51 protein-coding genes and 1 tRNA gene (1 of these 52 running past the window's edge) are annotated in these 57,510 nt (G+C 65.3%); 15 read left to right on the top strand and 37 right to left on the bottom strand.

Features of this window, described 5'->3' with window-relative positions; genetic code table 11:
- The 7 genes from BME24068_RS27800 to BME24068_RS27830 all read right to left on the bottom strand — a co-directional run.
- Positions 1–365: the 5' portion of a histone H1-like DNA-binding protein gene (locus BME24068_RS27800; RefSeq protein WP_174927977.1), read on the bottom strand. It extends 322 nt beyond the left edge of the window; only the first 365 of its 687 coding nucleotides appear in the window; it begins with the start codon at positions 363–365; its stop codon lies off the left edge, out of view.
- A gap of 28 nt (positions 366–393) precedes the next feature.
- Positions 394–720, bottom strand: coding sequence for a hypothetical protein (locus tag BME24068_RS27805; protein WP_081472821.1), 327 nt, complete (start codon positions 718–720; stop codon positions 394–396).
- An 82-nt stretch (positions 721–802) separates the two neighbouring features.
- On the bottom strand, positions 803–2,014 hold the full coding sequence (locus tag BME24068_RS27810) for a ribonucleotide-diphosphate reductase subunit beta (protein WP_096506220.1): 1,212 nt from the start codon (positions 2,012–2,014) through the stop codon (positions 803–805).
- Positions 2,015–2,378: 364 nt separating this feature from the next.
- A complete protein-coding gene (locus tag BME24068_RS27815) occupies positions 2,379–5,384 on the bottom strand; it encodes a ribonucleoside-diphosphate reductase subunit alpha (RefSeq protein ID WP_096506216.1) in 3,006 nt (1,001 codons plus the stop codon).
- A 462-nt stretch (positions 5,385–5,846) separates the two neighbouring features.
- Positions 5,847–6,437 carry a 1,6-anhydro-N-acetylmuramyl-L-alanine amidase AmpD gene (gene ampD, locus BME24068_RS27820; RefSeq protein ID WP_174927978.1) on the bottom strand — a complete coding sequence of 197 codons (591 nt, stop codon included), beginning with the start codon at positions 6,435–6,437 and terminating at the stop codon, positions 5,847–5,849.
- Complete coding sequence (locus BME24068_RS27825; RefSeq protein ID WP_174927979.1) at positions 6,434–6,751, bottom strand: PP0621 family protein; 318 nt, start codon at positions 6,749–6,751, stop codon at positions 6,434–6,436. Before BME24068_RS27825 ends, ampD begins: the two co-directional genes overlap by 4 nt.
- A 13-nt stretch (positions 6,752–6,764) precedes the next feature.
- Entirely contained in the window at positions 6,765–7,658 is an 894-nt protein-coding gene (locus tag BME24068_RS27830) for a cytochrome C assembly family protein (protein ID WP_096506208.1), read from the bottom strand.
- Positions 7,659–7,747: 89 nt separating this feature from the next.
- On the opposite strand from BME24068_RS27830, the gene ffh reads away from it, so the two are divergent.
- Entirely contained in the window at positions 7,748–9,115 is a 1,368-nt protein-coding gene (gene ffh / locus BME24068_RS27835) for a signal recognition particle protein (protein ID WP_096506206.1), read from the top strand.
- 94 nt (positions 9,116–9,209) lie between these two features.
- Complete coding sequence (locus BME24068_RS27840) at positions 9,210–9,761, top strand: hypoxanthine-guanine phosphoribosyltransferase (RefSeq protein ID WP_096506204.1); 552 nt, start codon at positions 9,210–9,212, stop codon at positions 9,759–9,761.
- An 83-nt stretch (positions 9,762–9,844) separates the two neighbouring features.
- Here BME24068_RS27840 and BME24068_RS27845 read toward each other — a convergent pair whose 3' ends face one another.
- Positions 9,845–10,447 carry a MarC family protein gene (locus BME24068_RS27845; protein WP_096506202.1) on the bottom strand — a complete coding sequence of 201 codons (603 nt, stop codon included), beginning with the start codon at positions 10,445–10,447 and terminating at the stop codon, positions 9,845–9,847.
- Positions 10,448–10,468: 21 nt separating this feature from the next.
- Positions 10,469–12,205 (bottom strand): proline--tRNA ligase, encoded by a 1,737-nt coding sequence (locus BME24068_RS27850; protein ID WP_124827211.1) that lies wholly within the window; start codon positions 12,203–12,205, stop codon positions 10,469–10,471.
- Positions 12,206–12,422: 217 nt separating this feature from the next.
- Between BME24068_RS27850 and BME24068_RS27855 the strand changes: the two genes are divergently transcribed.
- Positions 12,423–13,070, top strand: coding sequence for an RNA pyrophosphohydrolase (locus BME24068_RS27855; RefSeq protein WP_096506196.1), 648 nt, complete (start codon positions 12,423–12,425; stop codon positions 13,068–13,070).
- 13 nt (positions 13,071–13,083) lie between these two features.
- Complete coding sequence (locus tag BME24068_RS27860; RefSeq protein WP_096506194.1) at positions 13,084–13,692, top strand: CNP1-like family protein; 609 nt, start codon at positions 13,084–13,086, stop codon at positions 13,690–13,692.
- Positions 13,693–13,787: 95 nt separating this feature from the next.
- On the opposite strand, the gene proB is transcribed toward BME24068_RS27860, so the two are convergent.
- The 4 genes from proB to rplU all read right to left on the bottom strand — a co-directional run bounded on the left by proB (position 13,788) and on the right by rplU (position 16,895).
- Positions 13,788–14,906, bottom strand: coding sequence for a glutamate 5-kinase (gene proB, locus BME24068_RS27865; RefSeq protein WP_096506192.1), 1,119 nt, complete (start codon positions 14,904–14,906; stop codon positions 13,788–13,790).
- 88 nt (positions 14,907–14,994) lie between these two features.
- Positions 14,995–16,107, bottom strand: coding sequence for a GTPase ObgE (gene obgE / locus BME24068_RS27870; protein WP_096506190.1), 1,113 nt, complete (start codon positions 16,105–16,107; stop codon positions 14,995–14,997).
- Between the two features lie 188 nt (positions 16,108–16,295).
- Positions 16,296–16,559: a 50S ribosomal protein L27 gene (gene rpmA, locus BME24068_RS27875; protein WP_006476999.1), complete on the bottom strand. Its 264-nt coding sequence runs from the start codon at positions 16,557–16,559 to the stop codon at positions 16,296–16,298.
- A 24-nt stretch (positions 16,560–16,583) separates the two neighbouring features.
- The gene (rplU, locus tag BME24068_RS27880; protein ID WP_027783472.1) at positions 16,584–16,895 is read right to left on the bottom strand and encodes a 50S ribosomal protein L21; all 312 of its coding nucleotides are present in this window, start codon (positions 16,893–16,895) and stop codon (positions 16,584–16,586) included.
- Positions 16,896–17,105: 210 nt separating this feature from the next.
- Between rplU and BME24068_RS27885 the strand changes: the two genes are divergently transcribed.
- From BME24068_RS27885 to BME24068_RS27925, 9 genes are all read left to right on the top strand, one after another.
- The gene (locus BME24068_RS27885) at positions 17,106–18,101 is read left to right on the top strand and encodes a polyprenyl synthetase family protein (RefSeq protein WP_096506188.1); all 996 of its coding nucleotides are present in this window, start codon (positions 17,106–17,108) and stop codon (positions 18,099–18,101) included.
- A 149-nt stretch (positions 18,102–18,250) separates the two neighbouring features.
- A tRNA-Pro gene (locus tag BME24068_RS27890) sits at positions 18,251–18,327 on the top strand.
- 151 nt (positions 18,328–18,478) lie between these two features.
- Complete coding sequence (locus BME24068_RS27895) at positions 18,479–19,768, top strand: HlyC/CorC family transporter (protein ID WP_096506186.1); 1,290 nt, start codon at positions 18,479–18,481, stop codon at positions 19,766–19,768.
- Between the two features lie 83 nt (positions 19,769–19,851).
- On the top strand, positions 19,852–21,129 hold the full coding sequence (locus tag BME24068_RS27900) for a GspE/PulE family protein (RefSeq protein WP_174927980.1): 1,278 nt from the start codon (positions 19,852–19,854) through the stop codon (positions 21,127–21,129).
- Between the two features lie 5 nt (positions 21,130–21,134).
- The gene (locus BME24068_RS27905) at positions 21,135–22,340 is read left to right on the top strand and encodes a type II secretion system F family protein (protein ID WP_174927981.1); all 1,206 of its coding nucleotides are present in this window, start codon (positions 21,135–21,137) and stop codon (positions 22,338–22,340) included.
- Between the two features lie 44 nt (positions 22,341–22,384).
- Positions 22,385–23,296, top strand: a complete 912-nt coding sequence (locus BME24068_RS27910) for a prepilin peptidase (protein ID WP_174927982.1) — start codon at positions 22,385–22,387, stop codon at positions 23,294–23,296.
- Between the two features lie 84 nt (positions 23,297–23,380).
- Positions 23,381–23,989 (top strand): dephospho-CoA kinase, encoded by a 609-nt coding sequence (gene coaE / locus BME24068_RS27915; RefSeq protein ID WP_174927983.1) that lies wholly within the window; start codon positions 23,381–23,383, stop codon positions 23,987–23,989.
- Between the two features lie 110 nt (positions 23,990–24,099).
- The gene (zapD, locus tag BME24068_RS27920) at positions 24,100–24,855 is read left to right on the top strand and encodes a cell division protein ZapD (protein WP_096506176.1); all 756 of its coding nucleotides are present in this window, start codon (positions 24,100–24,102) and stop codon (positions 24,853–24,855) included.
- Positions 24,856–24,882: 27 nt separating this feature from the next.
- Positions 24,883–25,083, top strand: coding sequence for a DNA gyrase inhibitor YacG (locus tag BME24068_RS27925; protein WP_096506174.1), 201 nt, complete (start codon positions 24,883–24,885; stop codon positions 25,081–25,083).
- Positions 25,084–25,143: 60 nt separating this feature from the next.
- Here the strand turns inward: BME24068_RS27925 and BME24068_RS27930 are convergent, their stop codons facing one another.
- The 4 genes from BME24068_RS27930 to secA form a co-directional block, all read right to left on the bottom strand.
- Positions 25,144–25,587, bottom strand: a complete 444-nt coding sequence (locus BME24068_RS27930) for an NUDIX domain-containing protein (protein WP_096506172.1) — start codon at positions 25,585–25,587, stop codon at positions 25,144–25,146.
- Positions 25,584–26,453, bottom strand: coding sequence for an ATP-binding protein (locus BME24068_RS27935; RefSeq protein WP_096506170.1), 870 nt, complete (start codon positions 26,451–26,453; stop codon positions 25,584–25,586). The genes BME24068_RS27930 and BME24068_RS27935 overlap by 4 nt, the downstream gene beginning before the upstream one ends.
- A gap of 19 nt (positions 26,454–26,472) precedes the next feature.
- Entirely contained in the window at positions 26,473–27,714 is a 1,242-nt protein-coding gene (argJ, locus tag BME24068_RS27940) for a bifunctional glutamate N-acetyltransferase/amino-acid acetyltransferase ArgJ (protein WP_174927984.1), read from the bottom strand.
- 147 nt (positions 27,715–27,861) lie between these two features.
- Positions 27,862–30,657, bottom strand: coding sequence for a preprotein translocase subunit SecA (gene secA / locus BME24068_RS27945; protein WP_096506166.1), 2,796 nt, complete (start codon positions 30,655–30,657; stop codon positions 27,862–27,864).
- A gap of 268 nt (positions 30,658–30,925) precedes the next feature.
- Between secA and BME24068_RS27950 the strand changes: the two genes are divergently transcribed.
- The gene (locus BME24068_RS27950; RefSeq protein ID WP_096506393.1) at positions 30,926–31,405 is read left to right on the top strand and encodes a DciA family protein; all 480 of its coding nucleotides are present in this window, start codon (positions 30,926–30,928) and stop codon (positions 31,403–31,405) included.
- 79 nt (positions 31,406–31,484) lie between these two features.
- Here the strand turns inward: BME24068_RS27950 and lpxC are convergent, their stop codons facing one another.
- From lpxC to coq7, 18 genes are all read right to left on the bottom strand, one after another.
- The gene (gene lpxC / locus BME24068_RS27955; protein ID WP_096506164.1) at positions 31,485–32,402 is read right to left on the bottom strand and encodes a UDP-3-O-acyl-N-acetylglucosamine deacetylase; all 918 of its coding nucleotides are present in this window, start codon (positions 32,400–32,402) and stop codon (positions 31,485–31,487) included.
- 241 nt (positions 32,403–32,643) lie between these two features.
- Entirely contained in the window at positions 32,644–33,150 is a 507-nt protein-coding gene (locus tag BME24068_RS27960) for a peroxiredoxin (RefSeq protein WP_096506162.1), read from the bottom strand.
- Between the two features lie 190 nt (positions 33,151–33,340).
- Positions 33,341–34,537, bottom strand: coding sequence for a cell division protein FtsZ (ftsZ, locus tag BME24068_RS27965; protein WP_006752448.1), 1,197 nt, complete (start codon positions 34,535–34,537; stop codon positions 33,341–33,343).
- Between the two features lie 196 nt (positions 34,538–34,733).
- Positions 34,734–35,966: a cell division protein FtsA gene (gene ftsA, locus BME24068_RS27970; protein WP_006752447.1), complete on the bottom strand. Its 1,233-nt coding sequence runs from the start codon at positions 35,964–35,966 to the stop codon at positions 34,734–34,736.
- Between the two features lie 26 nt (positions 35,967–35,992).
- Complete coding sequence (locus BME24068_RS27975; RefSeq protein ID WP_096506160.1) at positions 35,993–36,745, bottom strand: cell division protein FtsQ/DivIB; 753 nt, start codon at positions 36,743–36,745, stop codon at positions 35,993–35,995.
- A gap of 19 nt (positions 36,746–36,764) precedes the next feature.
- Entirely contained in the window at positions 36,765–37,706 is a 942-nt protein-coding gene (locus BME24068_RS27980) for a D-alanine--D-alanine ligase (protein ID WP_096506158.1), read from the bottom strand.
- A gap of 1 nt (position 37,707) precedes the next feature.
- Positions 37,708–39,105 carry a UDP-N-acetylmuramate--L-alanine ligase gene (murC, locus tag BME24068_RS27985; protein WP_096506156.1) on the bottom strand — a complete coding sequence of 466 codons (1,398 nt, stop codon included), beginning with the start codon at positions 39,103–39,105 and terminating at the stop codon, positions 37,708–37,710.
- 79 nt (positions 39,106–39,184) lie between these two features.
- Positions 39,185–40,288, bottom strand: a complete 1,104-nt coding sequence (gene murG / locus BME24068_RS27990) for an undecaprenyldiphospho-muramoylpentapeptide beta-N-acetylglucosaminyltransferase (protein ID WP_096506154.1) — start codon at positions 40,286–40,288, stop codon at positions 39,185–39,187.
- 121 nt (positions 40,289–40,409) lie between these two features.
- Complete coding sequence (gene ftsW / locus BME24068_RS27995; RefSeq protein ID WP_096506152.1) at positions 40,410–41,693, bottom strand: putative lipid II flippase FtsW; 1,284 nt, start codon at positions 41,691–41,693, stop codon at positions 40,410–40,412.
- Positions 41,690–43,201 carry a UDP-N-acetylmuramoyl-L-alanine--D-glutamate ligase gene (gene murD, locus BME24068_RS28000; RefSeq protein ID WP_174927985.1) on the bottom strand — a complete coding sequence of 504 codons (1,512 nt, stop codon included), beginning with the start codon at positions 43,199–43,201 and terminating at the stop codon, positions 41,690–41,692. Before murD ends, ftsW begins: the two co-directional genes overlap by 4 nt.
- A 28-nt stretch (positions 43,202–43,229) precedes the next feature.
- Positions 43,230–44,399: a phospho-N-acetylmuramoyl-pentapeptide-transferase gene (gene mraY, locus BME24068_RS28005; RefSeq protein WP_174927986.1), complete on the bottom strand. Its 1,170-nt coding sequence runs from the start codon at positions 44,397–44,399 to the stop codon at positions 43,230–43,232.
- 16 nt (positions 44,400–44,415) lie between these two features.
- A complete protein-coding gene (locus BME24068_RS28010) occupies positions 44,416–45,822 on the bottom strand; it encodes a UDP-N-acetylmuramoyl-tripeptide--D-alanyl-D-alanine ligase (protein ID WP_174927987.1) in 1,407 nt (468 codons plus the stop codon).
- On the bottom strand, positions 45,819–47,357 hold the full coding sequence (locus tag BME24068_RS28015) for a UDP-N-acetylmuramoyl-L-alanyl-D-glutamate--2,6-diaminopimelate ligase (protein WP_174927988.1): 1,539 nt from the start codon (positions 47,355–47,357) through the stop codon (positions 45,819–45,821). Before BME24068_RS28015 ends, BME24068_RS28010 begins: the two co-directional genes overlap by 4 nt.
- Positions 47,354–49,204: a peptidoglycan D,D-transpeptidase FtsI family protein gene (locus tag BME24068_RS28020; RefSeq protein WP_096506142.1), complete on the bottom strand. Its 1,851-nt coding sequence runs from the start codon at positions 49,202–49,204 to the stop codon at positions 47,354–47,356. The genes BME24068_RS28015 and BME24068_RS28020 overlap by 4 nt, the downstream gene beginning before the upstream one ends.
- The gene (gene ftsL, locus BME24068_RS28025; RefSeq protein WP_096506140.1) at positions 49,201–49,542 is read right to left on the bottom strand and encodes a cell division protein FtsL; all 342 of its coding nucleotides are present in this window, start codon (positions 49,540–49,542) and stop codon (positions 49,201–49,203) included. Before ftsL ends, BME24068_RS28020 begins: the two co-directional genes overlap by 4 nt.
- A complete protein-coding gene (gene rsmH, locus BME24068_RS28030) occupies positions 49,539–50,480 on the bottom strand; it encodes a 16S rRNA (cytosine(1402)-N(4))-methyltransferase RsmH (RefSeq protein WP_124827238.1) in 942 nt (313 codons plus the stop codon). The genes ftsL and rsmH overlap by 4 nt, the downstream gene beginning before the upstream one ends.
- A 23-nt stretch (positions 50,481–50,503) precedes the next feature.
- Positions 50,504–50,932, bottom strand: a complete 429-nt coding sequence (gene mraZ, locus BME24068_RS28035) for a division/cell wall cluster transcriptional repressor MraZ (RefSeq protein WP_006400450.1) — start codon at positions 50,930–50,932, stop codon at positions 50,504–50,506.
- Between the two features lie 386 nt (positions 50,933–51,318).
- On the bottom strand, positions 51,319–51,945 hold the full coding sequence (coq7, locus tag BME24068_RS28040; protein ID WP_174927989.1) for a 2-polyprenyl-3-methyl-6-methoxy-1,4-benzoquinone monooxygenase: 627 nt from the start codon (positions 51,943–51,945) through the stop codon (positions 51,319–51,321).
- 280 nt (positions 51,946–52,225) lie between these two features.
- On the opposite strand from coq7, the gene BME24068_RS28045 reads away from it, so the two are divergent.
- Positions 52,226–53,383, top strand: coding sequence for a porin (locus BME24068_RS28045; RefSeq protein WP_096506134.1), 1,158 nt, complete (start codon positions 52,226–52,228; stop codon positions 53,381–53,383).
- Between the two features lie 130 nt (positions 53,384–53,513).
- Here BME24068_RS28045 and BME24068_RS28050 read toward each other — a convergent pair whose 3' ends face one another.
- On the bottom strand, positions 53,514–55,187 hold the full coding sequence (locus BME24068_RS28050) for a long-chain fatty acid--CoA ligase (protein ID WP_174927990.1): 1,674 nt from the start codon (positions 55,185–55,187) through the stop codon (positions 53,514–53,516).
- A gap of 136 nt (positions 55,188–55,323) precedes the next feature.
- On the bottom strand, positions 55,324–57,399 hold the full coding sequence (locus tag BME24068_RS28055; RefSeq protein ID WP_174927991.1) for a molybdopterin-containing oxidoreductase family protein: 2,076 nt from the start codon (positions 57,397–57,399) through the stop codon (positions 55,324–55,326).
- Positions 57,400–57,510: the final 111 nt, after the last annotated feature.

Consider the following 57,510-nt stretch of genomic DNA (forward strand, 5'->3'; position numbering starts at 1 on the left):
GCCGGTGCGGCCTTCTTCGCAGCGGCCTTCTTCGCCGGTGCGACCTTCTTGGCTGCAACCTTCTTCACTGCGGCCTTCTTCGCCGGTGCGGCCTTCTTGGCTGCAACCTTCTTCACCGCGACTTTCTTAGCTGCGACCTTCTTGGCTGCAACCTTCTTCGTTGCGACCTTCTTCGCAGCAACCTTCTTCACTGCGGCCTTCTTCGCCGGTGCGGCCTTCTTGGCTGCAACCTTCTTCACCGCGACCTTCTTCGCAGCAACCTTCTTCACTGCAGCGGCCTTCTTCGCCGGAGCTGCAGCCTTCTTCGCAACGGTCTTCTTGGCAGCAACCTTCTTAGCAGCCGGTTTCTTCTTGGCAGTAGCCATGTTGTTCTCCTTCAGGTTCAGATGAGAGTCAGTTCAAACTACACCCTTCGTCAAAACCCGCTTCCCGCGGACGCTGTTCAGGACGTGCGCTTCGAAGCGGGCTATTCATCGGCGTACGCGGATACCGCGCGCTTACGCTAATGAATACGGTATGGCGCGCGTGACCCCATGGCCTCGCGCGCCAAATCAAGTCGGTAGCCGGCGCACCTCGCGCCGCCACCCCTAATCGCTTGATCAAGCGGACCGCCACACGGCCGTCCGCTTTTTCCGGAGGGAAGTTTGCCCATCCCACTGAAGGGTTCGCAAAGTGCCGATCATGTCGTTGGGCCGTTAAGGCACCGGGCATGCTTTGCATCAGGCGTTCTTGCTCCTAAACCTTGGGCCGGGGCCGAGAGGCCGCCGGCTGCTCCATCATGTGACGGGTTCGCTGCTGCGGGTTATTCCCAGGACAGCGCGCCGCCCGTCTGATACTCGATCACTCGGGTCTCGAAGAAGTTGCGTTCCTTCTTCAGGTCGATCATTTCGCTCATCCACGGGAACGGGTTTTCCTCGTTCGGGTACAGCGGATCGAGGCCGATCTGCTGGCAACGGCGGTTGCTGATGAAGCGCAGATAGCTCTTGAACATCGACGCGTTCAGACCCAGCACGCCGCGCGGCATCGTGTCCTCGGCGTAGCGGTATTCGAGTTCGACAGCCTGCTTGAACAGCTCGCGGATCTCCGCGCGGAATTCCGCGGTCCAGAGATGCGGGTTCTCGAGCTTGATCTGGTTGATCAGGTCGATGCCGAAATTGCAGTGCATCGACTCGTCGCGCAGGATGTACTGATATTGCTCCGCAGCACCCGTCATCTTGTTCTGGCGGCCGAGCGCGAGGATCTGCGTGAAGCCGACATAGAAGAACAGGCCTTCCATGATGCAGGCGAACACGATCAACGACTTCAGCAGCTTCTGATCCGCTTCGAGCGTGCCGGTCTTGAAGGCCGGGTCCGTCAGCGTATGAATGAACGGGATCAGGAATTCGTCCTTCGCGCGGATCGACGTGACCTCGTGGTACGCGTTGAAGATCTCGCCTTCGTCGAGACCGAGCGATTCGACAATGTATTGGTACGCGTGCGTGTGGATCGCCTCTTCGAACGCCTGGCGCAGCAGGAACTGCCGGCACTCGGGCGCCGTGATGTGGCGGTACGTGCCGAGCACGATGTTGTTCGCCGCGAGCGAATCGGCCGTCACGAAGAAGCCGAGGTTACGCTTGACGATGCGGCGCTCGTCCTCGGTCAGACCGTTCGGGTCTTTCCACAGTGCGATGTCGCGGGACATGTTGATTTCCTGCGGCATCCAGTGGTTCGCGCAACCCGCCAGATACTTTTCCCACGCCCATTTGTACTTGAACGGCACCAGCTGATTGACGTCAGTCTGGCCGTTGATGATGCGCTTGTCGGCGACATTGACCCGCGCTTCGGAACCGCCAGCGGGAACGGCCGATGCTTGCGGCGGCACCGCAAGATCGCCTTCGAAAATGTCACGGACCTGATGGGCGGCAGGCGTTGCAGCCTGCATTCCGACAGCCATCCCGGCGGAGGTGCGCAACGCGTTTTGCTGCGCTCCGCTCGCGGGGGTTACGGCAGTCTTCTCGTCATCCCAGTTGAGCATAAATTCTCACCATCAATTTAGAACGGTTTGTACCATCTTTTCCTGAGCGATAAAAGGGTTCGCTCACGAAAAATCCTTTTTTCGATTCGCGTTGCGACCTCGATACAACACTTTGAGCAACGCATCGTCGTTCATGCAGCGCGCGACGTGTGTCGCGCATGGTTCGCGAGGTGCGCTCGACACATCGAACGCTGATCGAAACGCGACGCTGTCGGGGATGTTTCGATCGCTTGCCTGTGACTGCAACGCAGGTGTCGCGTTACAGATTCCTTATCATTTTTTTAGTTGAGAGCGGCGCACACTTCAACCTCGATCGGTTGTCGTGCGCGCCGCTCGAACCTACTTCAGGTCAACGCGCGCCGCGTTACTGGCAAGCTTCGCACTCGTCGAAGCCCGGATCGCCCGGACGCATCGTGCACACCGGACCGTCCGCTTCGACCGGCGCGAGCGCCGGTGCCGCATTGACCGCACCCGACGATGCATCGCCGCCTGCCGCACCGAAGCCGCCTGCTGCGCCTTGCGCGCCGCCGCTGCTCGAACCGCCGCTGCCCGCACCGCCCGTCGGCACCGCGTTCAGCGCGCCGTGTGCGACCGTCGACTTCTCGACGTGCGTCGCCGCCATCGTGCGGAGGTAGTAGGTCGTCTTCAGACCGCGCAGCCATGCGAGCTTGTAGGTCTCGTCGAGCTTCTTGCCCGACGCGCCGCCCATGTAGATGTTCAGCGACTGCGCCTGGTCGATCCACTTCTGGCGACGCGATGCCGCTTCGACCAGCCACGTCGGATCGACTTCGAACGCGGTCGCGTAGATCGCACGCAGGTCGGCCGGAATGCGGTCGATGCGCGACAGCATGCCGTCGAAGTACTTCAGGTCGGCGACCATCACTTCGTCCCACAGGCCGCGTTCCTTCAGGTCGCGAACGAGGTACTCGTTCACCACCGTGAACTCGCCCGACAGGTTCGACTTCACGTACAGGTTCTGGAAGGTCGGCTCGATGCATGCCGACACGCCGATGATGTTCGAGATCGTCGCCGTCGGCGCGATCGCGACGCAGTTCGAGTTGCGCATGCCGTACGAGGCGATCCGCGAACGCAGCGTCGTCCAGTCGAGCGACTCGGACGTGTCGACCTCGACGTAGCCGCCGCGCGCTTCCGTCAGCAGCTTCAGCGTGTCCTGCGGGAGGATGCCGCGATCCCACAGCGAGCCGCGGTAGCTCGAGTAGCGGCCGCGCTCCTCGGCCAGCTCGGTCGACGCGTAGTACGCGTAGTAGCAGACCGCTTCCATCGAACGATCGGCGAACTCGACCGCCGCGTCCGACGCGTACGGCGTGCGCAGCAGGTGCAGGCAGTCCTGGAAGCCCATGATGCCCATGCCGACCGGGCGGTGCTTCAGGTTCGAGTTACGCGCCTTCGGCACCGCGTAGTAGTTGATGTCGATCACGTTGTCGAGCATGCGCATCGCGACGCTGATCGTGCGCTTCAGCTTGTCGTGGTCGAGCGCGTAGCTGCCGTCGGCCTGCTTCACCAGGTGGGCGACGAGGTTCACGGAACCGAGGTTGCACACCGCGATTTCGGTGTCGCTCGTGTTCAGCGTGATTTCCGTGCACAGGTTCGACGAGTGGACGACGCCGACGTGCTGCTGCGGCGAGCGGATGTTGCACGGATCCTTGAACGTGATCCACGGGTGGCCCGTTTCGAACAGCATGCCGAGCATCTTGCGCCAGAGCTGCTGCGCCGGGATCTTCTTGAACAGCTTGATCTCGCCGCGCGCGACCTTGTCTTCGTAAGCCGTGTAAGCCGCCTCGAACGCCGTGCCGAACTTGTCGTGCAGATCCGGGCAGGTCGACGGCGAGAACAGCGTCCAGTCCGTGCCTTCCATCACGCGCTTCATGAACAGGTCGGGAATCCAGTTCGCCGTGTTCATGTCGTGCGTGCGGCGGCGATCGTCGCCGGTGTTCTTGCGCAGCTCGAGGAACTCCTCGATGTCCAGGTGCCACGATTCGAGGTACGCGCACACCGCGCCCTTGCGCTTGCCGCCCTGGTTGACCGCGACGGCCGTGTCGTTGACGACTTTCAGGAACGGCACCACGCCTTGCGACTTGCCGTTCGTGCCCTTGATATGCGAGCCGAGTGCGCGCACGCGCGTCCAGTCGTTGCCGAGACCGCCGGCGAACTTCGACAGCAGCGCGTTTTCCTTCAGCGCTTCATAGATGCCGTCGAGATCGTCCGCGACCGTCGTCAGGTAGCACGACGACAGCTGCGAGCGGTGCGTGCCCGAGTTGAACAGCGTCGGCGTCGAGCTCATGAAGTCGAAGCTCGACAGCACGTTGTAGAACTCGATCGCGCGCGTTTCGCGGTCGATCTCGTTCAGCGACAGGCCCATCGCGACGCGCATGAAGAATGCCTGCGGCATTTCGATGCGGGTGCCGTCGACGTGCAGGAAGTAGCGGTCGTACAGCGTTTGCAGGCCGAGGTAGCCGAACTGCAGGTCGCGGTTCGCGTCGAGCGCTTCGCCCAGACGCTTCAGGTCGAACTGCAGCAGCTTGTCGTCGAGCAGGCCGGCGTCGACGCCGCGCTTCAGGAACTGCGGGAAGTATTCCGCGTAGCGGGCCGACATCTCGGCCTGCACGACTTCTTCGCCGAGGATCTCGCGACGGATCGTGTGCAGCAGGATGCGGGCCGTGACCTGGCTGTACGCCGGATCCTTTTCGATCATCGTGCGCGCAGCGAGGATCGCCGAGTCGTAGACCTGGCTCATCGGCACGCCGTCGTACAGGTTCTTCACCGTCTCCGCGACGATCGGGTCAGGGTTAACCGCAGCGCCGAGACCGTCGCATGCCGACACGATCAGCGCGCGCAGTGCGTTCAGGTCGAGCGGGCGCGTGACGCCGTTGTCGACGACGTTGATGCCGGTGCTCGACTCGCCGCCGACTGCCGCTGCTTCCTCGCCCGCATGCTGGCGCTCGAGGTGACGCTTCTCGCGATACAGCACGTACGCACGCGCGACGTTGTGCTCGCCGCCGCGCATCAGCGCGAGTTCGACCTGATCCTGGATGTCTTCGATATGGAACGTACCGCCGTTCGGACGGCTGCGCACGAGCGCGCGCACGACGTTGTGCGTCAGCTGCTCGACGAGTTCGCGCACGCGTGCCGATGCCGCGCCCTGCCCGCCATTGACGGCCAGGAAAGCCTTGGTCACCGCGATCGCGATCTTCGAAGGCTCGAACGACACCACGCTGCCGTTGCGGCGGATCACCTTGTAGTCGGCGAACGTGGCTTGCGGCGCGAGGCCCTGCGCGCCCTGTTCGGTCCCGCCGAGCGGACGGCTCGAGGCGCTCTCGTACTGGGACGTCGCGTTGTCGGTGGTTTGCATATGCAAAGCTCCTGGTGTTGGATGGTGCGGAGAGAACCGCGGATTAAAACGAACGCTGCGCTATGCGGTGCGCAAGCGGTAAGAGGCGAGCGATACGTCGGGGAAACCGGTGCGGCCGATGCGCGACAACCGATCCGGTCGTGTGCTTCGTCATGTATACCCTGCCCCGTCGAAGTTCGCTGCGCTTGATCGCGACGCCCGGACCGCCCGGCCTGATGCGCCGCCTGAGAACCCTGTCCGCCGGCGTTGCCCGCCGGCCGGTGCCGCTCGGATTTCCCCGGCGACACACACTATATCTAGTACAGAACTACTCAACCGGCACCAAGTATAGTGGACATTCGGAAGAGGTCAAAACAGAGAATTTGCGCGAAAGGTATTGACATCACCCCTGCCCCCCGGACGGGCAGACGTGACAAGGCATTGGTCGGAAAAAAAATTTTTGCCGACTCAAAAACCCTGCGCTCAGTGCTGACGGAAAGGAAAGTATTCGGCGGAAAAGCCGGCATCGTCCGCGAAGCGTTGCCAATCGAAGTGCGGACCCGGGTCGGTCTTGCGGCCCGGCGCGATGTCGGAATGCCCGGCCACCGCGCCGACCGGGTAGCGCGCCGCAAGCGTGCGTGCGAGCACGCCGAGTGTCGCGTACTGCGCCGCGTCGAACGGCACGTCGTCCGCGCCTTCGAGCTCGATGCCGATCGAGAAATCGTTACAGCGCGGCCGGCCGAAGAACGCCGACGCGCCCGCATGCCACGCGCGCTCGTCGCACGACACGAACTGCACGAGTTCGCCGTCGCGGCGGATCAGGAAGTGCGCGGACACGCGCACGCCGCGCAGGTGACGCTGGTAATAGGGGTGCGCATCGCAATCGAGGCGATTCAGGAACAGCGCCTCGATCGCGTCGCCGCCGAACTCGCCGGGCGGCAGGCTGATGTTGTGCACGACGATGAGCGTCGGCACCGCGCCCGCGGGCCGCGCCTCGAAATTCGGCGACGGCGCATGGCGCGCTTCGCGCACCCAGCCGTTCGCGTCGACCGACAGCAGCGGTGCGTCGCTCATCGTGCGTCGGAGCCGCTCGCGTGCGTGCGATGGCGCTGCGCGTGCTCGGTGCTGCAGAAATACTCGCCGTCCGACACGACGGCTTCGCCCTTCGGCGCATGCACGCCGCATTCGGCGCAGCGCACCATCGGTTCGGGCAGCGAGCGCGCATCGCCGTTCGGGCGTGCCGCACCGGCGCCGTCGTGACCGGGCGCGCCGTCGTAGCCGGCGCCGCGGCCGGTGCGCGCCTGCGCGTGCTCCTGGGCCTGGCGCAGCTTGCGTGCGATCCACGAACCCGCGAAGAAGAGAAGAATCAGGAGAAGAATCTGTCGCATCGGAAACCTGCGTTCAAACCACGGAGCGGTGCAGCAGCACCTCGAAAACGAACCGGCTGCCGACATACGCGAGCAGCAGCGCGGCAAACGACACGAGCACCCAGCGCGCGGCGCCGCGCCCGCGCCAGCCCGACGTCTTGCGCGCAACCAGCAGGCCGCCGAACATCAGCCACGACAACACTGCGAACACGGTCTTGTGGTCGAGCCGCAGCGCGCGCGCATCGACCTGTTCGCTGAACAGGATCCCCGATGCAAGCGTCAGCGTGAGCAGCACGAAGCCCGCGCCGATCAACCGGAACAGCAGCTTCTCGAGCGTGAGGAGCGGCGGCAGCGTTTCGAGCCAGCTCGCGATCCAGCCGGTCGAGCCGCCGCGTCCGCCGCTTCGCAGCGACTGCAGACGCCGCTCGACCATCAGCATCAGGATCGCGTGCAGTGCGGCGATCGCGAAAAGGCCGTATGCGATGTTCGCGATCAGGAAGTGCATCTTGAACAGCGGCGCTGCGGCATAAGGCAGCACCCGCACGCCGCCGAACACGAGCGGCAGCAGCGACGCGACGCACGCGAGCGGCAGCACGAGCAGGCGCAGGCTGTCGAGCGGGAAGAAAAAGCTCTCGATCCAGTAGATGCCGGCGCCGAGCCAGAACATCGCGGACAGCGCGAACGCGAAACCGAAGATCATCGCGTCGTTCGGGAAGATCGTCATGTGCAGCAGTACGCCGTGCGCGACGAGCGCGGCAAACAGCAGCGCGCGGCCGGCCCCGCTCATCCCCGACGCGGCGGACGCGGGGACCGGCACGGCCGGCACGCTCGCGACGAGCGGCGTCGCGCCCTGGCGGTGCGTGCGCCAGCCTGCGACGGCGAGGCCGCCGTACAGGAATGCGGTGAGGGCATACAGTACAATATCCATGTTCGAAGTTTACACTAGGCCCCCTTCCCGCGACGGCTCCCTTTGTCAGGTTCCATCGCGCCTTCGGGCCCCACTGTCCATCGCTCCCCATGCTCGACAATCTCACTCAACGGATGGCGCGCGTCGTCAAGACGCTGCGCGGCGAGGCCCGCCTTACCGAGGCGAACACCCAGGAGATGCTCCGCGAGGTGCGTCTCGCGCTGCTGGAGGCCGACGTCGCACTGCCCGTCGTCCGCGAATTCATCGCCAAGGTCAAGGAAAAGGCGCTCGGCGAGGAGGTGATCAGCAGCCTGTCGCCGGGCCAGGCGCTCGTCGGCGTGGTCCAGAAGGAGCTGACCGCGGTGATCGGCGGCGACTACGAAGGCAAGGCCGCCGAGCTGAACCTCGCGGTCACGCCGCCCGCCGTGATCCTGATGGCCGGCCTGCAGGGTGCCGGCAAGACCACGACCGTCGGCAAGCTCGCGAAGCTGCTGCGCGAGAAGTACAAGAAGAAGGTGCTGACGGTGTCGTGCGACGTGTATCGCCCGGCCGCGATCATGCAGTTGAAAACGGTGACCGAGCAGGTCGGCGCCGATTTCTTCCCGTCGACACCGGACCAGAAGCCCGTCGACATCGCGGTTGCCGCCGTCGACTGGGCGAAGCGCCACTACCATGACGTGCTGCTCGTCGACACGGCCGGCCGTCTCGGTATCGACGAGGCGATGATGCAGGAAATCGCCGCGCTGCACGGCACGCTGAAGCCGGCAGAAACGCTGTTCGTCGTCGACGCGATGCTCGGCCAAGACGCGGTCAACACCGCGAAGGCGTTCAGCGACACGCTACCGCTCACCGGCGTCGTGCTGACCAAGCTCGACGGCGATTCGCGCGGCGGTGCGGCGCTGTCGGTGCGTCACGTCACGGGCAAGCCGATCAAGTTCGTCGGCGTCGCCGAAAAGCTCGACGGCCTCGAGGTGTTCCACCCCGACCGGATGGCGAACCGGATCCTCGGCATGGGCGACATCCTCGCGCTCGTCGAGGAAGCGCAGCGCGGCGTCGACGTACAGGCTGCGCAAAAGCTTGCCGACAAGGTGAAGAAAGGCGGCGACTTCGACCTGAACGATTTCCGCGCGCAGATCTCGCAGATGAAGAACATGGGCGGCCTGTCGTCGCTGATGGACAAGCTGCCCGCGCAGTTCCAGCAGGCGGCGGCCGGCGCCGACATGGGCCAGGCCGAGAAGTCGATCCGCCGGATGGAAGGGATCATCAGCTCGATGACGCCCGCCGAGCGCGCGAAACCCGAAATCATCAAGGCGACGCGCAAGCGCCGCATTGCAGCCGGCGCGGGCGTGCCGGTGCAGGAAGTCAACCGGATGCTGAACCAGTACGATCAAATGCGTACGATGATGAAGAAGCTGAAGGGCGGCAACATGCAGAAGATGATGCGCGGCCTGAAGGGCATGATGCCCGGCATGCGCTGATTCCGTCCGTCGGCCGGCGCGCGGGTTTTTGCCGTAGCGCGCGCCGTCCGTTCTGCTTCATTCTTATTTGTATACCGACTGCCCGCCAGAACACATGAACCGCGAAGAAGCCCTCCACATTTTCGACCACTCCGAAGAGATCGTCTCGGCCGATGCCGTCAACGCCTCGATCTCCAAGATGGCCGACGCGATCCGCGCCGAGATCGGCGACGCGTTCCCGCTCGTTCTCTCGGTGATGGGCGGCGCCGCGGTGTTTACCGGGATGCTGCTGCCGCATCTCGATTTCCCGCTGGAATTCGACTACATCCACCTGACCCGCTACCGCAACACGACGCAGGGCAGCCCGGAGATGCACTGGCGCGTCGCGCCGCGCGAATCGGTGAAGGACCGGATCGTGCTCGTGCTCGACGACATCCTCGACGAAGGCGAAACGATGGCCGCGATCCGCGACCGCATCCTCGACATGGGCGCGAAGCGCTTCATGTCCGCCGTGCTGTGCGAGAAGACGCTCGCGAAGGCGAAGCCGCTGCACCCCGATTTCTGCGGCTTCTCGGTGCCGGACCGCTACGTGTTCGGCTGCGGGATGGACGCGAAGGGCTACTGGCGCAATCTGCCGACGATCCGTGCGCTGACCACGAACGTCTGATCGCCCTGCCCCGACGATAAAAAAGCAAAAGCGGCGCACCGGTTTCCCGGCGCGCCGCTTTTTTTCGGCCCGCGCGGCCGACGTTACAACTGGTGCACGAACGCCCGGATGCCGGCCAGCAGCATCTCGACCGAGATCGCGACGAGCACGAGGCCCATCAGCCGCTCGAACGCCGCGACGGTCCGCTCGCCGAGCCATTGCTGGATCCGTTCGGCCAACACCAGCGTGATCGCACAGACGATCATCGTGACCGTCAGCGCGCCGACCCACTCGAGCATCTTGCCCGGCGCCTGCGACGTCAGCAGCATTACCGTCGCGAGCGCCGACGGGCCGGCCAGCGCCGGAATCGCGAGCGGCACGATGAACGGTTCGCCGCCCGCGCGCGGATCGCTGCCGAGCGCGCCGTCCGGATGCGGGAAGATCATCCGCAGCGCAATCAGGAACAGCACGATCCCGCCGCCGAGCCGCAGCGACAGGTCGGTGAGGCTCATCATCCGCAGGAAGCGGTCGCCGACCACCATGAAGAACAGCAGGATCACGAACGCGATCCCCACTTCACGCAGGATCAGCTTCACGCGCCGCTCGCGCGGCACGTCCCGCATCGCCGTAATGAACAGCGGGATGTTACCGAGCGGATCCGTGATCAGCACGAGGAGCACGGTAGCCGACAGGAAGGTGTATTCCACCGTGTCCCCCGATTGCCGCGATCAGCGCGCGAGCGCGGCGCGGATCTTCTCCGTCACCGTCGCCGCGGCCGTGTCGGCCGGCAGCAGCGTCGCTTCGGCATCGCGGCGGCCCTGGTACTCGATCTTGCCTTCCTTCAGGCCGCGCTCGCCGATCACCAGACGATGCGGCACGCCGATCAGTTCCCAGTCGGCGAACATCACGCCCGGGCGCTCGCCGCGATCGTCGAGGATCACGTCGATGCCGGCCGCCGTCAGTTCCGCGTACAGCTTGTCGGCCGCCTCGCGAACCATGTCGCTGCGGTCGTAACCCATCGGACACAGCACGATTTCGAACGGCGCGATCGACTCGGGCCAGATGATGCCCTTGTCGTCGAAGTTCTGTTCGATCGCCGCGCCCAGAATGCGCGTGACGCCGACGCCATAGCAGCCCATCAGCATCGGCTGCGGCTTGCCCGACTCGTCGAGGAACGTCGCGCCCAGCGCTTCCGAGTACTTGGTGCCGAGCTGGAACACGTGGCCGACTTCGATGCCGCGGCAGATGTCGATCGTGCCCTTGCCGTCCGGCGACGGATCGCCCTTCTTCACGTTGCGCACGTCGGCGACGTCCGGCTCCGGCAGGTCGCGGCCCCAGTTCACGCCCGCGATGTGATAGTCGACCTCGTTCGCGCCGACGACGAAGTCGCTCATGTTCGCGACCGTGCGATCGGCGATCACCTTCACCGGCTTCTTCGTGCCGACCGGGCCGAGATAGCCCGGCGGCGTGCCGAACCACTCGACGATTTCCTGCTCGGTCGCGAAGCGGTGGTTCTTCAGACCCGGCAGCTTCGACACCTTGATCTCGTTCAGGTCATGGTCGCCGCGCAGCATCACGAGCCAGATGGTCGGCTCGGCGCCTTCGTTGTCGGTGGCCAGCACGATCGACTTGATCGTGCGCTCGAGCGGGATCGCCAGCAGCTCGGCGACGGCTTCGCACTTCGCCTTGCCGGGCGTCGCGACCTTCTCCATCGCTTCGGCCGGCGCCGCGCGCTCGGCGACCAGCGGCAGCGCTTCGGCCGCTTCGATGTTCGCCGCGAACTCGGACGTCGGGCAGTAGGCGATCGCGTCCTCGCCGGTATCGGCGATCACGTGGAACTCGTGCGAGAAGTTGCCGCCGATCGAGCCGCTGTCGGCCGCGACCGCGCGGAACTCGAGACCCAGGCGCGTGAAGATGCGCACGTACGCGTCGTACATCTTGCGATACGACTCGTTCAGGCCGGCCGCGTCCTTGTCGAACGAATACGCGTCCTTCATGATGAATTCGCGGCCGCGCATCACGCCGAAGCGCGGACGGATCTCGTCGCGGAACTTCGTCTGGATCTGATAGAAGTTCACCGGCATCTGCCGGTAGCTCTTGATCTGGTTGCGCGCGATATCGGTGACGACTTCCTCGTGCGTCGGCCCGATCACAAAGTCGTTGTCCTTGCGGTCCTTGAAGCGCAGCAGCTCGGGGCCGTACTGCTCCCAGCGGCCCGATTCCTGCCACAGCTCGGCCGGTTGCACGGCCGGCATCAGCAGCTCGATGGCGCCTGCCCGGTTCATTTCCTCGCGCACGATCGCCTCGACCTTGCGAATCGAGCGCAGGCCGACCGGCAGGTAGTTATAGATGCCGCCGGCGACACGACGGATCATGCCGGCGCGCACCATCAGCTTGTGGCTGACGATCTCTGCGTCGGCCGGTGCTTCTTTGAGGGTGCCGATAAAGAAACGGGAAGCTTTCATGCGGACGGTTCCAAATACGGCGCCCCAGGCGGGGCGCCCGAAAAAGTTTCAAGGTGAAAAAGCTGCGCGCGACGAACGGCGATGGCGCAGATGACGTAGCAGACAAATCAGGGACAATTCAGCAGATGCACCCCGGGCGGATTCGCTCCGTCACGGTGCGCAGCGCCCGTTATCTGTTTATAATCAAAGCAATTTTAAAGGATTCGAAGGTGGTTGTATGCTGGATCGTGAAGGCTTTCGCCCGAACGTCGGCATCATCCTCTTGAACGCGCGCAACGAGGTGTTTTGGGGCAAGCGGCTCCGCGAGCATTCCTGGCAGTTTCCTCAAGGTGGGATCAAGTATGGCGAGACCCCCATGCAGGCGATGTACCGGGAACTGCACGAGGAAACGGGCCTGCATCCGGAACACGTCAAGATAATCGGCCGCACTCGCGACTGGTTGCGTTACGAGGTGCCTGACAAGTTCATCAAACGCGAAGTACGCGGACATTACCGCGGCCAGAAGCAGATCTGGTTCCTGCTGCGGATGGTCGGACGCGATTGCGACATTTGCTTGCGCGCGACCGATCACCCGGAGTTCGATGCGTGGCGCTGGAACGAGTATTGGGTGCCGCTCGATGCGGTGATCGAGTTCAAGCGGGATGTCTATCAGTTGGCGCTGACGGAACTGTCGCGCTTCCTGCGCCGCCCGGCGCAGCGAGCCGACAAGCCGCGTGGGCCGCGTCCGTCGCGCTATCCGCGCGTAATCGGCACGCAGGTCCAGCAGACGCTGACGATTGTCGACACATCGGTGGTTTGTTCGGAGATCGAAATGGACGCGAGCACGCTCGACGAGCTGCCGCCCCAGGTGATCATCGGCAAGTGACGAGTCGGACTGCATGACCGGGCGCGACCTTGGTGTCGCGCCCTTTTTTTACGAGGAATGCATATTGAAAGCGATTGCTCTCGCGCTCGCATCGATCGCCGCAGCGGCCGCACTGGCCGGCTGCGCGAATTCGAAGGCGCCGACCAACAAGGATGACAGCGCGTTCGTGTATCTGCTGGACCGCCAGGGCAACTGGAAGGAAAACCCGGTCGATACGCTGCCTGCGCTGCCGCAGGCAGGCGACCTGCTGCCGTTCAACGTGTCGCAGAACACGCCGCTCAAGTTCGCCATCGATGCGAAGTCGCTCGCGGTCGGCACCGACGGCGTCGTGCGATATGCGGTCGTCATCACGAGCCCGGCCGGCGCACGCAACGTGAACTACGAAGGCATCCGCTGCGACACCTACGAATGGCGCCAGTATGCGGGCCTGAATTCGGATCACGACGGCTGGGATCGCACGGTCGAGAACGACTGGCGCCGCATCGAGAACGGCGAGTTGAATGCATATCACGCCGCGCTCTACCAGGACTACTTCTGCTCGAACAAGATGCCGCAGGGCTCGACCCAGCAGATTCTGGAGAACGTCCGGTTCCACCGTACCGCGATGAGCCAGTTGCGCTGACCGAGCGACACGGGCCGTCTGGCCGCTGCCCGCCGCAATGAAAAAGCCCGCGTAATGCGGGCTTTTTTGTCGTTTGCCGATGCCAGGCCGAACGGTTACACCAACACGAGGTTGTCGCGGTGAATCAGTTCGGGCTCCAGCATGTAGCCGAGGACCGTCTCGATCTCGCCGCTCGGCTTGCGGTGAATCAGCTTCGTTTCCGCGCTGCTGTAGTTCGTGAGGCCACGCGCCACTTCGCGCCCGTCCGGGCCGACGCACGCGATCACCTCGCCTCGCGCGAACGCGCCCTGCACGCCAGTCACGCCGATCGGCAGCAGGCTCTTGCCGCCGCCGGTCAGTTTCTCGACCGCGCCCGCATCGATCACGACATGCCCGCGCACCTGCAGATGATCGGCCATCCACTGCTTGCGCGCCGCCATCCGCGCGGTGCGCGCGATCAGCTGCGTGCCGATCGCCTCGCCCGCGGAGAGCCGCACGAGCACGTCGGGCTCCCTCCCGCTCGCGATCACGGTATTCGCGCCGCTGTGCGCCGCGCGCTTTGCCGCCAGGATCTTCGTGAGCATCCCGCCGCGGCCGAGGCTCGAGCCTGCGCCGCCCGCCATCGCTTCGAGTTCCGGCGCGCCGGCGCTGGCTTCCGCGACCAGCGTCGCGTTCGGATCCTTGCGCGGATCGGCGGTGAACAGCCCCGACTGGTCGGTCAGGATGATCAGCGCATCGCCTTCGATCAGGTTCGCGACCAGCGCACCGAGCGTGTCGTTGTCGCCGAACTTGATTTCATCGGTGACGACCGTGTCGTTCTCGTTGATGATCGGCACGACGCCGAGCCGCAGCAGCGTAAGCAGCGTCGAACGTGCATTCAGGTAGCGCTCGCGATCGGCCAGGTCGGCGTGCGTGAGCAGGATCTGCGCGGTGCGGATATCGTGTTCGGTAAAGCGGCTCTCATAGACTTGCGCGAGCCCCATCTGGCCGACAGCAGCGGCCGCCTGCAGCTCGTCGATCTCGCGCGGGCGCTTGCTCCACCCGAGCCGCTGCATCCCTTCGGCAATCGCCCCCGAACTGACGAGCACCACTTCCTTGCCCTGAGCGCGCAGCGCGGCGATCTGGGCAGCCCAGCGGCCGATTGCAGCATGATCGAGCCCCTTGCCGTCGTTGGTCACGAGGCTCGAGCCTACCTTCACCACCAGTCGCTTCGAATCCGCGATGATCGAACGCATCGTGCGCTGTCTCCTGTATCTGATGCCTGCCCGGCCGGGCGCGATTAAATTCCGGCACCGGGCCGCGCCCGGTGCATGTCGGAGCCGCTCAGGCGTCGCCGCCGGGCGTCGTGCCGCCATCGGCGGGCGGCGCATCGCGGAACCGGACGTCCGCGGCCAGATCTTCCTCTTCCGCCACGCGATGCGCTTCCGAATGCTCGGCGAGGTAGTCGTAGATCGCGTAGCAGAGCGCTTCGCAGCCCTGGCCCGTGAGCGCCGAGATTTCGAATACCGGGCCGTCCCAGCCGAAACGCTCGAGGAAATCGGCGACGCGCGCCTTGCGCTCGTCTTCCGGCACCATGTCGAGCTTGTTCAGCACGAGCCACCGCGGCTTCTCGTAGAGCGCCTCGTCGTACTTGCGCAACTCGCCGACGATCGCCTTCGCTTCCGCGACCGGATCGACGTTTTCATCGAACGGGGCCAGATCGACGAGGTGCAGCAGCACGCCGGTGCGCTGCAGATGGCGCAGGAACTGGTGGCCGAGGCCCGCGCCTTCGGCGGCGCCCTCGATCAGCCCCGGGATATCCGCGATCACGAAGCTCTTGCTCGGGCCGACCCGCACGACGCCGAGATTCGGCGCGAGCGTCGTGAACGGGTAATCGGCGATCTTCGGCTTCGCATTCGATACCGACGAGATGAACGTCGACTTGCCGGCGTTCGGCATGCCGAGCAGCCCGACGTCGGCGAGCACTTTCAGCTCCAGCCGCAGCATGCGTCGCTCGCCGGGCTTGCCGTCCGTCTTCTGGCGCGGCGCGCGGTTCGTGCTCGACTTGAAATGCAGGTTGCCGAGGCCGCCGGAACCGCCCTTCGCGAGCATCACCTGCTGGTCGTGCTCGGTCAGGTCGGCGATCAGCTCGCCTGTATCCATGTCGGTGACGACCGTGCCGACCGGCATGCGCAGCGTGATGTCGTCGCCGCCCTTGCCGTAGCAATCGGAACCGCGACCGTTTTCGCCGTTGCGCGCGAGATGCTTCTTCGCGTAACGGTAGTCGATCAGCGTGTTGATGTTGCGGTCGGCGATCGCGTAGACGTTCCCGCCCCGGCCGCCGTCGCCGCCGTCCGGCCCGCCGAACGGAACGAATTTCTCGCGGCGCATCGACGCGCTGCCATCGCCTCCGTCGCCGGCGATGACTTCGATTCGTGCTTCGTCAATGAACTTCATTCGTTACTCCGACCAGTATTTCCGCTATTGTGCCGCGCGCCGGCGCGCTTGAACAATCTGCCGTTCGGCCAATTGCCCGCCGGTTCGGCGACAACCGCCGGCGCGCACATGCGCCCGGCGGCCAAATAAAAAAAGGCCCCGCGAAGACTGCGGGGCCTTTCGGCTACGAAGCCCTTGGGTGCCTGAACTTAGGCAGCCGCCGGGACAACGATGACCAGATGCTTCTTGTCCGCGCCCTTGGTCGCGAACTTGACGTGACCGTCGACCAGCGCGAACAAGGTGTGATCCTTGCCCATGCCGACGTTCTCGCCAGCGTGCATGCGCGTACCGCGCTGACGCACGATGATGCCGCCGGCGTTGATTGCCTGGCCGCCGTACACTTTCACGCCGAGACGTTTCGACTCGGAGTCGCGGCCGTTCCGGGAAGAGCCGCCTGCCTTTTTGTGTGCCATCTGATTGCTCCTTTACCGAGGCGCTTACGCGTTGATCGCGTCGATGCGCAGCTCAGTGTAGTTCTGGCGGTGGCCGCCGTGCTTTTGGTAGTGCTTCCGGCGACGCATCTTGAAGATGGTGACCTTGGCATGACGACCGTGCGACACAACGGTGGCCTTGACGGAAGCCCCACTGACCAGCGGCGCACCGAACTTAATCGATTCGCCTTCGCCCACTGCGAGAACCTGGTCGAGCGTGATTTCAGCGTCAATGTCAGCCGGTATCTGTTCTACTTTGAGTTTTTCGCCAACGGCAACCTTGTACTGCTTGCCGCCGGTTTTTATGACCGCGTACATTGAGAACCTCACTCTGGATCCAATTTTTCCGCACACCACGCGCGGAAAACACGTGATTATACATGGGGTTAGCACCGAAGTCAAAACCGATCCGCGATTGCCGCGCGCAAGCCCTGGCCAGACGGCCAAAATCACGGCTGCGGCGCGTCCGGCAGACCGGGATATCTCGGATTCGACTTATAATCCGCCGCATCACCCATTTCGATCATCATGTCGTCGTCCACCGCCTCCCCCACCCTCAGCGCCGCCCACCTGCTCGCTCCGATCGCAAGCGACATGGAGCAGGTGAATCGCGTTATCCGGCAAAGCCTCGCGTCCGACGTACTGCTGATCAACCAGATCGCCGAGTACATCATCGGTGCGGGCGGCAAGCGGCTGCGTCCTGCCCTGTTGCTGCTCGTCGCCGGCGCGCTCGGCGAGACGTCGCACCAGCGGCACGTGCTGGCTGCCGTCGTCGAGTTCATCCACACCGCCACGCTGCTGCATGACGATGTCGTCGACGAGTCCGAATTGCGGCGCGGTCGGCAGACGGCCAACGCGCTGTTCGGCAACGCGGCGAGCGTGCTGGTAGGCGACTATCTCTATTCGCGCTCGTTCGAGATGATGGTCGGCGTCGGCAAGATGCGCGTGATGGAGATCCTGTCGGAAGCGACGACGATCATTTCCGAAGGCGAGGTGCTGCAGCTTCTCAACATGCACGATGCGGACGTCGACGAGACCCGCTACATGCAGGTGATCCGCTACAAGACCGCGAAGCTGTTCGAAGCGTCGGCCCGACTGGGCGCGGTGCTCTCGGGCGCCGATGCGCCGACCGAAGCGGCCGCGGCCGAGTATGGCCGCCGCATCGGCACCGCATTCCAGATCATGGACGACTGGCTCGACTACGCAGGCACGGCCGAGGCGATGGGCAAGAACGCCGGCGACGATCTGCGCGAAGGCAAGCCGACGCTGCCGCTCATCTATCTGATCGAACGCGGCACGCCCGAGCAGTCCGCGCTCGCCCGCGAGGCGATCGAACAGGGCGGCACCGATCGCTTCAACACGATTTTCGACGCGATCACGCGTTCGGGTGCGCTCGACCATACGCTCGAATGCGCACGCCAGGAAGCCCAGGCTGCGGCGGCCGCGATCGCCGCGTTCCCGGATTCGATCTACAAGGAAAGCCTGCTCGCGCTGTGCTCGTACTCGACGTCGCGGCAGTCGTAAACGCGCCGCGAATCGAAGGCGATACCTTGTCTCGAAAAATTTCTTCATCAAGGTATTCCCTTTTAGAAAAAACATCGTTATAGTTACGTTCTTGCTTGAGACGACGCAGCGATCTGAACGAAAACTGCGAAGTTGGAAGGGCAAAAAATCGGGGTGTAGCTTAGCCTGGTAGAGCGCTACGTTCGGGACGTAGAGGCCGGAGGTTCGAATCCTCTCACCCCGACCAGATTTTGAAAAAACCGTGCACCGTGTGCACGGTTTTTTTTTACCCGCTTTTTGCCCGTTCGCACGGGCCGTCGCGCCATGCGCGACACATCCCGGCCATCGGCCTCTGCTATATTCCCTCCATTCCTGTCCTTCACTGCCCTTTCCGACGCGTGGACCAAATTCCCTTATGGGCGCAAATCGGCGCCGTCTTCCTGCTTCTCCTCTGCTCCAGCTTCTTTTCCATTTCCGAGACCGCGATGATGGCGCTCAACCGTCACCGGTTGAAGCATCTCGCCGGCCAGGGCGCACTCGGCGCGAAGACCACGCAGGGCCTGCTCACCCGCACCGACCTGCTGCTCAGCGTGATCCTGATCGGCAACAACCTGTTCAACACGATCATCCCGGTTCTGACGACGTCGCTCGCGCTGCATACGTTCGGCCGTAACAACCTCGCGCTGTCGATCGCGACCGGTGTCGTCGCGTTCCTGATCATCGTGTTCGCGGAAATCGCGCCGAAGATCGTCGGCGCGACCTATCCCGAGCGCATCGCGCTGCCTGCGAGCCTCGTGATCGCGCCGCTGATGCGCGTCTTCAAGCCGGTCGTCTGGTTCGTCAACGCACTCGCGAACGGCGTGCTCTGGGTGCTGCGCATCAACACGAAGAAGGGCCGCGACCAGCGGATGTCGGCCGACGAGCTGCGCGCGATCGTGCTCGAATCGAGCAGCTTCATGCCAACCAAGCACCGCAGCATCCTGCTCAACCTGTTCGACCTCGAGAACATCACCGTCGACGACGTGATGGTGCCGCGCCGCCAGATCGAGTCGCTCAACTTCTACGCGCCGCTCGACGACGTCCTGCACCAGCTCGAGACCTGCTATCACAACCGGCTGATCGTGTACGAAGGCGACATCGACAAGGTGCTCGGCGTGCTGCACGTGCGCAAGACGCTCACCGCGCTGCACAACCAGGATTTCGACCGCGAAACGCTGCGCACGCTGCTCGCCGAACCGTACTACGTGCCGTCGGGCACGCCGGTCGTTCAGCAGCTCCAGTATTTCCAGGAAAGCCGGCAGCGTACCGCGCTCGTCGTCAACGAGTACGGTGAACTCGAAGGGCTCGTCACGCCCGAGGACATCATCGAGGAGCTGATCGGCGAATTCACGACGTCGATGCCGCGCAGCGAACGCGCGGGCGGCTGGGACGAGAACGGCGAATGCATCGTCGCCGCCAGCATGCCGCTGCGCGAACTGAACCGCTGGCTGCACCTGCAACTGCCGACCGACGGGCCGAAGACGCTGAACGGCCTGATCCTCGAAATCCTCGAGGAAATTCCGGAAGGCGACGTGTGCGTGAAAATCCGCGACGTGATGCTCGAGGTGATGCGCAGCGACGATCAGGCCGTGCGCACCGTCAAGCTATTCAAGCCGCGCGGCACGCGCGCACGCGCCGCCGCGCGCTAGCCGAACGGCCGACTGCCGGCGCCGCCGACGATCCGCGATCATTTCCCGGTCACGATCAACAGGCGGCCGACACGCCGGCTCACATGCATTTCAACTCTCCCGCGGCGGCGCTGCATGCCGAGCGCTCGCCTGCTCCCCCCGACACATTGCCCGCATCGCGCGCCCGCCCGCTCGATGCGGCGCAGCTCGACGATTCGCCCGCCGTCCGGTTGCTGACCGACACGCTTCACGCAGCACGCGTGCGCGATGCGTCCGACATCCACGTCGAACCGTTCGAATCGGGCTGGCGCATCCGTCTGCGCATCGACGGCGTACTCCACGAACATGCGCGACCGCCCGCTCACCTGCGCGACGCGCTCGTCACGCGGATCAAGGTGCTCGCGCGCATGGACATCGCCGAACGCCGGCTCCCGCAGGACGGTCGGCTGCGCATTGCGGTCGACGCCGGGATGCGGGGCGACTATCGGGTCAGCTCGCTGCCCACGCTGTTCGGCGAGAAACTCGTGCTGCGCCGCCTGGAAACCCTGCCGCCCGACCTCACGCTCGCACGCCTCGGCTTCGATGCACGGCAGGCGGCTGCAATGGAGGCTGCGATACGCGCACCGCATGGCCTCGTGCTCGTCACCGGGCCGACCGGCAGCGGCAAGACGCTGTCGCTCTACTGCGCGCTGCAGATGCTCGACCGCGACGCACACAACGTATGCACGGTCGAGGATCCGGCCGAGATCCAGCTCGACGGCATCAACCAGGTCGGCGTCGCCGAGAAGGCCGGCCTCACCTTCGCGACCGCGTTGCGCGCGCTGCTGCGGCAGGATCCGGACGTCATCATGGTCGGCGAGATTCGCGATGCGGAGACGGCCGACGTCGCGATCAAGGCCGCGCAGACGGGCCACCTCGTGCTGTCGACACTGCATACGAACGACGCGCCGGCGGCCGTCGCGCGGCTGCTCGACATCGGTGTCGCGCCGTACAACCTCGCGGCCGCGTTGCGCCTCGTCACCGCGCAGCGCCTCGTTCGGCGTCTGTGCATCGCCTGCCGCGTGCGCTCCGACGCGCCCGCGTGCGTGCTGCGCGAAGCCGGCTGCGATTCGGCGGCCCTCGAATCCGGCTGGCGCCCGTTCGTCGCGCGCGGTTGTGCCGCCTGTCATGGCATCGGTTATCGCGGCCGGATCGGCCTGCATCAGACGATGCCGGTTTCAGCGGAGATGGCAGAGCGCATCGTGGCGCGCGCGAGTGTCGGCGCGCTCGCGCAATGCGCGGCGGCCGAGGGTGTGCTTGGCCTGCGCGATGCAGCGCTCGCGCACGTTCACGACGGCACGACGAGCATGGCGGAAGCACTCGCCGCAACCCCGGACGCCTAATCGCCATGCGCACGCCGCCACACGAAACCCGCTTCACGTGGCGCGGCCGTCGACGCGACGGTACGCGATGCAGCGGAACCGTCATCGCGTTCGATGCGGCCGCGGCGCGCACGGCACTCTCGCGCGACGGCATCGCGGTGCTGGCACTCGACGTACGTGGCACGGCACGGCCGCCAGCGGCCGGCGCACGAGACGTCACGCGCTTCACGCGTCAGCTTGCAAGCCTGCTGCAAGCCGGACTGCCGCTCGCGCCGTCGCTCGACATGCTCGCCCGCACGCGCACGCGTGACGGGCTGCCGCGCATCGCGGCGGGCCTCGCGCGCGAAATCGTCGGCGGTCAGCGCTTCGCCGCCGCGCTCGCGCGCTATCCGTTCCAGTTCGGCACGCTGTATCGGCAACTGATCGAAGTCGGCGAAGCATCGGGTGCGCTCGCCACCGTCCTGACGCGCGTCGCCGAGCATCGCGAACGTGCGGATGCCCAGTGGCGCAAGCTGTGTGCCGCACTGGCCTACCCGGCTGCCGTCATCCTGTTCGCGCTTGCGATCTCGGCTGCATTGATGGTCTGGGTCGTACCGACGTTCCGGCAGATCTTCGATGGCTTCGGCGCAGCACTGCCCGCGCCGACCCGTGCTCTGCTCGCGCTGTCATCCGCGACATCGGCCTGGGGCGGCACGTTCGCCGCCGCCGCGGCAGCGGCGGGGCTTGCGACGCATCACGCGCTGCGACGCTCGGCGGCGCTGCGCTACGCGCTCGCACAACGCCTGCTGGACGCGCCGTTCTTCGGCAGCGCACTCAGGCGGTTCGCGGCCGCGCGCTGGTGCCGTTCGCTGGCGACACTGCTCGGCGCCGGCGTACCGCTCGCCGATGCCTTCGCAACGCTCGAACGCACGGCCGGCCATCCGGTGTTCGAACAGGCCACCGCGCGCATCGCGGCACGCGTGCTGCGCGGCGCGCGTCTTGCCGACGCGATGCAGGAGGCAGGTTGCTTCCCCGACGACGTGGTGCAGCCGATCGCCGTCGCCGAGGAAACCGGCGCGCTCGACACGATGCTCGCCGACATCGCCGCGCTATGCGAACGCCAGCTCGACGCTCGCCTCGATGCGATCGCCGCGCTCGGCGAGCCGCTGATCGTGATCGTGCTGGGCGCACTCGTCGGCGGCCTCGTGATCGCAATGTATCTGCCCATCCTTCAGTTGGGCAACGTGGTGTAGCATCGCAACCGACTCTGTCGCCTTTAAAGTTCCAACCCGAGCCCATGACGCCCGCGCCCCTGTACACCGTTTTCGACTCGCCCGACAGCACGCTGCTCGCGCTGGCGTTGCTGCCACCTGCGGCGCAGTACGCGTTCGCCGTCGTCCTCGGTATGTGCGTCGGCAGTTTCGTCAACGTGGTCGTACACCGGATTCCGGTGATGATGCAGCGAGCGTGGGAAGCGGAAATCGCCGAAGCGACCGGCAACACGCCTGCCGCACCCGACGACGGCTATCCGGCTCACTACGATCTGTGGCGCCCGCGCAGCGCATGCCCGCATTGCGGCCACGTGCTGCGTGCATGGGAGAACATCCCGCTCGTGAGCTATCTGATATTGCGCGGGCGCTGCCGGCAGTGCGGCCACGCGATCGGCGTGCGCTATCCGCTCGTCGAACTCGCCGGCGCGCTGCTCGCCGCCGGTTCGCTCGCCGCATTCGGCCCCACCGGCGCCGCACTCGCCGCGTTCGGTTTATGCGCCGCATTGCTCGCGATGAGCGCGATCGACATCCAGACCGGCTACCTGCCCGATTCGATGACGCTGCCGCTGCTCTGGGCCGGACTCGCACTGAACCTCGGCGGCACGTTCACGTCGCTGCGTTCGGCCGTGGTCGGCGCGATGGTCGGCTACCTGTTCCTGTGGTCGATCTACTGGCTGTTCAAATGGCTGCGCGGGATCGAAGGCATCGGTTTCGGCGACCTGAAGCTGCTCGCCGCACTCGGCGCATGGATGGGCTGGGCCGCACTGCCGCAGGTCGTGCTGTTCGCCGCGGTGACGGGCGCGATCGTCGGGCTCATCGCGACGTGGCGCGGCCGCATGCGCTTCGAGGAGCCGATTCCGTTCGGCCCGTTCCTGGCAGCAGGCGGCGTCGCGACGCTGTTTTTCGGCACCCCTTTTTATTCGGCGCTCGGCGGCTGACATGACACGCTGCCCGCATTCGCATCGTTCGCTGCATCGTGGCGACGCGATTCGCGTCGTGGCGGCGGCCCGGCGGAGGCTCACATGTTTGCAATAGGACTCACCGGCGGCATCGGCAGCGGCAAGACGACCGTCGCCGATCTGTTCGCCGCGCGCGGCGCATCGCTCGTCGATACCGATCTGATCGCGCACCGCATCACTGCTCCGGCAGGTCTCGCGATGCCGGCGATCGAGCAGGCATTCGGGCCGGATTTCGTCGCGGCCGACGGCTCGCTCGATCGCGCCAGGATGCGCGCACTGATTTTCAGCGACGACGATGCACGCCGGCGTCTCGAAGCGATCACGCATCCGCTGATCCGCGCCGAGACCGATCGCGAAGCTGGCGACGCGCAGGGCCCGTACGTGATCTTCGTCGTGCCGCTACTCGTGGAGTCAGGTAATTGGAAGGCGCGCAGCGATCGCGTGCTCGTCGTCGACTGTTCCGTCGAAACGCAGATTGCGCGCGTGATGCGGCGCAATGGTTTCACGCGCGAACAGGTCGAGGCGATCATCGCAAGGCAGGCGACACGCGAAGCGCGCCTCGCGGCGGCCGACGACGTGATCGTCAACGACGCGACGACGCCCGATGCGCTCGCCGCCGAAGTCGACGCATTGCACCAACGCTATCTAGGATTCGCGGCTGCCGCGCACTGATTGGCGCGCGCGATCGTGATGGTGTACGAAATTGGTGCGTTGCTAGGGTAGAGAGTGAGCATTAGAATGTCCTGCATTGTTTCAATCCCTACCCCGAGAGGCGAGCGCGCTTGATTCTTTACGAGTATCCGTTCAACGAGCGAATTCGCACGCTGTTGCGCCTCGAAGACCTGTTCGAGCGCTTCGCGTTCTTTTTGGCTCAGGAGGACCCGCGTGAGCACCACATCGCGTTGACGACGCTGTTCGAAATCGCCGAGGTGACAGGCCGCGCGGATCTGAAATCGGATCTGATGAAGGAGCTCGAACGTCAACGCCAGACGCTCGCCCCCTTTCGCGGCAATCCGGGTATCGAACAGAACGCGCTCGAAGCCGTGCTCGGCGAAATCGAGCAAACGCTCGCCAATCTCGCGCAGATGCAGGGCAAGACCGGGCAACATCTGGTCGACAACGAGTGGCTTGCCAGCATTCGCAGCCGCGCGGTGATTCCCGGCGGCACGTGCAAGTTCGATCTGCCGTCCTACTATGCGTGGCAGCAATGGCCCGCCGAACAGCGGCGCCAGGACATCGCGAAGTGGATCATGCCGCTGCTGCCGCTGCGCGACGCAGCGGCGATCGTGTTGCGGCTCGCACGCGAATCGGGGCAGGCGTCGAAGGTGATGGCGATGCAGGGCAGCTATCAGCAGATGCTGTCGGGCCGCACCTACCAGCTGATGCAGGTACGTGTGCCGCCGGAACTGCGCGTGATCCCCGAAGCGAGCGCAAACAAATACATGCTGTGGGTACGGTTCACCATGCAGGACGGCGACGTGCGTCCGCGCGCGGTGGACATCGACGTGCCATTCCATCTGACCCTGTGCAATCTGTAACGGCCGCGTGCCGGTTCGACGTTTCGTATGACTACCGTTGTGAAATGCCCTTCGTGCGGCGTAGAAGTGCGCTGGACGCCTGAAAATCGGTTCCGTCCCTTTTGTTCGGCCCGCTGCAAGCAGCTCGACCTCGGCGCATGGGCCGCGGAAAAGTACCGGATCGGCGGCTCGTCCGACGAAGGTCCGTCGTCCGAGGAAGACGGCACCGACGACCGTCGCGACAGCTGAGCAGCGCGCGATCCCGCCCGCCAGCGATATGGCCCGCCTTTCAGGCGGGCCGCCACGGCGTCATTGCGACGCCGCTTCCTTCTCCAGCAGTTCGAGCACCGGCAGCGCCGCCGGCAACAGCGGCGCAACCTCGACCGGCAGTTGCTGCCACACGAACGCCTGCCCTTCCTTGCTGTGCGGCTCGCCCGTCCAGCCTGTCACCTTGCAGAAATAGAGCCGCACGTACGCGTGCGGATAATCGTGCTCGAGCGTATGCCAGCGATGGCTGGCCGTGACGACGATACCGAGTTCCTCGTGCAGTTCGCGCGCGAGCGCATCCTCGACGCTCTCGCCGGCTTCCAGCTTGCCGCCCGGGAACTCCCAGTAACCTTCGTACGGCTTGCCGAGCAACCGCTGCGCGAGCAGATACCGACCATCCGGCTGCACCATCACGCCGACCGCGACCTCCGTCACCTTGCGGCCGTCAGGCGCGCGCACGGCGCCCGCTGCGGAATCCGTGCTCATGCCTGCTCCTTACGGCCCGACCAGTCACGTGCGAACTGCCACGCGACGCGCCCCGAGCGGGAACCGCGCTCGAGCGCCCAGACGAGCGCGTCGCCGCGTGCCGTTTCGATCTCCGTGTCCGGGCAGCCGAAATGGCGCAGCCAGTGCCCGACGATGTCGAGATAGTCGTCCTGCTTGAACGGATAAAAGCTGACCCACAGGCCGAAGCGCTCCGACAGCGAGATCTTTTCCTCGACGACTTCGCCGGGGTGGATCTCGCCGTCCGGCAGATGCTTGTACGACTCGTTGTCGCTCATGTACTCCGGCAACAGATGGCGGCGGTTCGACGTCGCGTAGATCAGCACGTTGTCCGACTGCGCGGCGATCGAACCGTCGAGCGCGACCTTCAGCGCCTTGTAGCCCGATTCGCCGTCCTCGAACGACAGGTCGTCGCAGAACACGATGAACCGCTCCGGGCGCTGCGAGATCAGATCGACGATGTCGCCCAGATCGTGCAGGTCGTCCTTGTCGACTTCGATCAGACGCAGCCCGTCCTTCGCATACGCGTTCAGGCACGCCTTGATCAGCGACGACTTGCCGGTGCCGCGGGCGCCGGTCAGCAACACGTTGTTCGCCGGCTTGCTCTGCACGAACTGTCGCGTGTTCTGGTCGATCAACCCCTTCTGCCGATCGATGTTGTGCAGGTCGTCGAGCGTGATCGACGACGTGGCCGACACCGGCTGCAGATAGCCGCGCCCCTGGCGCTTGCGCCAGCGGAACGCGGTGGCGGCATTCCAGTCGACCGCTGCCGGCGCCGGCGGCAGCATTCCCTCGAGGCGGCCCAGCAGCGCTTCCGCGCGCGTCAGAAACTGTTCGAGCTTGTCCATGTCGTTCGAGCGCCCCCGATCAGGAGCGGTAATCCGCGTTGATGCTCACATAATCGTGCGACAGGTCGCACGTCCAGACGGTTGCCTGCGCGTCGCCGCGGCCGAGCACCACGCGGATCGTGATTTCGCTCTGCTTCATCACGCGCTGGCCATCCTCTTCCTGATAAGCCGGATTGCGGCCACCGGCCTTCGCGACGAGCACGTCGTCGAGATAGAGATCGATCTTGCCGACGTCGAGATCCGTGACACCCGCATAGCCGATCGCCGCGAGAATGCGACCGAGGTTGGGGTCGGATGCGTAGAACGCCGTCTTCACGAGCGGCGAATGACCGATCGCGTACGCGATCTGGCGGCATTCCGCGACACTTTTGCCGCCTTCGACCTGCACCGTCATGAATTTCGTCGCGCCTTCGCCGTCGCGCACGATCAGTTGCGACAGCACCTGTGCGACCTGCGTGACCGCGTCGCGCAGCGCCGCATAGGCCGGCGAATCGGTCGACGTGATCGCGGGCAGCGTGCTCTTGCCCGACGCGATCAGGATGAACGAGTCGTTCGTCGACGTGTCGCCGTCGATCGTGATGCAGTTGAACGAGCGGTCGGCCACTTCCTTCACCAGCGTGTCGAGCACCGGCTGCGCAACGTTCGCGTCGAACGCGAGGAAGCCGAGCATCGTCGCCATGTTCGGCTTGATCATGCCCGCGCCCTTGCTGATGCCCGTCAGCGTGACCGTGTGACCGTCGATCGTCACCTGGCGCGACGTCGCCTTCGGCAGCGTGTCGGTCGTCATGATCGCCTGCGCGGCGTCATACCAGTTCGCGGCCTTGCGGTTCGCGAGCGCGGCCGGCAGCCCTGCCTTCAGGCGATCGATCGGCAGCGGCTCGAGAATCACGCCGGTCGAGAACGGCAGCACCTGCGCGGCGTCGATGCCTGCCAGGCGCGCGAGTTCCGAGCAGGTTTCGCGCGTGTTCACGAGGCCCGGTTCGCCGGTGCCGGCATTCGCATTGCCCGTATTGATGACGAGCGCGCGGATGCCCGCACCGCCCGCACGCACCTTTGCCAGATGCTCGCGGCACACCGTTACGGGTGCGGCGCAGAAGCGGTTCTCGGTGAATACGCCGGCGACCGTCGCCCCTTCGTCGACGGAAATGACCAGCACGTCCTTGCGATTCGGCTTGCGGATGTTCGCTTCCGCCCAGCCTAGCGTAACGCCGGCGACGGGATGCAGTTGGGCGGGATCGATCGACGGAAAATTGACAGCCATGGGGCACACCTGCCGGATGGAAAATGCCGGCATGCGCCGGCATCGATTGGAAGAACCGGCGGCCGCACGAGCGGGCCGCCGCAACTCACATCACTGACTCGAAGCTGCGAACGAAGAAGCGGCACGCGCGAGGCGCGCCGCCGCCGATCATGACAGCTTCCCGTGACATTGCTTGTACTTCTTGCCGCTGCCGCACGGGCACGGGTCGTTGCGGCCGACCTTCGGCATGTCGCCGCCGGGGCTGCCGTGGGTCATCGCGCTGCCGACCATGTCGGCCGTCGCGGTAGCCGCCGTGGCGGCCGCGACGTTCGCAACCGGCCCGGCTTCCGCGTAGTCGGCGTGCTGGTACTCGACATTCTCGAGATGGCCGCTGCGCTCCTCGATCTGCTCCGCGGCTTCCTCGAGCTGCTCCGGCGACTGGATCTGCACGTTCATCACGATGCGCGTGACTTCCTGCTTGATCGCCTCGAGCATCGCGGCGAACAGTTCGAACGCTTCGCGCTTGTACTCCTGCTTCGGATTCTTCTGCGCATAGCCGCGCAGGTGGATACCCTGGCGCAGGTGGTCGAGCGCCGCGAGGTGCTCGCGCCACAGGCGGTCGACCGTTTGCAGCATCACCGAACGCTCGAACGCACTGAACGATTCGCGGCCGACCATCGCGACCTTCGCCTCGTACTGCTCGTCGGCGGCGGTCGTCACGGCTTCGAGAATCTCCTCGGCCGTGATCGACGACGACTCGTTCACCATTTCCTGGATCGCGAGATCGAGCTGCCAGTCGTTGCGCAGCGCTTCCTCGAGCTCGGGCACGTCCCACTGCTCCTCGATGCTGCCTGCCGGCACGAACTGGCGGACGACTTCGGTGATCACGCCGTGGCGCATCGCCGAGATCGTCTCGGTGATGTCGTGTGCTTCGAGCAGTTCATTACGCTGCTGGTAGATCACCTTGCGCTGATCGTTCGACACGTCGTCGTATTCGAGCAGCTGCTTGCGGATATCGAAGTTGCGCGCTTCGACCTTGCGCTGCGCGGATTCGATCGAGCGCGTGACGATGCCGGCCTCGATCGCCTCGCCTTCCGGCATCTTCAGGCGATCCATGATCGAACGCACGCGGTCGCCCGCGAAGATGCGCAGCAGCGGATCGTCGAGCGACAGGTAAAAGCGCGACGAGCCCGGATCGCCCTGACGGCCCGCGCGGCCGCGCAGCTGGTTGTCGATCCGGCGCGATTCGTGACGTTCGGTGCCGATGATGTGCAGGCCGCCCGCGGCCTTCACCTGCTCGTGCAGCGTTTCCCACTCGTCGTGCAGCTGCTTGATACGGCGCGCCTTTTCGTCGGCCGGGATCGTGTCGTCGGCGTCGATGAACGTCGCCTGCTTCTCGGCGTTGCCGCCGAGCACGATGTCGGTACCGCGACCGGCCATGTTGGTGGCGATCGTGATGCGCTTCGGACGGCCGGCTTCCGCGACGATCGCTGCTTCACGCTCGTGCTGCTTCGCGTTCAGCACTTCGTGCGGCAGCCCCGCCTGCTTCAGCAGGTGCGACAGCAGCTCGGAGTTCTCGATCGACGTCGTGCCGACCAGCACCGGCTGGCCGCGTTCGTAGCACTCGCGAATGTCGCGGATCACCGCGTCGTAGCGCTCCTTGGCCGTCTTGTAGATCTGGTCCTGCTTGTCGATCCGCTTCGGCGGACGGTTGGTCGGGATCACGACCGTTTCGAGACCGTAGATCTCGTTGAATTCGTACGCTTCGGTGTCCGCGGTACCCGTCATGCCGGCGAGCTTCGCGTACATGCGGAAGTAGTTCTGGAACGTGATCGATGCGAGCGTCTGGTTCTCGCTCTGGATCTTCACGTGCTCCTTCGCCTCGACCGCCTGGTGCAGGCCGTCGGACCAGCGGCGGCCCGCCATCAGGCGGCCCGTGAATTCGTCGACGATGACCACTTCGCCGTTCTGCACGACGTAGTGCTGATCCTTGTGGAACAGCGTGTGCGCGCGCAATGCCGCGTACACGTGGTGCATCAGCGTGATGTTCTGCGGCGCGTACAGGCTTTCGCCCTCGCCGATCAGGCCCCACTCGGCGAGCAGTCGCTCGGCCTTCTCGTGGCCCGACTCCGTCAGGAACACCTGGCGCGACTTCTCGTCGAGCGTGTAGTCGCCCGGCTTCTCGACGCCCGTGCCGTCGGCCTTCTCCTCGCCGATCTGGCGCTCGAGCAGCGGCGGCAGCGCGTTCATCCGCACGTACAGTTCGGTGTGGTCTTCGGCCTGGCCCGAGATGATCAGCGGGGTACGCGCCTCGTCGATCAGGATCGAGTCAACTTCGTCAACAACCGCGAAATTCAGTGCCCGCTGCACGCGCGCGTCGGTCTCGTAGACCATGTTGTCGCGCAGGTAGTCGAAGCCGAACTCGTTGTTCGTACCGTACGTGATGTCCGACGCGTAGGCCTGCTGCTTCTGCTCGTGCTCCATGCCCGACAGGTTGATGCCGACCGACAGACCGAGGAAGTTGTAGAGGCGCGCCATCCATTCGGCGTCACGCTGCGCGAGGTAGTCGTTGACCGTCACGACGTGCACGCCGCGGCCCGCGAGCGCATTCAGATAGACGGGCAGCGTCGCGACGAGCGTCTTGCCCTCGCCGGTGCGCATTTCGGCGATCTTGCCGTAGTGCAGCACCATGCCGCCGATCATCTGCACGTCGAAGTGACGCATCTTCAGCACGCGGCGGCTCGCCTCCCGGCAGACCGCGAACGCTTCCGGCAGCAGCTTGTCGAGCGACTCGCCACCGGCGACACGCTGGCGGAACTCATCCGTCTTGCCGCGCAACTGGTCGTCCGTCAGCTTCTCGATCTGCGTTTCGAGCGCATTGATCGTCGTGACGGTCTTTTGGTATTGCTTGACGAGCCGCTGGTTGCGGCTGCCAAAAATTTTCTGGAGAAAACCGGTTGTCATCGGATCGGACCCTGCGTCGCAGCACCGGCGCCCGGCGCGTGATGCGCGCCCCGACGCCCGAGCCTCGGCGGCTTAGCGAATTAGTGGACTCAAACGAGGAATTTTAGCACGCGGGAACGCATGCGCCCGTGTCCCGGCAGGACGCCCGGTGCGCACCGGCAAGCGGGGCCGCTACACGGCCGGCAGCCCGAAAGCCGCGCGTACGCAGGCCTGCGCGGGTACAATCGGCGTCAACGTCCGCGCGCATGCGCGCCCGAAGAATGCCTCAATGAACCGATTTAACAAGCGTTTCGGCCCGCTCGCCGCGCATCGCCCGCAACCCGTGTCCGAAGTGCTCAACCGCACCGACGCGTTCGCGGCGCTGCGCGCCGGCGTCGAACAGGTCGCGTCGCTGCAGCGCGACCTCGCCGCGCTCCTGCCCGACTATCTTGCGAATCATGTCGAACCGGGGTCCATCAAGGACGGCACCCTGACCCTCTTTGCCGCGCACAATGCGCTCGCTGCCCGGCTGCGGCAGGTCGAGCCGCGGCTGCTCGCCGATCTGCAAAAGCGCGGCTGGCCGGCTTCGGCGCTGCGCGTGCGCGTGCGGCCGAAGGACGCGCCGGAACCGCCGCACGTGAAGCAGGCACGCATGACGACGGCCGGCGCCGCCGCGTTGCGCGACCTCGCCGATCACCTCGAGCCGTCGCCGCTGCAGGCCGCGCTGGCACGAATGGCCGCGCGGCACGGCGCGAAGTCGTCGCGCTGAGCGCGCCGCTCCGGCAGCGGCCCAGCAACAAAAAAGCGACCCGAAGGTCGCTTTTTTTATCGTTCGTACCGGATGCCGATCAGGCGAAGGCCGTCTGCGTGTCGAACGCGAAGCCGCTCGGTGCGGTCTGCGGATCGTCGAACGTGACGATCTCGTACGCATCTTCGTGCGCGAGCAGTTCGCGCAGCAGCCGGTTGTTCAGCCCGTGACCCGACTTGTACGCCGTGTACGACGCGAGCAGCGGATGGCCGATCACGTACAGGTCGCCGATCGCATCGAGCATCTTGTGCTTCACGAATTCGTCGTCGTAGCGCAGCCCGTCGTTGTTCAGGATGCGGTACTCGTCGAGGACGATCGCGTTGTCCATGCTGCCGCCGCGTGCCAGGCCCATCTCGCGCAGCATCTCGGCTTCGTGCGCGAAGCCGAACGTGCGCGCGCGCGCGATCTCGCGCACGTACGACGTGTTCGCGAAATCGACCTCGAGCTCCTGCCCCGTCTTGTCGACGGCCGGGTGACGGAAATCGATCGAGAACTTCAGCTTGAAACCGAAATACGGATCGAGGCGCGCGAACTTGTCGCCATCGCGGATCTCGACCGTCTTCTTCACCTTGATGAAGCGCTTCGGCGCGTTCTGCTCCTCGATGCCGGCGGACTGGATCAGGAACACGAAGGTCGCCGCGCTGCCGTCCATGATCGGGATTTCCTCGGCCGTCACGTCGACATACAGGTTGTCGATGCCGAGCCCCGCGCACGCGGACATCAGGTGCTCGACCGTCGACACGCGCACGCCATCCTTCTGCAGCACCGACGCGAGCCGCGTGTCGCCGATCGACGTCGCCGTGGCGGGAATGTCGACAGGCGTGGGCAGATCGACGCGCGAAAAGACGATGCCCGTGCCCGGCGCGGCGGGACGGAGCGTCAGCTCGATCTTGCGGCCCGAGTGGACACCGATCCCAACGGTCTTCACGATGGATTTGATGGTGCGCTGCTTCAACATGGTGTTCTTCGCCTTGATTGAAGATATCAATCAGGAGTTATATTCGATAGGCGGGATTATAGCGTAATTCCCTATTCAACGCTGTTTGAAACTGCGTATCAATCTGTTTCGACTGTTTACCCGCGTCGATACGGGACGAGCCGATGCCCGGAACGGAGGCGTTTCCGGTCATCGGCCCGTGTTACAACTGCCCTGAGGCCCGGTGAGCAGCGTTGCCGTCAGGCAACGGCGCACCGCACGATCAGGACGTCAACGTCGCGAGCACACTCGCCGCATCGCTCACTTCGAACTTGCCCGGCGCTTCGACGGCCAGCGTCTTGACCACACCGTCGTCGATCACCATCGCGTAGCGCAGGGAACGGATTCCCATGCCACGCGCGGACAAATCCTGCGTCAGCCCCAGCGCATGAGTGAAAGCAGCGCTGCCGTCCGCCATCATGCGCACCTTGCCCGCGGTGTGCAGATCACGTCCCCATGCGCCCATCACGAATGCGTCGTTGACGGACACGCACCAGAGCTCGTCGATGCCCGCCGAGCGCAGTTGCTCGGCGTGCTCGACATAGCCCGGCACATGCTGCGCCGAGCAGGTCGGCGTGAAAGCGCCCGGCAATCCGAAGATCACCACCCGCTTTCCCGCAACCTGGTCGCGCACGCTGTAGGCATTCGGCCCAAGCGTGCACCCTTCGCGCGCGTCGTCGATGAACTCGAACAGTTGCGCGTCGGGCAGCGCGTCGCCCACTTGAATCATGGCTGGTCCCTCATAGCGATACGGTTTTCAGCGTGTTGCGGACAGCACGTCCCATCCCGCTCCGCTCATGCGAAGAGGGCACGTCTCCCGGCCCGGCGTCGCATCCGACGCGGCCTGTCGTGGTCCGTGGCATCCGTCACGCCGGCGTTACCGCGGCGACCCCGTCGCGGCTTCGCCTGTGTGTGCGTCGTCAGTCAGCCTGCTTGCGCAGGAAAGCCGGAATGTCGTACGTGTCGACACCCTTCTCCTGCAGCGCCTGCACGTGCGATGCCGCGGTTTCGCGCGAGTTGCGCCACACCGCCGGCGTATCGAGCGCGCCGTAGTCGGCCGTGCTGACGTGTTGCGGCTGTGCATAGCCGTGCGAGACCGCGCTGACCGGCTGGTTGTCGGTACCCGTGCGCAGCAGCGTCATCGGAGCCGATTGCTGCTTCTTCGCCGCACGGCCCAGACCCGTCGCCACGACCGTCACGCGCAGTGCATCGCCCATCGCGTCGTCGTACACCGCACCGAAGATCACCGTCGCATCTTCCGCCGCGTAGCTCTTGATCGTGTTCATCACTTCGCGCGTTTCCGACAGACGCAGCGAACGGCTCGACGTGATGTTGACCAGCACGCCGCGCGCGCCCGACAGATCGACGCCTTCGAGCAGCGGGCTCGCCACGGCCTGTTCCGCCGCGAGGCGTGCGCGATCGACGCCGGCGACCGTCGCCGTGCCCATCATCGCCTTGCCCTGCTCGCCCATCACCGTCTTCACGTCTTCGAAGTCGACGTTCACGAGGCCATCGACATTGATGATTTCGGCGATGCCCGCGACTGCGTTGTTCAACACGTCGTCCGCGCACTGGAAGCACTTGTCCATCTCGGCGTCATCGCCCATCACGTCGAACAGCTTGTCGTTCAGGACGACGATCAGCGAGTCGACGTGATCCTCCAGTTGCTGCGAGCCTGCTTCCGCGACGCGCATGCGCTTGCCGCCTTCGAACTCGAACGGCTTGCTGACGACGCCAACCGTCAGGATGCCCATCTCTTTCGCGATCTGCGCGACCACCGGCGCTGCGCCCGTGCCCGTGCCACCGCCCATGCCGGCCGTGATGAACACCATGTGCGCGCCACGCAGTGCGTCCGCGATGCGCTCACGTGCTTCTTCCGCTGCCGCACGACCCATTTCCGGCTTCGCACCGGCGCCAAGGCCCGTGTTGCCCAGCTGGATCACCGACGATGCGCGCGAACGCGACAGCGCCTGGGCGTCCGTGTTCATCACGATGAAGTCGACGCCCTGCACGCCGCGGTTGATCATGTGCTGGACGGCATTGCCGCCAGCGCCGCCAACGCCGACCACCTTGATGATGGTGCCGTTGGTTTCGGTTTCCAGCATTTCGAATTCCATTGTTGCCTCCGTCAAGAAAATAAACCTGCTCGGCCGTTATTCGGCAGGAGATCGGGCAACCCCCTGTCGCGCGCCAGCCGCCGGCACCAGCGCGAATTTCGATTCGTTTCTTTCGTCCCCAGGAAAACGCCGGGTCGCCCGAGGTTTTCCTGGCCCCTTCGGGGGGCAGGCTCGGCGTGCCGAGCCGTGAGGGTCTTCAAAAATTGCTCAGGAACCATTCCTTCATCCGCGAGAAGATCTGCCCCGCGTTGCCGGACTGCACGGCGACCTTGCGGCCGCGCATGCGCTGGGCACTGCCTTCGACGAGCAGGCCCATCGCCGTCGAGTAGCGCGGATTGCGCACCACGTCGGCAAGGCCGCCCGCATATTCCGGCGCACCGATGCGCACCGGCTTCAGGAAAATGTCTTCGCCGAGCTCGACCATGCCCGGCATCATCGAAGCCCCGCCGGTAATGACCACGCCGGAGCTCAGCAGTTCTTCGTAACCCGACTCGCGCACGACCTGCTGCACGAGCGAGAACAGCTCCTCGACGCGCGGCTCGATCACCGCGGCGAGCGCCTGGCGCGACAGCGTGCGCGGACCGCGTTCGCCGAGGCCCGGCACTTCGACCATTTCGTCCGGATCGGCGAGCGCCTGCTTCGCGATGCCGTAGCCGACCTTGATGTCTTCCGCATCCGGCGTCGGCGTGCGCAGCGCCATCGCGATGTCGCTCGTGATCTGGTCGCCGGCGATCGGAATCACCGCGGTGTGACGGATCGCGCCTTCGGCGAAGATCGCGATGTCGGTCGTGCCGCCGCCGATGTCGACCAGCACCACGCCGAGATCCTTCTCGTCTTCCGTCAGCACGGCCAGCGACGACGCCAGCGGCTGCAGGATCAGGTCGTTTACTTCCAGCCCGCAGCGGCGCACGCACTTGACGATGTTCTGCGCGGCGCTGACCGCGCCCGTCACGATGTGCACCTTCACCTCGAGGCGGATGCCGCTCATCCCGATCGGCTCGCGTACGTCTTCCTGGCCGTCGATGATGAATTCCTGCGTGAGGATGTGCAGCACCTGCTGGTCGGTCGGGATGTTGATCGCCTTGGCGGTCTCGATCACGCGCGCGACGTCGGTCTGCGTGACTTCCTTGTCCTTGATCGCGACCATCCCGCTCGAGTTGAAGCTGCGGATGTGGCTGCCCGCGATCCCCGTAAACACGTTGGTGATCTTGCAGTCGGCCATCAGCTCGGCTTCCTCGAGCGCGCGCTGGATCGACTGCACGGTGGCCTCGATGTTGACCACCACGCCCTTCTTCAGACCTTTCGATTCGCTCTGGCCGAGGCCGATGACCTCGTAATGGCCTTCGCCCTTCAGCTCGGCGACGATGGCCACCACCTTCGACGTGCCGATGTCGAGGGAAACCAGCAGATCCTTGTAGTCTTTGCTCATAAAGTGCTCTTGCGTGTGATCTCTCGTTACTTCTTGCGCTTGTCGGTATCGGTCAGGAACCGCATGCCTGCCGCACGAATCGCGAATCCGTTCGGATAACGCAGGTCCGCGTACTCGATGTCGTTGCCCCAGCGCTCCGTGACAGCCGGCCATGCGGCGACGAGGCGCTGGCTCCGGTCGTGCAGGGTTTCGCTGGTGCGTTCCTTGCCCAGTTCGACCTGCATGCCGTTCGACAGCTTCACCGTCCACGCGTAACGCGCCGACAGCGTCACTTCTTCAGGCGCCGCCTTCAACGGCGCAAACCAGTTCGTGAAGTCGCGATACCGCGTGACGACTTCCTTCGCACTGCCCTCCGGGCCGTCGAACGCGGGCAGTTCGTGATCCAGCTCGCCCTGGTTCGCGGTGAACAGCTCGCCATCGGTGCTCACGAGCTGCGCGCTGCCCCAGGTCCCGAGCGGTTTGTACTCCTCGAGCGTGACAGCCAGCGCATTCGGCCACACCCGCCGCACGCTCGCATGCCGCACCCACGGCATCTGCTCGAACGCGGCACGCGCCGTGTCGAGATCGACCGTGAAGAAATTGCCCTTCAGCCTGCCGACCACGCCGGCGCGCACCGTCGGCGTGTTGATGTGCTCGGTGTCGCCGTCGATCCGGATTTCGCGCAGCGCGAACGTCGGACGCTGGATCAGCCAGTAGCAGCCGGCCGCCGCCAACACGAGCAGCAACAGCGCGTACAGCGCGCTGGCGGCAAGGTTGAGTTGGCGAACGTTGTTCCACATACGTCGTTCCGTTCCTGCGTCAGTCGTTGAGCGTGAGCGACAGCACCTTCACGACCAGCTCCGAATAGCTGATGCCGATCGAGCGCGCGGCCTTCGGCGGCAGCGAATGGTCGGTCATCCCGGGGGCCGTGTTCACTTCCAGGAAATACGCGTTGCCGGCGGCGTCGAGCATGAAGTCCGCGCGGCCCCAGTCGGTGCAGCCCAGCACGTCGAAGGCGCGGCGCGCGATGCGCTTCAGTTCGGTTTCCTGTTCGGCCGGCAGCCCGCACGGGATCAGGTACTGCGTATCGTCGGCGACGTACTTCGCGTGGTAGTCGTAGAACTCGCCGGCCGGCACGATCTTGATCAGCGGCAGGTCGAGATCGCCGGCGATGCACGCGGTGTATTCGCCGCCGCCTTCGATGCTCTTCTCGACGATCACGATCTTGTCATGCGTTGCCGCCTCCGACAGTGCGGCGGGCAACGCGTCGGCCGCCTTCACCTTCAGCACCGCGACGCTCGACCCCTCGCTCGCCGGCTTCACGAACAGCGGCAGGCCGAGCTTCGCGACGATCTCCGTTGCACGCGCCGCGTAATCGTCGCCGCGCATCACCGTTTCGAACGGCGGCGTCGGCACGCCCGTCTGCTGCCACACGAGCTTCGTGCGGAACTTGTCGAGGCCGAGCGCCGAGCCGAGCACGCCGCTGCCCGTGTAGCGGATCCCGTAGAAATCGAGTGCCCCCTGGATCTGGCCGTTCTCGCCATAGCCGCCATGCAGCGCGTTGAACGCGCGCACGAAGCCTTCGTCCTTCAGCGCCGACAACGGCCGCTCGGCCGGGTCGAACGGATGCGCATCGATGCCCGCATCGCGCAGGCCCTGCAGCACGAGGCGGCCCGAGGTGAGCGACACCTCGCGCTCGGCGGATTCGCCGCCGAACAACACCGCCACCTTGCCGAAACGTTTCGGATCGATCCCGCTCATGTCATCCCTTCTGTTGCGTGTTCTGCACGATCTTCGCCGGCACGCCGCCGATCGAACCCGCGCCCATCGTGATCACTACGTCGCCGTTCTGCGCGACCTTCGCCAATGCATCCGGCACGTCGTCGACCGACGCGACGAACACCGGTTCAACCTTGCCCGCGGCGCGCAGCGCGCGCGACAGCGCGTCGCCGTTGGCCGTCGCGATCGCCGCCTCGCCGGCCGCATAGACTTCCGTCAGCACCAGTGCGTCGACCGTCGACAGCACGTTGACGAAGTCGTCGAAACAGTCGCGCGTGCGCGTATAGCGGTGCGGCTGGAACGCCAGCACGAGGCGACGGCCCGGGAACGCACCGCGCGCGGCCGCGACCGTCGCGGCCATCTCGACCGGGTGATGACCGTAATCGTCGATCAGCGTGTACTGGCCGCCGTCCGCGCTCGGCACCTCGCCATAGCGCTGGAAGCGCCGGCCGACGCCGTTGAATTCCGCCAGCGCCAGCTGGATCGCGTCGTCCGACACGCCGAGATCGGTCGCGATCGCGATCGCCGCGAGCGCGTTCTGCACGTTGTGCAGGCCCGGCAGGTTCAGCACCACCGCGAGCGGCGAGCGGCCGTCGCGGATCACCGTGAAATGCATCCGGCCGTCGCGCGCGTCGATGTCTTCGGCGCGCACCTGCGCGTCCGCCGACAGCCCGTAGCGCACGACCGGCTTCGAGATGAACGGGATGATCTGGCGCACGTTCGGATCGTCGACGCACACGACCGCGCTGCCGTAGAACGGCAGGCGCTGCGTGAATTCGATGAACGCCTGCTTGAGCCGCGCGAAATCGTGGCCGTAGGTGTCCATGTGGTCGGCGTCGATGTTCGTGATGACTTCGATCACCGGATACAGGTTCAGGAACGATGCGTCCGACTCGTCGGCCTCGGCGACGATGAAGTCGCCCGTGCCGAGCCGCGCGTTCGCGCCGGCGCTGATCAGCCGGCCGCCGATCACGAAGGTCGGGTCCAGCCCGCCCGCCGCGAGCACGCTCGCGACGAGGCTCGTCGTCGTGGTCTTGCCGTGCGTGCCGGCGATCGCGATCCCCTGCTTCAGGCGCATCAGTTCCGCGAGCATCACCGCGCGCTGCACGATCGGCACGCGCTGGTGACGCGCGGCCAGCACTTCCGGGTTGTCCGAGCGCACGGCCGTCGATACGACGACCGCGTTCGCGCCCGCGATGTTCGCCGCATCGTGGCCGATCGCGATCCGCGCGCCGAGCGCCTCGAGACGATCGGTCACCGCGTTGCGCGACAGGTCCGAGCCGCTGACCTCGTAGCCGAGGTTGACGAGCACTTCGGCGATACCGCTCATGCCCGCGCCGCCGATCCCGACGAAATGAATATGTTTGACGATGTGTTTCATGTCAGCCTCCGCCGGGCCGCCCCAAGGAGGCTGACCGCCCCCTCGGGGGGCAGCGAACGAAGTGAGCGTGGGGGTTGTTTCATTTAAGTTGTTCCAGGTTCGCGCCGGCCACCTTCGCGCAGACGCGCGCGACTTCGTCAGTGGCCTCGGGCTTTGCCAGCGAGCGCGAACGCTCCGCCATGTCCGCGAGCGACGCCCGCGACTGGCCGCGCAGCCAGTCGGCAAGCAGTTCCGCCGACAGGTCGCGTTGTTGCACCAGCACCGCTGCCCCCGCATCGGCGAGGAACGCGGCGTTGGTCGTCTGGTGATCGTCGACCGCGTACGGGAACGGCACGAACAGCGCCGCCACGCCCACCGCCGCGATCTCCGACACCGTCATCGCGCCGGAGCGGCAGATCACGAGATCCGCCGCCGCGTATGCGCTCGCCATGTCGTCGATGAACGGCACGAGCCGGACGTCGTCGTCGCCGGCGAACCCGGCCGCTTCGTAGTTCGCTTTCAGCGCGTCGATGTGTTTCGCGCCGGCCTGATGCACGATGCGCGGGCGCTCGCCCGGCGTCAGCAGCGCCAGCGCGCGCGGCACGACTTCGTTCAGCGCCGCGGCGCCGAGACTGCCGCCGACGACCAGCACGTTCAGCGGACCGCTGCGCGATGCATAGCGTGCTTTGGGCGTTTCCGTGCGCGCAAGTTCCGCGCGGATCGGATTACCGGTCCATTCCGCGTGCGGCAGCGCACCGGGGAACGCGACCAGCACGCGCTTCGCGAATTTCGCGAGCACCTTGTTCGCGAGGCCCGCGATCGAATTCTGTTCGTGCAGCACGAGCGGACGACCCGACAACGCGGTCATCACACCCGCCGGGAACGTGATGTAGCCGCCCATCCCGAGCACGACGTCCGGCCGCACGCGGCGCAGCGCGCCGAGGCTCTGCCAGCACGCGCGCAGCAGGTTGAGCGGCAGCGTCAGCTTGGTCTTCAGGCCCTTGCCGCGCAGCCCGCCGAAACGCACGTACTCCATCGGAATGCCATGCTTCGGCACCAGCGTCGCTTCCATCCCGGCCGGATTGCCGAGCCATACCACGCGCCAGCCCGCCGCTTCCATCCGGTGCGCGACAGCGAGCCCCGGGAACACGTGGCCCCCGGTGCCGCCTGCCATCACCATCAGCGTGCGTCGCGACGCGGTCATACCTTCCCTCCGCGCATCAGCAAGAATGAACGAACATTTTGGCGACGGCCGCTACGCTTAACTTCGCACGCTTCGCGCACGAAGTTAGCCTTCACCGAAATCGCGTACCGACGCAGGGAGGTCATACCTTCCCTCCCCGCATCAGTACGCGATTTTCATAGTCCACACGCAGCAACACCGCGAGCGCAACGCAGTTCAGCAGGATGCCCGAACCGCCGTAGCTCACGAGCGGCAGCGTCAGGCCCTTGGTCGGCAGCAGGCCGAGGTTCACGCCCATGTTGATGAAGGTCTGCGCACCGAACCAGATACCGATGCCCTTCGCCATCAGGCCCGCGAACGTGCGATCCAGCGCGAGCGCCTGGCGGCCGATCTCGAACGAGCGGCGCACGATCCAGTAGAACAGCAGGATCACGACCAGCACGCCGACGAAACCGAGTTCCTCGCCGATCACCGCGAGGATGAAGTCGGTATGCGCTTCCGGCAGGTAGTTCAGCTTCTCGACGCTGCCGCCGAGGCCGACCCCGAACCACTCGCCGCGGCCGAACGCGATCAGCGAGTGCGTGAGCTGGTATGCCTTGCCCTGCGCGTAGCGTTCGTCCCACGGATCGAGATACGCGAAGATCCGCTCGCGACGCCACGGCGACAGCCACACGAGCATCGTGAAGGTGCCGACCGCCGTCGCGACGAGGCCGCCGAACAGCTTGCCGTTCACGCCGCCGAGGAACAGCACGCCCATCGCGATCGCGGCGACCACCATGAACGCGCCCATGTCAGGTTCGAGCAGCAGCAGCGCGCCGACGAGACCGACCGCGAACGCCATCGGCAGGAAGCCCTTCGCGAAGCTCTGCATGTACTCCTGCTTGCGCACCGTGTAGTTCGCCGCGTAGATCGTCACCGCGAGCTTCATGATTTCCGACGGCTGCATGTTCGTGATGCCGAGCGGAATCCAGCGGCGCGCGCCGTTCACGCCCTTGCCGATGTGCGGAATCAGCACGATCACGAGGCCGACGAGCGCAATCAGGAAGAGATGCGGTGCGTATTTGTCCCACGTCGAGATCGGCACGCGGAACGCGATCACCGCCGCGATGAACGCGACGACGAGCGAGATGACGTGGCGCATCAGGAACGCGTAATCGTGGTACGACGCGTATTTCGGCGAATCGGGCATCGCGATCGACGCCGAATACACCATCACGACGCCGAGCCCGAGCAGCGCGATCGCGACCCACAGCAGCGAGTAATCGAAGTCGAGCATCCGCGAACGGCTCGGCCGCACGCCGTTGACGACGCTCGCGAGGCCGCCCGTCGCGGCGCGCGTGGCCGATGCGACGCGGCCGCCCGCGGCATTGCCGCCGGTGTCGCGTCGATCGTTGAAACGGGAGACGAGGCGATCGGACCAGCTCATGACGTCGCTCCTTTGTCGATGGCGATTTCATCCACCGCCGCGCGGAACACGTCCGCGCGATGGGCGTAGTTCTTGAACATGTCGAGACTCGCGCAGGCGGGCGACAGCAGCACCGCGTCGCCCGGTTCGGCGAGATCGGCGGCGGCACGCACGGCGTCTTCGAGCGTCGCGTGGTCGACGAGCGGCACGCCGGTTTCGGCGAGCGTGTCGCGGATCGCCGGCGCATCACGGCCGATCAGCATCACCGCACGGCACCAGCGCGCGACCGGCGCGACCAGCGGCGCGAAATCCTGCCCCTTGCCGTCGCCGCCCGCGATCAGCACGATCTTCTGCGCAAGCCCGTCGAGCGCGGCAACCGTCGCGCCGACGTTCGTTCCCTTGCTGTCGTCGACGTAGTCGACGTCGTCGATCGTCGCGATCACTTCGACGCGATGCGCTTCGCCGCGGTATTCGCGCAGCGCGTGCAGCAGCGGCGCGGCCGGCAGGTCGATCGCACGGGCGAGCGCGAACGCGGCCAGCGCGTTCGCCGCGTTGTGCAGCCCGCGGATGCGCAGCGCGTCGGCCGGCATCAGGCGCTTCTGCGCGATGTCGGGCGTATGCGCGCCGTCGCGCTTGCGCCGGCGGCTCGTGGTCGTCTCGTCCGGCGCATCGCGATCGACCGCTTCCACCAGCCACGCGATGCCGTTGTCGCGCGACAGCCCGTAGTCGCCGTCCTGCGCCGGTTCGTTCAGGCCGAACGTGACCGTGCGTGCCGCATCGGCAGCGCCCGCCGCCGGTGCGAACTTCATCACGGCCGCGTCGTCGCGGTTCAGCACGCGCGTCGTCGTCGCGCCGAAGATCCGGCCCTTCGCTGCGGCATACGCGTCGAAGCTGCCATGCCAGTCGAGGTGATCCTGCGTGATGTTCAGGATCGCCGCTGCATCGGGCGCGAACGTGCGCGCGGTCTCGAGCTGGAAGCTCGACAGTTCGAGCACCCACACGTCGGGTAGCGCGGTGTCGTCGATCGCACCCGCGAGCCGGTCGAGCATCGCCGGGCTGATGTTGCCGGCAACGGCAACCTTCTTGCCGGAGCGCTGGCACAGCAGGCCCGTGAGGCTCGTCGTCGTGGTCTTGCCGTTGGTGCCGGTGATCGCGAGCACCTTCGGCTGGTAGCCGCTCGTGCCGAGCGCGCGCAGCGCCTGCGCAAAGAATTCCAGTTCGCCCCACACCGCGATCCCGCGCTCGTTCGCGGCCGCGATCAGCGCCGCGAGCTCCGGTTCGAGCGGCGACAGGCCGGGGCTCAGCCCGACGATCTCGATGCCGCCGTCGAGCAGCGCGGGCGCAAACGGCCCGCCGACGAACTCGGCATCGATCCCTTCAGCCTGCAACGCGGCAAGGTTCGGCGGCGCCTCGCGGGTATCGGCAATACGCAGCCGGCACCCGTGCCTCGCGCACCACCGCGCGATCGCGAGACCCGACTCTCCGAGCCCCAGCACGAGCACCATCGGCCGTTGCCGATCTCCAAACATCTCGCCAGACATCCTTGTTACCTTTCCTTTACCGCAACTTGAGGGTGGACAGACCGAACAGGCACAGCATCAACGTGATGATCCAGAAACGCACCACCACCTGCGTTTCCTTCCAGCCGGACAATTCGAAATGGTGATGCAGCGGCGCCATCTTCAGCAGGCGGCGCCCTTCGCCGTAACGCTTCTTCGTGTACTTGAACCACGACACCTGCAGCATCACCGACAACGTTTCCGCGACGAAGATGCCGCCCATGATGAACAGCACGATTTCCTGGCGCACGATCACCGCGACCGTGCCGAGCGCGCCGCCGAGCGCCAACGCGCCGACGTCGCCCATGAACACTTGGGCGGGGTGCGTGTTGTACCAGAGGAACGCGAGCCCTGCCCCGCCCATCGCGGAACAGAAGATCAGCAGTTCGCCCGCGCCCGGAATGTGCGGAAACAGCAGGTATTTCGAATAGACCGAGCTACCCATCACGTACGCGAACACGCCGAGCGATGCGCCGACCAGTACGACCGGCATGATCACGAGACCGTCGAGGCCGTCGGTCAGGTTTACCGCGTTGCTCGCGCCGACGATCACGAAATAGGTCAGCACGATGAAGCCCCAGACACCGAGCGGATAGCTGATCGATTTCAGGAACGGCAACATCAGGTCGGCACGCGCGGGCAGCCCCATCGACAGGCCGCTCCTCACCCACGCCATGAACAGGTCGAACACGCGCACGTTGTTCGCCTCGGACACGCTGAAGGCAAGATAGACCGCCGCGAACAGGCCGATCACCGACTGCCAGAAATACTTTTCGCGCGACGACATCCCGCGCGGGTCCTTGTGGACGACCTTGCGGTAGTCGTCGACCCAGCCGATCACGCCGAAGCCGAACGTGACGAGCATCACGATCCAGATGAAGCGGTTCGTCAGGTCGCCCCACAGCAGCGTCGCGACCGCGATGCCGATCAGGATCAGCACGCCGCCCATCGTCGGCGTGCCGGACTTGACGAGGTGACTCTGCGGGCCGTCCTTGCGCACGGCCTGCCCGACCTTCATTTGCGTCAGCTTGCGGATCACCCACGGTCCGCACACGAGCCCGATCCCGAGCGCCGTGATGGTTGCCCCCACGGCTCGGAACGTCAGGTACGTGAACAAGCGCAAAAAGCTTGCGTCTCCTTGCAGCCATTGCGCCAGCGCCAGCAGCATGCTTCCTTCCTTCTACTCAGTGTGCGGCGGGCACCGTGCCCGCCGCGGGTTGGTTCGTCAGCGCGTCGACCACGCGCTCCATCTTCATATACCGCGAGCCCTTCACGAGCACCGTCGCCTGCGCGCCGTAGCCCGCTGCGAGCAGCGTATCGACCAGCGTGCCGACGTCACCGAAATGGCGGGCCGTGCCGCCGTATGCGGTACAGGCATCGCGCGACGCGTCGCCGAGCGCGAACAGCGCATCGATTCCGCGCTCACGCGCATATGCGCCGATCTCGCGGTGAAATGCCGGCCCTTCGTCGCCGACTTCACCCATGTCGCCGATCACCAGCACGCGCGGCGCCGGTTGCGCGGCCAGCACGTCGATCGCCGCGCGCATCGAGTCGGGGTTCGCGTTGTAGGTGTCGTCGACGATCGTCGCACCTGCGAGACTGCCGGCGCTCGCCTTCCGGACCTGCAGGCGGCCCTTCACCGGCTCGAACGATTCGAGGCCCTGCTTGATCGCCGCCAGCTCGACCCCGGCGGCGAGCGCCGCGGCCGTAGCCGCCAGCGCGTTGCGGGCGTTGTGCTCGCCGAGCGCGCGCAGCCGCAACGTCACCGCGCCTGCCGGCGTGTCGATCGCAAGCTCGCCGCCGTGCAGACGGCCCGTGACCTGCGCATCGACCAGCCGATCGGCGTCGTGCAGCGCGAAATCGAGAATCCGGTTGCCGGTCGCCGCGACACGCCAGATGCCGGCGTACGCGTCGTCCGCCGGAAACACCGCGACGCCGTCCGGCGTCAGCGCGTGGATCACCGCCGCGTGTTCGAGTGCGACGGCTTCGACCGTCGCCATGAATTCCTGGTGCTCGCGCTGCGCGTTGTTGACGAGCGCAACGGTCGGCGCCGCGATGCGCGCGAGGATCTCGGTCTCGCCCGGGTGGTTCATCCCGAGCTCGATCACCGCGATGCGATGCGCGGCCGACAGACGCAGCAGCGTCAGCGGCACGCCGATGTCGTTGTTCAGGTTGCCGGCCGTGGCGAGTCTTGCATCGGCGCCGACTGCCGCAGCGAAGATCGACGCGATCATTTCCTTCACGGTCGTCTTGCCGTTGCTGCCCGTCACCGCGACGAGCGGCACGGCGAATTGCTTGCGCCAGCCGTGCGCGAGCGCGCCGAGCGCGGCACGCGTTTCGCCGCCTTCGATGACCGGCATCGCGAGGCCCGCCGGCGCATGCGCGACGAGCGCCGCAGCCGCGCCACGCGCGGCCACGTCGCCGAGGAAGTCGTGCGCATCGAAGCGCTCGCCTTTCAGCGCGACGAACAGGTCGCCGGGGCCGACCGTGCGGCTGTCCGTCGAGACGCGCTCGAACGTGGTGGCCGGATCGCCGTGAACGGTGGCGCCCGGGATCAGGCGGGCGGCTTCGCCGAGACTGAGCATCGTCATTCGCCGCCTCCCTTGCCGTGCGTCGCGCGGGCCGCGAGTGCGAGCCGCGCGTGATCCTGATCGGAGAACGTGCGTTTCTTGCCCATGATTTCCTGCGTCGCCTCGTGGCCCTTGCCGGCCAGCACGACGACATCCTCGCGGGCGGCTCCGCGCACGGCCTGCAGGATCGCGCTCGCGCGATCCTCGATGCGGCGTGCGTGATCGGGCGCGGTCATGCCCGCGATGACCTGGTCGATGATGCGCTGCGGATCCTCGCTGCGCGGGTTGTCGCTCGTGACGACGATTTCATCGGCGAGCCGCTCGGCGATCGCGCCCATCAGCGGGCGCTTCGTCGCATCGCGATCGCCGCCGCAGCCGAACATGCAGACGAGCTTGCCGCCGCGCGCCGCGGCGATCGGGCGCAGCGCGTCGAGCGTCTTCTCGAGCGCGTCGGGCGTATGCGCGTAGTCGATCACGACCAGCGGTTCGTCGTTCTGCAGGCGGCCGCCAAGACGCTGCATCCGGCCGTTGACGGGCTCGAGCCGTGCAATCTCGGCCACCGCCGCGTCGAACGGCACGTCGGCCGCGAGCAGCGAGCCGAGCACCGCGAGCAGGTTGCTGACGTTGAACGTGCCGAGCGTGCCGACTTCGACGTCCGTGTCGCCCCACGACGAGCGCAGGTGAAATGCGGTGCCCGTGGCGGTCGCGCGCACGTCGAGCGCGATCAGTTCGCGATCGGCGTCAGGTGCCTGCGCGTCGCCGATCCCGTATGCGATCGTGCGCACGCGGCCGGCCAGCTTCTCGAGCAGGCGGCGGCCGGCAGCGTCGTCGCGGTTGACGACCGCCGCGCGCAGCCCGCGCCACGCGAACAGTTTCGCCTTCGCGGCTTCGTACGCGTCGAACGTGCCGTGATAATCGAGGTGATCCTGCGTGAGGTTCGTGAATACGGCGATGTCGAAGGCCGTACCGTTCACGCGCCCCTGATGCAGCGCGTGCGACGACACTTCCATCGCGATGGCCTTCGCGCCCGCGTCGCGCAGTTGCGCGAGGCTGCGCTGCAGTTGCGGCGCGTCCGGCGTCGTGAAGCCCGTCGGTACCAGATGGCCCGGCATGCCGGTGCCGAGCGTGCCGATCAGCGCGCACGGCTGGTGCAGCGCCGTCAGCGCGGCGGCAATCCATTGCGTGCACGACGTCTTGCCGTTCGTCCCGGTCACGCCGACCGCGAGCAGGCTGTCGCTCGGATCGCCATACCAGCCGCTGGCGATCTCGCCGGCCAACTGGTCGAGCGCCGGCACCGCGAGCGCAACGGGCGCGGCCGGTGCCGCTGCGAGACCGTCCGGCTGATACAGCACGGCGGCCGCGCCACGAGCCACGGCGTCGGCAATGAAAGCGCGATTGTCTGCCCCGTCGACCGCATAGCCGACGAACACGTCGCCGGCCTGCAGGCTGCGCGTGTCGGCATGCAACTGCGCCGCGGCGGCCACATGCTGACGCAGCCACGCGAGCGCGGCTGCGATCTGCTGATGCGCCGGATGGGAACTGCGGGCGGCGCTCATCGAACGACTCCTGGTGAATTACGCGTCGTGCTGGACACGATCATATGCTTCGCGGTGCCGCCTGCCGCCAGCTTCTGCGGGCCCGGCTTGTCCGCAGGCGCGCCCGGCGTATCGTCGGACACGACGAGCTGCTTGATCGGCATGTTCGGCGGCACGTTCAGCGCGCGCAGCGTATCGCCCGCGATCGCCGAGAATACGGGGCCCGACACCTGGCCGCCGAAGTGGCTGCCGGCGGTCGGTTCGTCGACCGACACCGCGACCACGATGCGCGGATTCGGCATCGGCGCCATCCCGACGAACGACGCGCGGTACTTGCGCGTGTAGCCGTGGCCTTCGTGCTTGTACGCGGTACCGCTCTTGCCGCCGACGCGATAGCCGGGCACGGCGGCGTCCGGCGACGTGCCGCCCGGCGCGACCACGGTCTCGAGCATCGTGCGCACTTCGCGCGCGGTGTTCGCCGAGAACACCTGCGTACCCGTGATCTTCTGGTTGGGGTCGGTCTTGAAAATGGTCACCGGCATCTCTTCACCGTCGTGCGCGATCGCGGTGTACGCGCGCGCCAGCTGGAACAGCGACACCGACAGGCCGTAGCCGTACGACATCGTCGCCTGCTCGATGCGGCGCCAGCTCTTCCACGGGCGCAGGCGGCCGGCCGCGGCGCCCGGGAATCCGACCTTCGGCGCCTGGCCGAGACCGATGCTGGTATACATATCCCACATTTCCTCGGGCCGCATCGTCATCGCGATCTTGGTCGCGCCGATATTGCTCGACTTCTGGATCACGCCACCGACCGTCAGCGTGCCGAAGCCCGCATCGTCGCTGATCGGCGCGCCGTCGAGCACGAAGTGCCCGTTGCCCGTTTCGACGAGCGTGTTCGGCGTCACGCGATGCAGGTCGAGCGCGAGCGATACCGTGAACGGCTTCATGATCGAGCCCGGCTCGAACACGTCGGTGAGGATCCGGTTGCGCAGCTGCTCGCCCGTCAGGTGCGAGCGGTCGTTCGGGTTGTAGGTCGGATAGTTGACCAGCGCGAGCACCTCGCCGGTACGCACGTCGACGACCATCGCCGCGCCGGCCTTCGCCTTGAACTTCTCGACGGCGGCCTTCAGGTTCGCGTACGCGATGTACTGGATCTTGCTGTCGATCGACAGGTCGACGTCCGTCCCGTTGTGCGGCGGGATCTGTTCGGCGACGTCCTCGACGATGTGCCCCATCCGGTCCTTGATCACGCGGCGCACGCCCGACGTGCCGGACAGCATCTTCTGGTCGCCCAGTTCGACGCCTTCCTGCCCTTCGTCCTCGACGTTCGTGAAGCCGATCAGGTGGGCGGTGATCTCGCCTTCCGGATAAAAGCGCTTGTATTCGTTGCGCTGGTAGATGCCCGGGATATCGAGTGCCGCGACCTTGTCCGCGACGTCGATCGGCACCTGGCGCTTGACGTAGACGAAACCCTTGTCTTCCGACAGCTTCACGCGCAGTTCCTTCGGCGTCATGCCGAGGAGCTTGCCGAGCTGGTTGATCTTGCCCGCGTCGAGATCGTCGGGCACCGCGTCGGGAATCGCCCAGATCGCGCGCACGGGCAGGCTCGTCGCGAGCACGAGCCCGTTACGGTCGAGAATCTTGCCGCGCGTGGCCGGCAGCTCGAGCGTCCGCTGGTAGCGGCTTTCGCCCTGCTTCTGATAGAACGCGTTGCCCGGCCCCTGGATCCAGAACGCCCGCGCGGCCAGCGCGACGAACGCCATGAACAGCAGGAACACGACAAGCTTCGAGCGCCACATCGGCAGGTGCACGCCGAGCACCGGGCTCGACGAGAATTTCACGTTCTGGCGCTTTTGCGACGGTTTCATCGCGCGCCTCCCTTGCCCTTGGTGGCCGCATCGGCCGAAGCGGGAATCGGTGCGTCGATCGCCTTCACGGCACCCGGCGGCAGCGTCAGGTATTGGGTACGACCCGTCGTGATCGGCTGCATCTTCAGCGAATCGTTCGCGAGTTGCTCGATGCGCGAGGTCTTCGACAGCGCGCTCTGCTGATACTGAAGCTGCGCGTAGTCCTGCTGGAGCTGACGCTCCTGCGACTGCGCGCGCTGCAGCTGGATGAAGAACTGGCGCTGCTGATTCGTCGAGTTGACGACCGACAGCGCGCACCCCATCACGATGATCAACAGGAAGATATTGAAGCGGCTCATGGCGTGACGCGCTCCGCGATGCGCATCACGGCCGACCGGGCGCGCGGATTCGCGACGACTTCCGCTTCGCTCGGAAACTGACGGCTGATTATCTTGAGCGGCGGGCTCGGGAGATCGACGGCACGGATCGGCAGGCGACGATCGACCGCAGGCGCACTCGCGTGCGCCTGCATGAATCGCTTGACGATCCGGTCCTCGAGTGAATGAAAGCTGATGACCACCAGCCGCCCCCCTTGCTCCAGCAACGACAATGCCGCGTCTAGTACGACTTGCAGGTCCGCAAGCTCTTGATTGACGTGAATCCGTATAGCCTGAAAGGTGCGGGTTGCCGGATCCTTGCCCTTCTCACGGGTTTTGACGACGTGACCCACGATTTGGGCAAGCTCGCCCGTGGTGTCGAGAGGCCCAAGACGGTCGGACTCTGCCCGGCGAGCAACAAGCGCCTTTGCAATCTGAAAAGCAAACCGTTCTTCCCCATAATCTCGTATCACCTCCGTCAGTTCCTGCACCGATGCCCGTGCGAGCCATTCAGCGGCCGACTCGCCGCGCGTCGGATCCATTCGCATGTCCAGCGGGCCATCCGCGCGAAAGCTGAAGCCGCGCGCCGGATCGTCCACCTGCGGCGAGGACACGCCCAGGTCCAGCAACACACCCGATACTTTCTCGACGCCGCGCGCCGCAAGCGCGTCGCGCATCGATGCAAAGCTGTCATGCACGATCGAGAAGCGCGCATCCTCGATGCGCTGCGCCGTCTCGATCGCCCTCGGATCCTTGTCGAACGCGATCAGCCGTCCGGCGGGCGCGAGCCGCGCGAGTACCGCGCGGCTATGCCCGCCCCGCCCGAACGTGCCGTCGACATAAATGCCGTCCGGTCGCGTCACGAGCGACTCGACCGCCTCGTCCAGCAACACGGTCCGATGCTGCAATTCGTTTCCCATCGCGGGCGTCTCCGTCACCGCAATCAGAACGTGAAATTCTTCAGCGCGTCGGGCATGCCCTGCGCCATCGCTGCCTGCTCCTTCGCGATGTAGGTCTGCGAATCCCACAGCTCGAAGTGACTACCCATTCCCAACAACATGACTTCCTTTTCCAGTCCGGCTGCCATTCGCAGCTCGGGCGATACAAGAATCCGGCCCGCGCTGTCGAGATCGACATCCATCGCATTCCCGAGAAAAATCCGCCGCCACCAATGTGCGTCCATCGGCAGCGCGGCGATCTTGGCGCGGAATACTTCCCATTCAGGGCGTGGAAACAGCAACAGGCAGCCGTCCGGGTGCTTGGTCACAGTCACCCGTCCTTCTGCCTGTCCTTGCAGCGCTTCGCGATAGCGAGCCGGCACCGACATCCGCCCTTTCGCATCGAGCGTCAGCGCCGACGCCCCTTGGAACACTTTTCCGCTCTCCCGTTCAGGGCACCGAAGCACCCGCTCAATGCTCAGAATTTAGCCGGAATAGCCCGCCAAATCACACAAAAATACACTTTCTCACACTGTCTCCCACTTTAGAGGAAGGGTTTGGCACGGTCAAGGGAGCGGCCCGGTTTTTTGACGAATTTTGTTAGTTAGAACAAGGACTTACGCGAACATGCTCATGCGGCCCCTCATTCCAAAAACCGTTATAAATGAATGAGCTAGTGCAACTTGTGAAGGTGATACGTGAGAAAGGCGGGCCAGACTGGCGTTCGGACGGGGCTTTCGGGGGCGGGAAAACGCGGAAAAAACGGGCGGTATCGGGGACGGCGGACCGGGGCGGCGTCGTGCGCCGCCCGGCCCAAATCTCAGAGATAGTACGCAGTGCTCGTCATGACTTTCGACGCGGCGCGCATCAGCATGCGCGCGGGCAGCGGCAGTTCGATTCCGCCGGCGTCGGTCGCGGCCTTGCCGTGTTTCTCCTCGTCGGCACGCATCTGCTCGACGATCGCGCGCGACGCCGTGTCGCTCACTGGCAGCTCGGACAGATGAGAGTCGAGGTGGCTCTCGACCTGCCGCTCGGTTTCCGCCATGAAGCCGAGGCTGACCTTGTCACCCAGCGTACCGGCTGCCACGCCGATCGCGAGCGCGCCGACGTACCACAGCGGGTTGAGCATGCTCGGGCGCGAATCGAGTTCCTTCAGCCGATGCGCGGTCCATGCGAGATGATCCTCCTCCTCGCGCGCGGCTTCCTCGAACATCGCCTTCGACGACGACGAGCGCGCGGTCAGCTTCTGCGCCTGGTAGAGCGCCTGCGCGCACACCTCGCCGACATGATTCACGCGCATGAGTCCGGCAGCATGCGTGCGCTCCGCGGGCGTGAGTTCGCCGGCCGGCGCCTCCGCCGGCACGGGCACGGCGCGGCTCATCCGGCTCACGCCGGTCAACGATCGCAGGCCGCGATCGAATTCGCTGATCAGTTCATCCAACACCATCCTGTTTCTCCTGGCTGCGTGCGCTGCCGCGGACGGCAAGGACACGTGTTCCGCTGCGTAACCGACTTGATTATTCAGCGGAAATTGCGGTTAACCCGTGATTTTAACCATTGTTGCATAAAGGAAACATGGCGACCTTGAGGTGCGGCATTTCGCTTTGTGGCAAAAAACGGTTTTGCTACATTACGTGCGACTTCTTGTGAAGTTGATGGGGCCCGTCAACACAACATAACTATCCGCCCCGCCAAAAAATAATTCAGTGATTCTTGGAGATCCGTTAATGAAAAAGTCGCTTCTTGCGCTCGTCGCGCTGGGCGCGTTTGCTGGCGCAGCCCATGCGCAAAGCAGCGTGACGCTTTACGGCATCATCGATGAAGGTTTCATCTTCAACAACAACGCCAAGGGCGGCCACCTCTACGGCCTGTCGAGCGGCGTGCTGCAAGGCAGCCGCTTCGGCCTGCGCGGAACCGAAGATCTGGGCAGCGGCCTGAAGGCGATCTTCGTGCTCGAAAACGGTTTCGACGTCAACTCCGGCAAGCTCGGCCAGGGCGGCCTGATGTTCGGCCGTCAAGCTTACGTCGGCCTGTCGAGCCAATACGGTACGGTCACGCTGGGTCGTCAGTACGACTCCGTCGTCGACTTCGTCGGCCCGCTCGAGGCAGGCGACCAGTGGGGCGGCTATATCGCTGCACACCCGGGCGACCTCGACAACTTCAACAACGCTTATCGCGTAAACAACGCGGTCAAGTTCACGAGCCAGAACTACGGCGGCTTCTCGTTCGGCGGCCTGTACAGCTTCGGCGGTCAAGCCGGCCAGTTCTCGAAGAACCAGGTCTGGTCGCTCGGCGCCGGCTACAACAACGGCCCGCTGGTCTTGGGCGTCGGCTACTTGAACGCACGCACGCCGGGCAACTTCGGCGGCATGTTCAACAACGGTTCGTCGGCTGCAACGACGGCCGTGTCGTCGCCGGTCTACGGCGCATATGCGAACAACGCGAACACGTACCAGGTCATCGGTGCAGGCGGCGCGTACACGTTCGGTGCAGCGACGATCGGTGCGACGTACTCGAACATCAAGTTCAAGGGCTTCTCGGCCGGCCAGTTCGTGAACCAGACCGCGACGTTCAACAACGGCGAAATCAACTTCAAGTATCAGTTGACCCCGGCGTTGATCCTCGGTGCAGCGTACGACTACACGCAAGGCAGCAAGATCGACGGCGCGTCGGCTGCCAAATACCATCAAGGCTCGGCGGGCATCGACTACTTCCTGTCGAAGCGCACGGACGTCTACGTGATCGGCGTGTATCAGCATGCATCGGGCAACGCGCTCGACGCGAACGGCAACGTCATCAAGGCGACGGCTTCGATCAACGGCCTCGACCCGTCGACCACGAGCAACCAGGTCGCAGCGCGCGTCGGCATCCGTCACAAGTTCTAATCAGCTTGCCTGACAAGCCGCAGCATATTGAAGGCGCCTTCGGGCGCCTTTTTCTTTTGCGGTCCGAAAGTCTGAAGCGGCGCTCGGGGTGCGTCTCGCGGATGCCGGGCTCGTTCATTCGACGTCGGTGTTACGCGCGGCCGTCGCGCAGTTCGCGCCGCAGGATCTTGCCGACGTTCGTCTTCGGCAGCTCGGTGCGGAACTCGACGAGTTTCGGACGCTTGTAGCCGGTGAGCCGCTCCTTGCAGTACGCGAGGATGTCCTTGTCGGTGAGTGCCGGGTCCTTCTTCACGACAAACAGCTTCACGGCTTCGCCCGAGTGCTCGTCCGGTACGCCGACGGCCGCCACCTCGAATACGCCCGGGTGCGACGCCACCACATCCTCGACCTCGTTCGGATACACGTTGAAGCCGGATACGAGGATCATGTCCTTCTTCCGGTCGACGATCTTCACGTAACCGCGCGTGTCCATCACGCCGACATCGCCCGTCTTGAAGAAACCGTCCGGGAACATGACCTTCGCGGTTTCGTCCGGCCGATTCCAGTAGCCGGCCATGACCTGCGGCCCGCGGATGCAAATCTCGCCGGGTTCGCCGAGCGCGACGTCGTTACCCGCGTCGTCGCGAATCGCAACCTCGGTCGACGGCAGCGGCAGGCCGATCGTCCCGCTATACTCGGTCGCCGTCACGGGGTTGCAAGTCGCCACCGGCGACGTTTCCGACAAGCCGTACCCTTCGACGATCGCGGTATGGGTCTTCTCGTACCAGCGCTTCGCGACGCCTTCCTGGATCGCCATGCCGCCACCGTTGGCGATCACGAGCTTCGACAGGTCGAGCTGGTTGAATTCGGGATGATTCAGCAGCGCGTTGTACAGCGTGTTGACGGCCGGAATCGTCGAAATCTGGTACCCCTTCAACTCCTTGATCATGCCGCCGATGTCGCGCGGATTCGGGATCAGGATCCCCATGCCGCCCGTGCGCATCGTCAAGAAGCCGCAGACGGTCAATGCGAACACGTGATAAAGCGGCAGCGCGACAACCGTCACGAACTGCTTTACGTCGGGGTACTTCTCGTGGGCGGGATGGTGCCACGCGCCGGCCTGCAGCACGTTCGACACGATGTTCCGGTGCAGCAGCGTCGCGCCCTTCGCGACACCCGTCGTACCGCCCGTGTACTGCAGGAACGCGACGTCGTCGGGGCCGAGCTTCTGCGGCTTGAACGTCTGCCGCGCGCCTTCCGACAGTGCGGCCTTGAAGCGCGTAAACGACGGAAGCTGCCAGGCCGGCACCATCTTCTTCACGTTGCGCACGACGTAGTTGACGAGCCAGCCCTTGATGCCCAGCAGATCGCCCATCGACGCAACCACGACATGCTTGACCGCGGTATTCGCGATGACGGCCTGAAGCGTCGCCGCGAAGTTCTCGAGGATGACGATCGCTTCCGCCCCGCTGTCCTTCAGTTGGTGTTCGAGTTCACGCGGCGTATAGAGCGGGTTCACGTTGACGACGGTGTAGCCCGCGCGAAGCACCGCGACGATCGCCACCGGATACTGCAGCACGTTCGGCATCATGAGCGCGACGCGCGCGCCGCGTTTCAGACCGCGCGACTGCAGCCACGCGCCGAACTGGCGCGACAACGCGTCGAGTTCGCCATACGTGATGCTCTTGCCCATGCAGACGAACGCCTTGCGGTCGCGGTACTGCCGGAAGCTTTCGTCGAGGAGATCCGGGATGGATGGATACGGAGACGCGTCAATTTCGGCTGGAACGCCGGGTGGGTACGATTTCAGCCAAATTTTGTCCATGCCGCGCGTCTCCTCACAGATTTTCGAATGGTCGTGCTAAAACGCATCGTAGCGGCTCGCCCGTCCAGAAACAACAGGGTTAGATGCCCACTTCGAACTTTCAGACGAATTCGTCTGATCATACGCATAAATCCGGTCAAGTCCGCTCTACTTCCACAAGACAATCGTAAAACGTCGCCGAATTGCCGAGATCGGTCAAAGCCTGACTCGTCACTTCATTTGCGTTCCGGCCGTCCGGCGAGAGCTTCTTCCACCAGATCGACAACCCGACGACGAGTCCAGCACGCGCGCGATCGGTCACCCGCGCGAGCGCCTGCATCGATCCGCGGTCGTTGAAGACGCGGACGAGGTCGCCGTCGCCGATATCGCGCGCGTCGGCGTCGGTCGGATGGATATCGAGATGCGGTTGGCCTTCCGTGTTGCGCAGGCTGTCCACGTTCACGAACGTGCTGTTCAGGAAGTGCCGGGCCGGCGGCGAAATCATCGCGAGCGGATAGCGGGCGGCGAGTTCCGGCGCTGCTTCCTTCGATTCGAAGGGCGGCAGGTAGTCCGGCACCGGATCCATGCCCATCTGCTCGAGCCGTGCGCTGTAGAACTCGCACTTGCCGGACGGCGTGCGGAAGCCGCCGTTCGCGAACGGCGCGTCCGCCACGTTGAGCTTGAGCCACCCGGCGCGCTTCAGTGTGTCCCAGTCGCTGTCGAGCGCGGGGTCATCCCAACGAAGTGCCGCGCGCGCGATGTCTTCGTCACTGTGATAAAGCGCGGGCTCGTCGAGCCCCATGCTGCGCGCGATCCCGCGAAAGATCTCGGTGTTCGGCCGCGCGTCGCCCACCGGCGCAATCGCGGGCAGATTCGCCATCACGTAGGTGTGACCGTACGATTTGTGGACGTCGAGATGTTCGAGCTGCGTCGTAGCCGGCAACACAATGTCGGCGAAATCGACCGTATCTGTCCTGAAATGCTCGAGAACGACGGTGAACAGATCTTCTCGTGCGAAACCCGCCGCGACCTTCGACGAGTCCGGCGCGACAGCCACCGGATTCGAGTTGTAGACGATCACCGCTTCGACCTTCGGGCCGAACGTTGTGTCGCCCGGATGCAGTAGCGCGTCGCCGATCGCGTTCATGTTGATGATGCGCGGCAGTTTGTGCGGCCATCCGGGCATCAGATCGGGGCGCAGCAGCGCCGCCTGATTGACCGGCGCGGATTCCGACGACGACAGCAGCAACCCGCCTGCCCGATCTCGCCATGCGCCCGTCAGCGCGGGCAGGCTCGCGATCGCGCGCACGGCGTTGCCGCCGCCGCGCACGCGCTGCATGCCGTAATTGAGGCGAATCGATGCCTTGCGGGTCGCGCCGTAACGACGCGCGAGTTCGACGAGCTCCGACGCGTCGATACCGCAGATCTGCGCGACGCGCTCCGGCGGATAGGACAAGGCTCGCGCCTTGAGTGCATCGAAGCCGAGCGTATGCTGCGCGATGTAGTCGTGATCGAGCAGATCCTCGGTGATCAGCACGTGCATCATGCCGAGCGCGAAGGCTCCGTCGGTGCCCGGTTTCAACGCAATGTGCTGATGGCACTTTTCGGCCGTCAGCGAGCGATAGGGGTCGATCGCGACCAGGCGTGCGCCGCGACGCTTGGCTTCCTGCGCCCGAGTCCAGAAATGCAGGCTCGATGCGATCGGATTGGCGCCCCAGATCAGGATCAGTTCGCTTTCCTCGAAATGCTCGAGATGCATCCCGACGCTGCCACCGTACGTGTAGCGCAGGCCCGCCGCACCGGCCGCCGCGCAGATCGTACGCTCGAGCCGGGAGGCACCGAGTTTGTGGAAGAATCGCTGCGCGATGCCTTCGCCCTGCACGAGCCCCATCGTTCCCGCGTAGCTGTACGGCACGATCGCCTCCGGCGCGCGCGCGGAGATTTCCCCGAGGCGGCGACCGATTTCGTCGAATGCTTCGCTCCAGCTGATCGGCACGAAGCGCCCTTCCCCCTTCGCACCGACACGCTTGAGCGGAACGGTGAGGCGATCCGGATGATGGACGCGGTCAGCGTATCGACTGACTTTCGTGCACAACACGCCTTGCGTGGGCGGATGATCCGGATCGCCCGTGACCTTGATCGCCTTGCCGTTCTCGACGGTCACGCGCATTGCGCATGTATCCGGGCAATCGTGAGGGCAAACGGCCCGGGCTATCTGGGTGGCGGCGTTCATCGTTATGGGTGCGGGGATGGAGATTCGCGAATTTTACGTGGCCGTGCCGAATAAGGCTTCATTTCGCACGGATTTCCGGTCTGTTTTGCGAAAAAGCGGAATGGGGGAATG

It is taken from the genome of Burkholderia anthina, from assembly GCF_902498995.1.
GTDB classification, from domain to species: domain Bacteria; phylum Pseudomonadota; class Gammaproteobacteria; order Burkholderiales; family Burkholderiaceae; genus Burkholderia; species Burkholderia anthina.

Excerpts from the sequence above, each read along its gene's own strand:
- BME24068_RS27805 (WP_081472821.1), bottom strand. The coding sequence starts at position 720 with ATGCAAAGCATGCCCGGTGCCTTAACGGCCCAACGACATGATCGGCAC.
- BME24068_RS27810 (WP_096506220.1), bottom strand. The coding sequence starts at position 2,014 with ATGCTCAACTGGGATGACGAGAAGACTGCCGTAACCCCCGCGAGCGGA.
- BME24068_RS27815 (WP_096506216.1), bottom strand. The coding sequence starts at position 5,384 with ATGCAAACCACCGACAACGCGACGTCCCAGTACGAGAGCGCCTCGAGC.
- ampD (WP_174927978.1), bottom strand. The coding sequence starts at position 6,437 with ATGAGCGACGCACCGCTGCTGTCGGTCGACGCGAACGGCTGGGTGCGC.
- BME24068_RS27825 (WP_174927979.1), bottom strand. The coding sequence starts at position 6,751 with ATGCGACAGATTCTTCTCCTGATTCTTCTCTTCTTCGCGGGTTCGTGG.
- BME24068_RS27830 (WP_096506208.1), bottom strand. The coding sequence starts at position 7,658 with ATGGATATTGTACTGTATGCCCTCACCGCATTCCTGTACGGCGGCCTC.
- ffh (WP_096506206.1), top strand. The coding sequence starts at position 7,748 with ATGCTCGACAATCTCACTCAACGGATGGCGCGCGTCGTCAAGACGCTG.
- BME24068_RS27840 (WP_096506204.1), top strand. The coding sequence starts at position 9,210 with ATGAACCGCGAAGAAGCCCTCCACATTTTCGACCACTCCGAAGAGATC.
- BME24068_RS27850 (WP_124827211.1), bottom strand. The coding sequence starts at position 12,205 with ATGAAAGCTTCCCGTTTCTTTATCGGCACCCTCAAAGAAGCACCGGCC.
- BME24068_RS27855 (WP_096506196.1), top strand. The coding sequence starts at position 12,423 with ATGCTGGATCGTGAAGGCTTTCGCCCGAACGTCGGCATCATCCTCTTG.
- BME24068_RS27860 (WP_096506194.1), top strand. The coding sequence starts at position 13,084 with ATGACCGGGCGCGACCTTGGTGTCGCGCCCTTTTTTTACGAGGAATGC.
- proB (WP_096506192.1), bottom strand. The coding sequence starts at position 14,906 with ATGCGTTCGATCATCGCGGATTCGAAGCGACTGGTGGTGAAGGTAGGC.
- obgE (WP_096506190.1), bottom strand. The coding sequence starts at position 16,107 with ATGAAGTTCATTGACGAAGCACGAATCGAAGTCATCGCCGGCGACGGA.
- rpmA (WP_006476999.1), bottom strand. The coding sequence starts at position 16,559 with ATGGCACACAAAAAGGCAGGCGGCTCTTCCCGGAACGGCCGCGACTCC.
- rplU (WP_027783472.1), bottom strand. The coding sequence starts at position 16,895 with ATGTACGCGGTCATAAAAACCGGCGGCAAGCAGTACAAGGTTGCCGTT.
- BME24068_RS27885 (WP_096506188.1), top strand. The coding sequence starts at position 17,106 with ATGTCGTCGTCCACCGCCTCCCCCACCCTCAGCGCCGCCCACCTGCTC.
- BME24068_RS27900 (WP_174927980.1), top strand. The coding sequence starts at position 19,852 with ATGCATTTCAACTCTCCCGCGGCGGCGCTGCATGCCGAGCGCTCGCCT.
- BME24068_RS27905 (WP_174927981.1), top strand. The coding sequence starts at position 21,135 with ATGCGCACGCCGCCACACGAAACCCGCTTCACGTGGCGCGGCCGTCGA.
- BME24068_RS27910 (WP_174927982.1), top strand. The coding sequence starts at position 22,385 with ATGACGCCCGCGCCCCTGTACACCGTTTTCGACTCGCCCGACAGCACG.
- coaE (WP_174927983.1), top strand. The coding sequence starts at position 23,381 with ATGTTTGCAATAGGACTCACCGGCGGCATCGGCAGCGGCAAGACGACC.
- BME24068_RS27925 (WP_096506174.1), top strand. The coding sequence starts at position 24,883 with ATGACTACCGTTGTGAAATGCCCTTCGTGCGGCGTAGAAGTGCGCTGG.
- BME24068_RS27930 (WP_096506172.1), bottom strand. The coding sequence starts at position 25,587 with ATGAGCACGGATTCCGCAGCGGGCGCCGTGCGCGCGCCTGACGGCCGC.
- BME24068_RS27935 (WP_096506170.1), bottom strand. The coding sequence starts at position 26,453 with ATGGACAAGCTCGAACAGTTTCTGACGCGCGCGGAAGCGCTGCTGGGC.
- argJ (WP_174927984.1), bottom strand. The coding sequence starts at position 27,714 with ATGGCTGTCAATTTTCCGTCGATCGATCCCGCCCAACTGCATCCCGTC.
- secA (WP_096506166.1), bottom strand. The coding sequence starts at position 30,657 with ATGACAACCGGTTTTCTCCAGAAAATTTTTGGCAGCCGCAACCAGCGG.
- BME24068_RS27950 (WP_096506393.1), top strand. The coding sequence starts at position 30,926 with ATGAACCGATTTAACAAGCGTTTCGGCCCGCTCGCCGCGCATCGCCCG.
- lpxC (WP_096506164.1), bottom strand. The coding sequence starts at position 32,402 with ATGTTGAAGCAGCGCACCATCAAATCCATCGTGAAGACCGTTGGGATC.
- BME24068_RS27960 (WP_096506162.1), bottom strand. The coding sequence starts at position 33,150 with ATGATTCAAGTGGGCGACGCGCTGCCCGACGCGCAACTGTTCGAGTTC.
- ftsZ (WP_006752448.1), bottom strand. The coding sequence starts at position 34,537 with ATGGAATTCGAAATGCTGGAAACCGAAACCAACGGCACCATCATCAAG.
- ftsA (WP_006752447.1), bottom strand. The coding sequence starts at position 35,966 with ATGAGCAAAGACTACAAGGATCTGCTGGTTTCCCTCGACATCGGCACG.
- BME24068_RS27975 (WP_096506160.1), bottom strand. The coding sequence starts at position 36,745 with ATGTGGAACAACGTTCGCCAACTCAACCTTGCCGCCAGCGCGCTGTAC.
- BME24068_RS27980 (WP_096506158.1), bottom strand. The coding sequence starts at position 37,706 with ATGAGCGGGATCGATCCGAAACGTTTCGGCAAGGTGGCGGTGTTGTTC.
- murC (WP_096506156.1), bottom strand. The coding sequence starts at position 39,105 with ATGAAACACATCGTCAAACATATTCATTTCGTCGGGATCGGCGGCGCG.
- murG (WP_096506154.1), bottom strand. The coding sequence starts at position 40,288 with ATGACCGCGTCGCGACGCACGCTGATGGTGATGGCAGGCGGCACCGGG.
- ftsW (WP_096506152.1), bottom strand. The coding sequence starts at position 41,693 with ATGAGCTGGTCCGATCGCCTCGTCTCCCGTTTCAACGATCGACGCGAC.
- murD (WP_174927985.1), bottom strand. The coding sequence starts at position 43,201 with ATGTTTGGAGATCGGCAACGGCCGATGGTGCTCGTGCTGGGGCTCGGA.
- mraY (WP_174927986.1), bottom strand. The coding sequence starts at position 44,399 with ATGCTGCTGGCGCTGGCGCAATGGCTGCAAGGAGACGCAAGCTTTTTG.
- BME24068_RS28010 (WP_174927987.1), bottom strand. The coding sequence starts at position 45,822 with ATGACGATGCTCAGTCTCGGCGAAGCCGCCCGCCTGATCCCGGGCGCC.
- BME24068_RS28015 (WP_174927988.1), bottom strand. The coding sequence starts at position 47,357 with ATGAGCGCCGCCCGCAGTTCCCATCCGGCGCATCAGCAGATCGCAGCC.
- BME24068_RS28020 (WP_096506142.1), bottom strand. The coding sequence starts at position 49,204 with ATGAAACCGTCGCAAAAGCGCCAGAACGTGAAATTCTCGTCGAGCCCG.
- ftsL (WP_096506140.1), bottom strand. The coding sequence starts at position 49,542 with ATGAGCCGCTTCAATATCTTCCTGTTGATCATCGTGATGGGGTGCGCG.
- rsmH (WP_124827238.1), bottom strand. The coding sequence starts at position 50,480 with ATGGGAAACGAATTGCAGCATCGGACCGTGTTGCTGGACGAGGCGGTC.
- coq7 (WP_174927989.1), bottom strand. The coding sequence starts at position 51,945 with ATGGTGTTGGATGAACTGATCAGCGAATTCGATCGCGGCCTGCGATCG.
- BME24068_RS28045 (WP_096506134.1), top strand. The coding sequence starts at position 52,226 with ATGAAAAAGTCGCTTCTTGCGCTCGTCGCGCTGGGCGCGTTTGCTGGC.
- BME24068_RS28050 (WP_174927990.1), bottom strand. The coding sequence starts at position 55,187 with ATGGACAAAATTTGGCTGAAATCGTACCCACCCGGCGTTCCAGCCGAA.
- BME24068_RS28055 (WP_174927991.1), bottom strand. The coding sequence starts at position 57,399 with ATGAACGCCGCCACCCAGATAGCCCGGGCCGTTTGCCCTCACGATTGC.